The organism is Pseudoroseicyclus sp. H15 (genome assembly GCF_054353345.1).
In genome coordinates, this window is record NZ_JBTHJE010000004.1 from 167,709 (window position 1) to 223,798 (window position 56,090).

At 66.5% G+C, this 56,090-nt stretch carries 52 protein-coding genes and 3 pseudogenes (2 of these 55 cut by a window edge); 31 read left to right on the forward strand and 24 right to left on the reverse strand.

Annotation, left to right across the window (positions count from 1 at the left end; all coding sequences use genetic code 11):
* The 5 genes from ACXN5S_RS10180 to ACXN5S_RS10200 all read left to right on the forward strand — a co-directional run.
* Positions 1-950 carry the 3' portion of a Gfo/Idh/MocA family protein gene (locus tag ACXN5S_RS10180; RefSeq protein ID WP_458605321.1) on the forward strand. 214 nt of this gene lie to the left of the window's left edge, so the window shows 950 of its 1,164 coding nt (coding positions 215-1,164); its start codon lies off the left edge, out of view; it ends in the stop codon at positions 948-950.
* Positions 947-1,831: a carbohydrate ABC transporter permease gene (locus tag ACXN5S_RS10185; RefSeq protein WP_458605322.1), complete on the forward strand. Its 885-nt coding sequence runs from the start codon at positions 947-949 to the stop codon at positions 1,829-1,831. The genes ACXN5S_RS10180 and ACXN5S_RS10185 overlap by 4 nt, the downstream gene beginning before the upstream one ends.
* 7 nt (positions 1,832-1,838) lie before the next feature.
* A complete protein-coding gene (locus ACXN5S_RS10190) occupies positions 1,839-2,756 on the forward strand; it encodes a carbohydrate ABC transporter permease (RefSeq protein ID WP_458605323.1) in 918 nt (305 codons plus the stop codon).
* A gap of 27 nt (positions 2,757-2,783) precedes the next feature.
* Positions 2,784-4,001 (forward strand): extracellular solute-binding protein, encoded by a 1,218-nt coding sequence (locus ACXN5S_RS10195; RefSeq protein WP_458605324.1) that lies wholly within the window; start codon positions 2,784-2,786, stop codon positions 3,999-4,001.
* 90 nt (positions 4,002-4,091) lie between these two features.
* Entirely contained in the window at positions 4,092-5,243 is a 1,152-nt protein-coding gene (locus tag ACXN5S_RS10200) for an ABC transporter ATP-binding protein (protein ID WP_458605325.1), read from the forward strand.
* A 196-nt stretch (positions 5,244-5,439) separates the two neighbouring features.
* Here ACXN5S_RS10200 and ACXN5S_RS10205 read toward each other — a convergent pair whose 3' ends face one another.
* From ACXN5S_RS10205 to osmF, 4 genes are all read right to left on the reverse strand, one after another.
* Complete coding sequence (locus tag ACXN5S_RS10205) at positions 5,440-6,174, reverse strand: ABC transporter permease (protein ID WP_458605326.1); 735 nt, start codon at positions 6,172-6,174, stop codon at positions 5,440-5,442.
* Entirely contained in the window at positions 6,171-7,106 is a 936-nt protein-coding gene (locus ACXN5S_RS10210) for an ABC transporter ATP-binding protein (RefSeq protein WP_458605327.1), read from the reverse strand. The genes ACXN5S_RS10205 and ACXN5S_RS10210 overlap by 4 nt, the downstream gene beginning before the upstream one ends.
* Positions 7,103-8,188 (reverse strand): ABC transporter permease, encoded by a 1,086-nt coding sequence (locus tag ACXN5S_RS10215; protein ID WP_458605328.1) that lies wholly within the window; start codon positions 8,186-8,188, stop codon positions 7,103-7,105. The genes ACXN5S_RS10210 and ACXN5S_RS10215 overlap by 4 nt, the downstream gene beginning before the upstream one ends.
* 98 nt (positions 8,189-8,286) lie before the next feature.
* Positions 8,287-9,195, reverse strand: a complete 909-nt coding sequence (gene osmF, locus ACXN5S_RS10220) for a glycine betaine ABC transporter substrate-binding protein OsmF (protein WP_458605329.1) — start codon at positions 9,193-9,195, stop codon at positions 8,287-8,289.
* Between the two features lie 435 nt (positions 9,196-9,630).
* Between osmF and ACXN5S_RS10225 the strand changes: the two are divergent.
* Positions 9,631-10,146 (forward strand): annotated as a pseudogene (locus tag ACXN5S_RS10225) (integrase core domain-containing protein); the annotation flags it as partial.
* Here ACXN5S_RS10225 and ACXN5S_RS10230 read toward each other — a convergent pair.
* From ACXN5S_RS10230 to ACXN5S_RS10250, 5 genes are all read right to left on the reverse strand, one after another.
* Positions 10,136-10,333 (reverse strand): hypothetical protein, encoded by a 198-nt coding sequence (locus ACXN5S_RS10230; RefSeq protein ID WP_458605330.1) that lies wholly within the window; start codon positions 10,331-10,333, stop codon positions 10,136-10,138. The pseudogene ACXN5S_RS10225 and the gene ACXN5S_RS10230 overlap by 11 nt on opposite strands.
* 289 nt (positions 10,334-10,622) lie before the next feature.
* Positions 10,623-12,179, reverse strand: a complete 1,557-nt coding sequence (locus tag ACXN5S_RS10235) for an ABC transporter substrate-binding protein (protein ID WP_458605331.1) — start codon at positions 12,177-12,179, stop codon at positions 10,623-10,625.
* A gap of 110 nt (positions 12,180-12,289) precedes the next feature.
* Entirely contained in the window at positions 12,290-12,976 is a 687-nt protein-coding gene (locus ACXN5S_RS10240) for a GntR family transcriptional regulator (protein WP_458605332.1), read from the reverse strand.
* A 230-nt stretch (positions 12,977-13,206) separates the two neighbouring features.
* Positions 13,207-14,211, reverse strand: a complete 1,005-nt coding sequence (locus ACXN5S_RS10245) for an ABC transporter ATP-binding protein (protein WP_458605333.1) — start codon at positions 14,209-14,211, stop codon at positions 13,207-13,209.
* Positions 14,208-15,254, reverse strand: coding sequence for an ABC transporter ATP-binding protein (locus tag ACXN5S_RS10250; RefSeq protein ID WP_458605402.1), 1,047 nt, complete (start codon positions 15,252-15,254; stop codon positions 14,208-14,210). The genes ACXN5S_RS10245 and ACXN5S_RS10250 overlap by 4 nt, the downstream gene beginning before the upstream one ends.
* Before the next feature lie 253 nt (positions 15,255-15,507).
* On the opposite strand from ACXN5S_RS10250, the gene ACXN5S_RS10255 reads away from it, so the two are divergent.
* Together ACXN5S_RS10255 and ACXN5S_RS10260 are read left to right on the forward strand one after the other, a co-directional pair.
* On the forward strand, positions 15,508-16,482 hold the full coding sequence (locus ACXN5S_RS10255; RefSeq protein WP_458605334.1) for an ABC transporter permease: 975 nt from the start codon (positions 15,508-15,510) through the stop codon (positions 16,480-16,482).
* A 17-nt stretch (positions 16,483-16,499) separates the two neighbouring features.
* The gene (locus ACXN5S_RS10260; RefSeq protein WP_458605335.1) at positions 16,500-17,432 is read left to right on the forward strand and encodes an ABC transporter permease; all 933 of its coding nucleotides are present in this window, start codon (positions 16,500-16,502) and stop codon (positions 17,430-17,432) included.
* Between the two features lie 83 nt (positions 17,433-17,515).
* Here ACXN5S_RS10260 and ACXN5S_RS10265 read toward each other — a convergent pair whose 3' ends face one another.
* From ACXN5S_RS10265 to ACXN5S_RS10300, 8 genes are read right to left on the reverse strand one after another with little or no spacing between them, the layout of a single operon-like run.
* The gene (locus tag ACXN5S_RS10265; protein ID WP_458605336.1) at positions 17,516-18,889 is read right to left on the reverse strand and encodes a dihydroorotase; all 1,374 of its coding nucleotides are present in this window, start codon (positions 18,887-18,889) and stop codon (positions 17,516-17,518) included.
* Positions 18,886-20,319, reverse strand: coding sequence for a hypothetical protein (locus tag ACXN5S_RS10270; protein WP_458605337.1), 1,434 nt, complete (start codon positions 20,317-20,319; stop codon positions 18,886-18,888). Before ACXN5S_RS10270 ends, ACXN5S_RS10265 begins: the two co-directional genes overlap by 4 nt.
* On the reverse strand, positions 20,316-21,494 hold the full coding sequence (locus ACXN5S_RS10275) for a pyridoxal phosphate-dependent aminotransferase (protein ID WP_458605338.1): 1,179 nt from the start codon (positions 21,492-21,494) through the stop codon (positions 20,316-20,318). The genes ACXN5S_RS10270 and ACXN5S_RS10275 overlap by 4 nt, the downstream gene beginning before the upstream one ends.
* Positions 21,494-22,717: an amidohydrolase family protein gene (locus tag ACXN5S_RS10280; protein WP_458605339.1), complete on the reverse strand. Its 1,224-nt coding sequence runs from the start codon at positions 22,715-22,717 to the stop codon at positions 21,494-21,496. Before ACXN5S_RS10280 ends, ACXN5S_RS10275 begins: the two co-directional genes overlap by 1 nt.
* Positions 22,718-22,735: 18 nt before the next feature.
* Entirely contained in the window at positions 22,736-23,893 is a 1,158-nt protein-coding gene (locus ACXN5S_RS10285; protein ID WP_458605340.1) for a M24 family metallopeptidase, read from the reverse strand.
* Complete coding sequence (locus ACXN5S_RS10290) at positions 23,890-24,996, reverse strand: Ldh family oxidoreductase (protein ID WP_458605341.1); 1,107 nt, start codon at positions 24,994-24,996, stop codon at positions 23,890-23,892. The genes ACXN5S_RS10285 and ACXN5S_RS10290 overlap by 4 nt, the downstream gene beginning before the upstream one ends.
* The gene (locus ACXN5S_RS10295) at positions 24,993-25,883 is read right to left on the reverse strand and encodes a DUF4438 domain-containing protein (protein ID WP_458605342.1); all 891 of its coding nucleotides are present in this window, start codon (positions 25,881-25,883) and stop codon (positions 24,993-24,995) included. Before ACXN5S_RS10295 ends, ACXN5S_RS10290 begins: the two co-directional genes overlap by 4 nt.
* Positions 25,880-26,749 carry a DUF4438 domain-containing protein gene (locus ACXN5S_RS10300; RefSeq protein ID WP_458605343.1) on the reverse strand — a complete coding sequence of 290 codons (870 nt, stop codon included), beginning with the start codon at positions 26,747-26,749 and terminating at the stop codon, positions 25,880-25,882. The genes ACXN5S_RS10295 and ACXN5S_RS10300 overlap by 4 nt, the downstream gene beginning before the upstream one ends.
* A gap of 180 nt (positions 26,750-26,929) precedes the next feature.
* Here ACXN5S_RS10300 and ACXN5S_RS10305 point away from each other — a divergent pair, with 180 nt between their 5' ends.
* The 13 genes from ACXN5S_RS10305 (at position 26,930) to ACXN5S_RS10365 (ending at position 39,059) form a co-directional block, all read left to right on the forward strand.
* Positions 26,930-28,459 (forward strand): carboxypeptidase M32, encoded by a 1,530-nt coding sequence (locus ACXN5S_RS10305; RefSeq protein ID WP_458605344.1) that lies wholly within the window; start codon positions 26,930-26,932, stop codon positions 28,457-28,459.
* A gap of 19 nt (positions 28,460-28,478) precedes the next feature.
* Positions 28,479-29,681 (forward strand): pyridoxal phosphate-dependent aminotransferase, encoded by a 1,203-nt coding sequence (locus ACXN5S_RS10310; RefSeq protein WP_458605345.1) that lies wholly within the window; start codon positions 28,479-28,481, stop codon positions 29,679-29,681.
* Positions 29,682-29,704: 23 nt separating this feature from the next.
* Complete coding sequence (locus ACXN5S_RS10315) at positions 29,705-30,190, forward strand: VOC family protein (RefSeq protein WP_458605346.1); 486 nt, start codon at positions 29,705-29,707, stop codon at positions 30,188-30,190.
* On the forward strand, positions 30,187-31,185 hold the full coding sequence (locus ACXN5S_RS10320) for a succinylglutamate desuccinylase/aspartoacylase family protein (RefSeq protein ID WP_458605347.1): 999 nt from the start codon (positions 30,187-30,189) through the stop codon (positions 31,183-31,185). The genes ACXN5S_RS10315 and ACXN5S_RS10320 overlap by 4 nt, the downstream gene beginning before the upstream one ends.
* 27 nt (positions 31,186-31,212) lie before the next feature.
* Entirely contained in the window at positions 31,213-32,133 is a 921-nt protein-coding gene (locus ACXN5S_RS10325; protein WP_458605348.1) for a polysaccharide deacetylase family protein, read from the forward strand.
* Entirely contained in the window at positions 32,130-32,618 is a 489-nt protein-coding gene (locus ACXN5S_RS10330; protein ID WP_458605349.1) for an ureidoglycolate lyase, read from the forward strand. The genes ACXN5S_RS10325 and ACXN5S_RS10330 overlap by 4 nt, the downstream gene beginning before the upstream one ends.
* On the forward strand, positions 32,615-33,514 hold the full coding sequence (locus ACXN5S_RS10335; RefSeq protein ID WP_458605350.1) for a dihydrodipicolinate synthase family protein: 900 nt from the start codon (positions 32,615-32,617) through the stop codon (positions 33,512-33,514). Before ACXN5S_RS10330 ends, ACXN5S_RS10335 begins: the two co-directional genes overlap by 4 nt.
* The gene (locus ACXN5S_RS10340; RefSeq protein WP_458605351.1) at positions 33,514-34,407 is read left to right on the forward strand and encodes an NAD-dependent epimerase/dehydratase family protein; all 894 of its coding nucleotides are present in this window, start codon (positions 33,514-33,516) and stop codon (positions 34,405-34,407) included. Before ACXN5S_RS10335 ends, ACXN5S_RS10340 begins: the two co-directional genes overlap by 1 nt.
* A complete protein-coding gene (locus tag ACXN5S_RS10345) occupies positions 34,407-35,444 on the forward strand; it encodes a Gfo/Idh/MocA family protein (protein WP_458605352.1) in 1,038 nt (345 codons plus the stop codon). The genes ACXN5S_RS10340 and ACXN5S_RS10345 overlap by 1 nt, the downstream gene beginning before the upstream one ends.
* Complete coding sequence (locus tag ACXN5S_RS10350) at positions 35,441-36,523, forward strand: Gfo/Idh/MocA family protein (protein WP_458605353.1); 1,083 nt, start codon at positions 35,441-35,443, stop codon at positions 36,521-36,523. Before ACXN5S_RS10345 ends, ACXN5S_RS10350 begins: the two co-directional genes overlap by 4 nt.
* On the forward strand, positions 36,523-37,218 hold the full coding sequence (locus ACXN5S_RS10355; RefSeq protein ID WP_458605354.1) for an SDR family NAD(P)-dependent oxidoreductase: 696 nt from the start codon (positions 36,523-36,525) through the stop codon (positions 37,216-37,218). The genes ACXN5S_RS10350 and ACXN5S_RS10355 overlap by 1 nt, the downstream gene beginning before the upstream one ends.
* Positions 37,215-38,600 (forward strand): M20/M25/M40 family metallo-hydrolase, encoded by a 1,386-nt coding sequence (locus tag ACXN5S_RS10360; RefSeq protein WP_458605355.1) that lies wholly within the window; start codon positions 37,215-37,217, stop codon positions 38,598-38,600. The genes ACXN5S_RS10355 and ACXN5S_RS10360 overlap by 4 nt, the downstream gene beginning before the upstream one ends.
* A 111-nt stretch (positions 38,601-38,711) precedes the next feature.
* Positions 38,712-39,059 (forward strand): cyanase, encoded by a 348-nt coding sequence (locus ACXN5S_RS10365; RefSeq protein WP_458605356.1) that lies wholly within the window; start codon positions 38,712-38,714, stop codon positions 39,057-39,059.
* Here the strand turns inward: ACXN5S_RS10365 and ACXN5S_RS10370 are convergent.
* The gene (locus ACXN5S_RS10370) at positions 39,046-39,513 is read right to left on the reverse strand and encodes a type 2 periplasmic-binding domain-containing protein (protein ID WP_458605357.1); all 468 of its coding nucleotides are present in this window, start codon (positions 39,511-39,513) and stop codon (positions 39,046-39,048) included. The two genes, ACXN5S_RS10365 and ACXN5S_RS10370, sit on opposite strands and share 14 nt — an antisense overlap.
* Before the next feature lie 5 nt (positions 39,514-39,518).
* On the opposite strand from ACXN5S_RS10370, the gene ACXN5S_RS10375 reads away from it, so the two are divergent.
* Together ACXN5S_RS10375 and arsH are read left to right on the forward strand one after the other, a co-directional pair.
* A complete protein-coding gene (locus ACXN5S_RS10375; RefSeq protein WP_458605358.1) occupies positions 39,519-39,752 on the forward strand; it encodes an ArsC/Spx/MgsR family protein in 234 nt (77 codons plus the stop codon).
* On the forward strand, positions 39,749-40,459 hold the full coding sequence (arsH, locus tag ACXN5S_RS10380) for an arsenical resistance protein ArsH (RefSeq protein ID WP_458605359.1): 711 nt from the start codon (positions 39,749-39,751) through the stop codon (positions 40,457-40,459). Before ACXN5S_RS10375 ends, arsH begins: the two co-directional genes overlap by 4 nt.
* A 250-nt stretch (positions 40,460-40,709) precedes the next feature.
* Here arsH and ACXN5S_RS10385 read toward each other — a convergent pair whose 3' ends face one another.
* Positions 40,710-41,183 carry an Lrp/AsnC family transcriptional regulator gene (locus ACXN5S_RS10385; protein WP_458605360.1) on the reverse strand — a complete coding sequence of 158 codons (474 nt, stop codon included), beginning with the start codon at positions 41,181-41,183 and terminating at the stop codon, positions 40,710-40,712.
* Between the two features lie 120 nt (positions 41,184-41,303).
* On the opposite strand from ACXN5S_RS10385, the pseudogene ltaE reads away from it, so the two are divergent.
* The 7 genes and pseudogenes from ltaE (at position 41,304) to ACXN5S_RS10420 (ending at position 49,255) form a co-directional block, all read left to right on the forward strand.
* A pseudogene (gene ltaE / locus ACXN5S_RS10390) lies at positions 41,304-42,344 on the forward strand (low-specificity L-threonine aldolase).
* Positions 42,345-42,373: 29 nt separating this feature from the next.
* Positions 42,374-43,381: pseudogene (locus ACXN5S_RS10395) on the forward strand (aldo/keto reductase).
* Between the two features lie 1,159 nt (positions 43,382-44,540).
* Positions 44,541-45,005 carry a hypothetical protein gene (locus ACXN5S_RS10400; RefSeq protein ID WP_458605361.1) on the forward strand — a complete coding sequence of 155 codons (465 nt, stop codon included), beginning with the start codon at positions 44,541-44,543 and terminating at the stop codon, positions 45,003-45,005.
* Positions 45,006-45,512: 507 nt separating this feature from the next.
* Positions 45,513-46,403, forward strand: coding sequence for a transglutaminase-like domain-containing protein (locus ACXN5S_RS10405; protein ID WP_458605362.1), 891 nt, complete (start codon positions 45,513-45,515; stop codon positions 46,401-46,403).
* A 168-nt stretch (positions 46,404-46,571) separates the two neighbouring features.
* Positions 46,572-47,645, forward strand: a complete 1,074-nt coding sequence (locus ACXN5S_RS10410) for an extracellular catalytic domain type 1 short-chain-length polyhydroxyalkanoate depolymerase (protein WP_458605363.1) — start codon at positions 46,572-46,574, stop codon at positions 47,643-47,645.
* Between the two features lie 426 nt (positions 47,646-48,071).
* A complete protein-coding gene (locus ACXN5S_RS10415; protein WP_458605364.1) occupies positions 48,072-49,064 on the forward strand; it encodes a fatty acid desaturase in 993 nt (330 codons plus the stop codon).
* A gap of 29 nt (positions 49,065-49,093) precedes the next feature.
* Complete coding sequence (locus ACXN5S_RS10420) at positions 49,094-49,255, forward strand: hypothetical protein (protein ID WP_458605365.1); 162 nt, start codon at positions 49,094-49,096, stop codon at positions 49,253-49,255.
* Between the two features lie 831 nt (positions 49,256-50,086).
* Here the strand turns inward: ACXN5S_RS10420 and ACXN5S_RS10425 are convergent.
* Genes ACXN5S_RS10425 through ACXN5S_RS10445 form a run of 5 tightly spaced genes read right to left on the reverse strand, consistent with a single transcriptional unit; the run spans position 50,087 to position 55,599 of the window.
* Positions 50,087-51,076 carry an ABC transporter ATP-binding protein gene (locus ACXN5S_RS10425; protein ID WP_458605366.1) on the reverse strand — a complete coding sequence of 330 codons (990 nt, stop codon included), beginning with the start codon at positions 51,074-51,076 and terminating at the stop codon, positions 50,087-50,089.
* Positions 51,073-52,119, reverse strand: a complete 1,047-nt coding sequence (locus ACXN5S_RS10430; RefSeq protein WP_458605367.1) for an ABC transporter ATP-binding protein — start codon at positions 52,117-52,119, stop codon at positions 51,073-51,075. Before ACXN5S_RS10430 ends, ACXN5S_RS10425 begins: the two co-directional genes overlap by 4 nt.
* The gene (locus ACXN5S_RS10435; protein ID WP_458605368.1) at positions 52,113-53,084 is read right to left on the reverse strand and encodes a Gfo/Idh/MocA family protein; all 972 of its coding nucleotides are present in this window, start codon (positions 53,082-53,084) and stop codon (positions 52,113-52,115) included. Before ACXN5S_RS10435 ends, ACXN5S_RS10430 begins: the two co-directional genes overlap by 7 nt.
* A complete protein-coding gene (locus ACXN5S_RS10440; protein WP_458605369.1) occupies positions 53,084-54,529 on the reverse strand; it encodes a M81 family metallopeptidase in 1,446 nt (481 codons plus the stop codon). Before ACXN5S_RS10440 ends, ACXN5S_RS10435 begins: the two co-directional genes overlap by 1 nt.
* Positions 54,526-55,599: an ROK family protein gene (locus tag ACXN5S_RS10445; RefSeq protein WP_458605370.1), complete on the reverse strand. Its 1,074-nt coding sequence runs from the start codon at positions 55,597-55,599 to the stop codon at positions 54,526-54,528. The genes ACXN5S_RS10440 and ACXN5S_RS10445 overlap by 4 nt, the downstream gene beginning before the upstream one ends.
* Positions 55,600-55,818: 219 nt before the next feature.
* Between ACXN5S_RS10445 and ACXN5S_RS10450 the strand changes: the two genes are divergently transcribed.
* Positions 55,819-56,090, forward strand: the beginning of a protein-coding gene (locus ACXN5S_RS10450) for an ABC transporter substrate-binding protein (protein ID WP_458605371.1). Its footprint extends 1,273 nt past the window's final position; only the first 272 of its 1,545 coding nucleotides appear in the window; it begins with the start codon at positions 55,819-55,821; the stop codon falls past the right edge of the window.

A 56,090-nucleotide genomic window follows, 5' to 3' on the forward strand; every position in this document is an offset into this window, starting at 1 on the left:
CGCCCAATCACCTGCACCTCGATCACATCCGGCTGGGCCTGGAAGCGGGCAACAAGGTCTTCAGCGAGAAGCCGATCGTCTCGACCATCGAGCAGACCTACGCCCTGGCCGAACTGATGGCGAAACACGGGACAGAGCGTCTGCTCGTCGGCCTGGTGCTGCGGTACGCTCCGCTCTACCGCGACCTGATCAAGGCGCGCGATGACGGGATGCTGGGCAAGATCGTCTCGGTCGAGGCGGCGGAGCACATCTACCCCTATCACGGCGCCTTCTTCATGCGCGACTGGCGCCGCTACGAGAAATGGTCCGGCAGTTTCATGCTGGAGAAATGCTGCCACGATCTGGACCTCTACAACGGTCTCATCGGCGCGCGGCCCGAACGGGTGGCCAGCTTCGGCGGGCGCAAGACCTTCGTGCCGGAGAACGACCCGCGGTCCGAGGGCGTGAATGACATGAGCCTCTTCCACCGCAAACCTTCGGGCTGGAACGGGTCGGACAAGGTCTTCGACAGCGACGGGGACATCATCGACTACCAGGTGGCGATCATCGAATACGCCAACGGCGTGGGCATGAACTTCCACACCAACCTGAACGCCCCCGACCAGTTTCGCCGCTTCGCCGTGTTCGGCACCAAGGGGCAGGCGGAAGGGGACTTCATCCGGGCCGGCTTCAAGGTGACCGACGTGCTTACCGAAGCGACCACCATCGAGAAGACCTACGAGGCCACGGCCCTGTCGCAGCACTACGGCGCGGACGAGACGATGGCCGCCGAGGTCGTGGCGCATGTCATGAAGGCAGGGCCGCTCCCGGTGTCACCGCTCGACGCGCTCGAGGCCGGCATCCTCGCGCTGTCGATGGACGACGCGCGGCGCAGCCGGAAGGTCATCGACATGCGCCCGATCTGGGATCGTTACGACGAGGCGCTGACCGTCAAGGGAGCCGTCGCATGACCCAGTCGCGCGCCGCATGGTATTTCGCCTGGGCGCTGCTGGCGCCGGCGATCCTCTACGTGCTGGTCATCGTGGCCTGGCCGCTGGTGGAGACCGTCCGGCTGTCGTTCACCGATGCCTCCCTGCGCAAAACGGTGAATTACGTCGGCTGGGACAACTACACCCGGATCTTCGATCGCGACTTCGCCGAGATCATCCTGCGCACCTTCTCCTGGACGTTCTTCTCGGTCCTCTTGAAGATGGTGATCGGCATGTTCGGCGCGGTCTTGCTGAACTGCGCGGTGCCGGGGCGGAACCTCTTTCGCATCCTGACGATGCCGCCGTGGATCGTGCCGATGGCCATCGGCATCTTCATGTGGGGCTGGATGTACAACGGCCAGTTCGGGATGATCTCGGGCCTGCTGCAACGGTTCGGCTTCGTCGACGGCCCCGTCGCCTTCCTCGCCTACGGCAACACCGCCTACTGGGCCACGATCGTCACCGACGTCTGGATCGGCGTGCCGATGGTGACGATCTATTTCCTGGCCGCCATCCAGGCGATCCCCCGCGACCTCTACGAGGCCGCCTGGACCGACGGCGCCAGCCGCTGGTACCGCTTCCGCCGCATCACGCTGCCGCTGATGTCGCCCGCGATCATCACCATGTCGATGCTGTCGCTGATCGCCACGTTCAACAGTTTCGACATCATCTGGATCCTCACGCAGGGCGGGCCGTCTGGGTCGACCACCACGATGATCATCGACACCTACCAGACCGCGATCGGGTCGAAGAAATACGGGCAGGGCGCCGCACGGGCCGTCGTGATCTGCATCTTCCTGTCGCTGTTCTGCCTCGCCTACTTCCGCATGACCCGCAAACTGTCCCAACAGGAAAAGGTCTGAGCCCACCATGATGAACCCCGCCCGCCGCGCCACCCGCGCCCTGGCATTGGTCAATCCCTTCTCGAAGCGGGAACGGACGAGCGCCATGATGGACCGCTACAGCTGGTACGAGATCGTGCTGATCTATCTGGGGATCTTCGTCTTCCTGGCCTTCATGCTCGCCCCCTTCCTCGAAGGCTTCCTCGTCAGCCTCAAGCCGCTCTCGCAGCTTTTCTCGACGCCCTACAGCTTCTGGCCCGAGAACGGCTCCTTCGAAGCCTACGTGACGATGTGGGAGCGGATCCCCTATTTCGCGATCTACATCTTCAACTCGCTGCTGATCGCAACTGCGGCGACGCTCATCGTGCTGGCCCTCGTGGTGCCGGCGGCCTATGCCTTCGCGCGGTTCAGCTTCAAGGGCATGCCCTTGCTGCTGGGGGCGTTTCTCGCGGTGTCGATGTTCTCGGGCGCGGTGCTTCTGATCCCGCTCTTCCGGCTGATGCGCACGCTGGGGATCCTGAACACCTACTGGGCCATGATCATCCCCGGGGCGGCCTTCCTGATCCCCTCGGCGATCTGGCTTCTGCGCACCTACATGATGCGGATTCCGCCCGAGCTGAACGAGGCGGCCTACATGGACGGCGCCTCGCAGTTCTACACCTTCCGCCGTGTGATCCTGCCGCTGGCGCGCCCGGGCATCATCGTGGTGGCGATCATGACCTTCATCGGCGCCTACGCGCAGCAGTTCATCTTCGCGCTGACGTTCAACTCGAAAACGGAATTCATGCCGCTGCCGGTGGGGCTCTTCGCCTTCTTCGGCCGGCAGGAGGTCATCTGGAACGAATTGATGGCGGCCAGCTTCGTGGGCATCGCCCCCGCGCTGGTCATCATCTTCTTCCTGCAACGCTATCTCGTCGGCGGGCTGACCGCCGGGGCGATAAAATAACAAACCATCCAACAAGGAGACTTCGACATGACGACACCTATCCAGAAGAGCCTGATCGGCGCGATGCTCGCATCGGCAACGGCGCTGCCCGCCTTTGCCGAGGACATCAGCTGGATCTACTGCGGTGACAGCATCGACCCGGTGCACGAGCAGTACATCGCCGAGTGGGAAGCCGCGAACGAAGGCTGGACCGTGACCCCCGAAGTCGTCGGCTGGGCCCAGTGCCAGGACAAGGCCACCACGCTGGCCGTCGCGGGCAGCCCCGTCGCCATGGCCTACGTCGGCTCGCGCACCCTCAAGGAATTTGCGCTGAACGAGCTGATCGTGCCGGTGCCGATGACCGAGGAAGAGCAGGCCGAGTACTATCCCAACATCGTCGACACGGTGACCTTCCAAGGCACCCAGTGGGGCGTGCCGATCGCCTTCTCGACCAAGGCGCTCTACTGGAACAAGGACATCTTCGAGGAAGCCGGCCTCGACCCCGAAACGCCGCCCGCCACCTGGGAAGAGACGATCGATTTCGCCCGCCAGATCACCGAGAACACCGACTACGCAGGGTACGGTCTGCCGGCGAAGACCATGGACAACACCATGCACCAGTTCCTGCACTGGGTGTATACCAACAACGGTCAGATCATTGACGCTGACGGCAACATCGTCATGGACAGCCCCGAAGTGCTGGCCGCCCTCCAGGCCTACCAGGACATCACGCCCTACTCGGTCGAAGGTGCCACCGCCTACGAGCAGAACGAGATGCGCGCCATCTTCCTCGACGGGACCGTGGGCATGATCCAGACCTCCGTCGGCGCGGCCTTCCTGCTGGAAGACACCGACATCGACTGGGGCGTCGCCGACCTGCCGCTGGGCCCCGATGCCGAAGGCCCGGGCACGCTGCTGATCACCGACAGCCTCGTGATCTTCGACGGCACCGGGGTCGAGGACAAGGCGATCGAGTTCGCCAAGTTCATCACCTCGCCCGAAGTGCAGGAAGCCTACGAAGCCGGCGGTGCAGCCAGCCTGACGCCGCTGCGTCCCGGCCAGGCCGTGGACGACATGCTGGCGGCCGGGCCGTACTGGCAGCCGTTCATCGACGGCATCGAGTTCGGTGGTCCCGAGCCGCTGTTCACCGACTACAAGGGCTTCCAGAACGTCATGATCGAGATGGTGCAGTCCGTCGTGACCGGCGCTGCCGAGCCGGAGGAGGCGCTCTCCGAAGCCGCCGGCGAACTCGAAGAGTACAAGTAAGACCCTAAGTGTGCCCGGCCCTCCCCCGGGGTCGGGCACGCCTTTCTTTGCCCATCGAGGCCACACCCAGAATTTCGCAGGAGACCCGCCTTGGGCCAGCTATCTCTCAAGCAGATCACGAAGACTTTCGGGACCTTCGAGGTCGTGAAGGACGTGTCGCTTGACGTCCACGAAGGTGAATTCATGGTCTTCGTCGGGCCGTCGGGCTGTGGCAAATCCACCTTGCTGCGCATGATCGCGGGCCTGGAGCACACCACCAGCGGCGACATCGTCATTGACGGCAAACGCGTCAACGATCTGGCTCCCGTCGACCGTGGCATCGCCATGGTGTTCCAGTCCTACGCGCTCTACCCGCACATGTCCGTCTTCGAGAACATCGCCTTTCCCCTGCGGGTCGAAGGCGCGCCTGCGGCCGAGATCAAGTCCAAGGTCGAAGCCGCGGCCCAGATCCTGCATCTCGAGAACCGGCTGGACCAGCGCCCCGGCAACCTGTCCGGGGGGCAGCGGCAACGGGTCGCCATCGGCCGGGCCATCGTGCGCGAGCCTGAGATCTTCCTCTTCGACGAACCCCTGTCGAACCTCGACGCCGCTCTGCGCGCCGACATGCGCATCGAGCTGACGCGCCTGCACAAGCAGCTTGGCGCCACGATGATCTACGTCACGCACGACCAGATCGAGGCGATGACGATGGCCAACCGCATCGTCGTGCTGAACGCGGGCGATATCGCGCAGGTCGGCGCGCCGCTCGAGCTTTACCACAAGCCGCAGAACACCTTCGTCGCGGGCTTTATCGGCAATCCGCGCATGAATTTCCTGCCCGTCACATGCACGGAGGTGACGGACAGCGGCGTGACGGTCGATTTCAACGGCCAACGCCTTCACGTCGAGGTCGAGGCCCCCGCCAACCTTCGCTCGCACCTCCCCGGCGCACCGCTGACGCTGGGCGTCCGTCCCGAGCACATCACTCTCGGCGGCGGCAACGCGTCAATGACCGTGACGCCCGCGGTCATGGAATACCTGGGCCAGAATACCATCGGCTACGCCCCGCTGCCGGACCGGGAGGAGACCTTCTGTTTCGTCCTTCCGGGCACGCAGACCGTTCCGGCGGACACCCCGATCGACGTGACCTTCTCGACCACCGATTGCCACCTGTTCGATGCAGACGGCCGCGCGCTGCCGCGGCGCGCGAACACGGAAGACCTCGGGGCCCCTGCGCTTCAGATCGAGCGCACGACGGCCTGAGAAAAGGGCAGGGCGGGTCGGAGAGGTTCGGGAAGAGACGTTCGCGGTCGTCTACCGGGATTTCCCGCCGAACAGCGGTCTTGGGACCGAAGGTCACGGGAAGCCGGCATCGCACGCACGCGGAGGCCAGAGCTGATGACAAGGCGATCTATGGTGTCGAGCCGCCTTGTCCCTCAAGCGTTGGCAATTGCCGTCATCACCCGCCGGTTCGCCGGGCGAGGAACGTCTCGAGTTGGACGAGGGCGTCGTAGATCAACACCGCGAACAGACCCACGATCAGGCCGCCCTGCAGCACGAAGGCGGTGTTGTTGGTCAGAAGCCCCGCGATGATCACCTCGCCCAGCGTGCGGGCGGCAACAGTGGAGCCGATGGTTGCGGTGCCGAGCGCGATGACGACCGACAGGCGGATGCCGGTAAGCATCACCGGCAGCGCCAGCGGAAGCTCCACCCGCCAGAGGCGCTGCCACCGGTTCAGCCCGATGCCTCGCGCCGCTTCCATCGTCGCAGGCGGCAGGGTCGTCAGCGCTGTGACGGTGTTCTCGAAGATCGGGAGCAATCCGTAGAGGAAGAGGGCGATGAGGGTGGGCCCCGCGCCGAAGCCGAGGACGGGAACGGCCAGCGCCAGCACGGCCACCGGAGGGAACGTCTGGCCCATGTTGGTGATCGTCCGCGACAGGGGGCGGAACGCCGCTCCCGCCGGTCGGGTCACGAAAATCGCCAGTGCCACCGCGATAAGCGTCGCCGCCGCCGTTGCCGCGGCGACGAGGCCGAGATGGCTGAGCGAGAGCGACAGGAGCGAGCTGCGCTCATAGATCACCGGAGCACCCGGCGGCGCCAGCGGCGCGAAGACGGGCGCAAACCAGCCGGGCCGCAGCACCAGCGCGAGCAGGAGGAGGACGAGCACAGGCCGGAGGATCGTCCCGACCTTCATGCGTGCAGTTCCGCCCGGGCGCGGATCGCGGCGAAGGTCACCCGCCCGATCGTGGCGCCGTCCTTCTCCACCGGCACGGCGCTGCGGCCGGTCCAGAGGCAGGCCGCGAGGGCGTCGCGAAGGCTGGCCCCCGCCGGCATCGCCGCGCCCTCGGCCTCGCCGTCCTCGACGAGGTCGGAGAGCGGGATCAGCGACAGAAGACGCAGGGGCCGCTCGACGTCGCCCACCATCTCGGCCACGAAGGGGGTGGCCGGTTGGGCGATGATCTCGGCCGGGGTGGCATACTGGACGAGCCGGCCGCCATCCATGACCGCCACCATGTCGCCGAGGCGGATCGCCTCCTCCATGTCATGCGTGACCAGCATGATCGTTGAGCCGAGCTGCCGCTGGATGCGGCGCAGATCGTCCTGCGCCCGCGCCCGGATGATGGGATCGAGCGCGCCGAAGGGCTCGTCCATCAGGAGCAGGTCCGGGCGCGAGGCCAGCGCCCGCGCGACGCCCACGCGCTGCTGCTGCCCACCGGAGAGCTCCGCCGGATAGCGGCTGCGGAAGGCCGCCGGGTCCATGGAGAAAAGACTGAGCAGCTCGTCCACCCGGGCGCGGATCTTGTCCTTCTCCCAGCCGAGGAGTTGCGGCACAGCGCCGATGTTTCGGGCGACGCTGTGATGCGGGAAAAGCCCGTGCCCCTGGATGGCGTAGCCGATCCGCCGCCGCAGCAGGTGCGGCTTGGTGGCGAGGGTCGAGTCTCCGTTGATGCGCACCTCGCCGGAGGTCGGCTCCTCCAGCCGGTTGATCATCCGCAGCAGCGTCGTCTTGCCCGAGCCGGAGGTGCCGACGATCACCGTGATCGTCCCCGTCTCCACCGTCATGGTGACATGGTCGACGGCGGTCGCCTCGCCGTAAGTCTTGGTCAGGTCGTCGATCTCGATCATGCGGTATCCTTCGGGATCGGACGTGAGAGCTCCACGAGGATGTCCATCACGATGGCGGAGACGAGGGCGAGCGCGACGGTCGGCAGCGCGCCCAGCAGGATGAGGTCCGTCGCCGTCTGGTTCAGGCCCTGGAAGACGAAGGTGCCGAAGCCGCCGCCGCCAATGAGGCCCGCGATCACCGCGAGGCCGATGTTCTGCACCAGCACGATGCGCAGGCCCGTCAGGATCACCGGCAGGCCGAGCGGAAGCTCGACGCGCCAGAGCCGCTGGCCCGGCGTCATGCCCATGCCGCGCGCCGCTTCCAGCGCGGCCGGCGGGGCCGAGGCGAGGCCGGCAACCGTGTTGGCGACGACGGGCAGCAGCGAATAGAGCACCAGCGCGAGGAAGGCGGGCGCGAAGCCGATGCCGGCGATGCCGAGCGCCCGGGCGCCGGGCACGCTGTCGCCCACCCAGCCGAGGATCGGGATCATCAGCCCGAACATGGCCAGCGACGGGATCGTCTGCAGCAGGCTGAGCGTCGGCAGCACGCTGCCCCGCAGCCCGGCCCGGCGGTGGCAGAGGATACCGAGGGGGAAGCCGATCCCCGCCGCCACGGCGAGCGAGCCGAAGGCCAGCGCCAGGTGGCGCAGCGCGGCATCGGCGAAACCGTCCCGGCGGCCGGCGTATTCCTGCATGATCGACAGCGGGCTGAGCGCGCCCGACCACAGGATCGTCGCCACCGCCGCCAGCACCGCCGCCAGCAGCCCCGCCCGCGCCAGGGGCCCGGGCGTCCGCTGCGCCAGCGCATCGGCGAGCAGCAGCATCAGGATCAGAAGGAGGCACCAGAACCCCAGCGCCGGCGAGACCCGCGCATACTCGCCCGCACCCTCGATGAGGGCCGGCGCGCCGCGCATCAGCAGCCAGAAGAGCCCGCCGAGACCAAGGATCGCGCCGCCGACCCGCAGCCATTGTCGACCCGCTTGCACGCCGAGCAGAAGTCCAGCCACGACGGCAGCGATACCGGGCACGGTCGCCGCAGGGGTCGCCAGCTGCCAGACCGGCACGCCTTCACCTGCGACGATGCGGTTGGCCGCGAGCGTCATGAAGGGGACGAGCAGCGCCGCGAGCCCCAAAACGGCAAAGAGAACGCCCGGCGGAGAGCCCCCCCGCCGGGCGAGCGGCACCGATCGGGTGCCGGACGTCAATCCAGCACGCCGGCTTGCGTCAGGTAGTCCCGCGCCACGGCCTCGGCCGGCTCGCCGCCGACCTGGATGCGCCCGTTCAGGCCCTGAAGGGTGACCATGTCGAGCTCGGCGAAGATCGGGTCGAGCACCTCGGGGATCGACGGATACTCCTCAAGCACCTCGGCCCGGACGATGGGCGTCGGCTCGTAGACGGGCTGCACGCCCTGGTCGTCTTCCATGACGACGAGGCCGGTGACACCGATGCCGCCATCGGTGCCGTAGACCATCGCCGCGTTCACGCCCGAGGTGCCCCGCGCGGCAGCCTGGATCGTCGCGGCCGTATCGCCGCCCGACAGGATCACCAGCTGATCCTCGCCCATCTCGAAGCCGTAGGTCTCCTGCATCGCGGGCAGGACGGCGGGGGAGGAGACGAACTCGGTCGAGGCCGCGAGCGTCACGTCGCCGCCGCCGGCGACCCATGCGCCGAAGTCGGACATGGTGGAGAGGCCATTCTCCTCCGCCACCGGGCCGGTGACGGCGATGGCCCAGGTGTTGTTGGCCGGCGCGCTCTGCAGCCAGGTGACGTCATTCGCCTCGGCGTCGAGCTCCGCGGCGCGGTCATGCGCCGCTTCGGCGTTCATCCAGACATCGCTGTCGGCCTCGTTGAAGAAGAAGGCGGCGTTGCCGGTATACTCGGGATAGATGTCGATCTGCCCCGCCAGCAGCGCCTCGCGGACGACCTGCGTGCCACCGAGCTGCAGGCGCCGCTCCACCGGCAGGCCGGCATCTTCGAGAGCGAGGGCGATGATGTTCCCCAGGAGGCCGCCCTCCGTGTCGATCTTCGACGAGACGGTGATCTCGCTGTCCTGGGCGGTGGCGGCAGAGGCTGCGAACAGCCCGGCGGCGACGATGAGAGGTGTCTTCACGGATGATCTCCTTCCGGGGACATACATTGCACGACGCCGTTCGGCGTCAGCTCGTAAATGTAGGTAGGTGGAGTCGGCTGGCTGCCAAGCCGGCAGGGGGCCTATCGGGTTCGAACTGCTCCTCAGGGTTTCATGGCAGGGAGACGGCGCCAAGAGCTGAAGGCCAAAGGGTGCGGCACGCGAAGCGAAAGGTAACGACTGGAAGGGGTGTTCGCGACCCCGGCTACGATCCTCTTGCACATTTAGCGAAGGTCCGCTTTTCGCACGAAAGTGCCGGCCGCTGTTGCCTACCAGGTTCTCGATCTGCTGCATCGCCGCATGACCGCGTCGAGCCCAGATTGACCGCGTTGGCCGCAGAATGCTTCGCAGTTGCAGCTTGAGCGCGCTTGTCGCGAGCGGCCCGGAGCGGTCATTCCCCAGAGCACCCATGACGATCCCCAAGGCCCGAACCAGCGGTGGTCGCTCGACTTCGTGTCAGACGCGCTGCCGGACGGCTGCCGGTTCCGCATCCTCTGCGTGATCGACGACTTCAGCCGGGAATGCCTGGCGACGGTCGTGGATACGTCAATCTCCGGCATCCGGGTCGCCCGCGAACTTGACCGGATCGCCGAGATGCGCGGCTTGCCCTGCATGGTGGTCGACGACAACGGCACGGAGCTGACATCGAACGACTTGCTGAAGTGGCAGGAGGCTCGCCAGGTCGAATGGCATTACATCGCTCCCGGCAAACCGATGCAGAACGGCTTCGCGGAGAGCTTCAACGGCCGCCTGCGGGTCGAATGCCTCAACGAACACCTGTTCCCGACCCTGCGCCATGCTCGCCATCTGGTTGCTGCATGGCGCGACGACTACAATTGTCACCGCCCGCACACGAGCTTCAACGGGCTCCGCCTTCGGGAGTATCACCAACGGTCAGAAGAGGGCCAAATCCTGAAAAGAGCTAACCTATAAACGCGGACTCCAAGGGGAGCAGGTCAAAGAGCTGCTCCATGCCGTGCGTTACGACGTTCCGGTCAAAGAAGTCGCGCCCGTCACCATTATCAGCGATCAAGTCAGCGAGGTTTTCGATTCCCTCGGCCATCCGATAATCCTTGATCACCGGGTTGAACGTGCAAGCTTGCCTGACTGTCTTGATCACTTGGGCTGCTCCCCACCCTTCGTTTCTTCCGGAGCGTTTGGGACCGCTTGTCCATGACGATCGCAATAGTCCAAGATCATGACTTCGACCATGTTGGCCCGCGACCGATGCTCTTGTTCGGCCGCATTTCGCAGGGCGTAGCGCTTCACGGGAAAGCCCCGAAATCAGTATGGATTGATGGCTTCAGCCGTGAGCGCTTGGCGGCCGGGGGCAGGCCAGCGCTGACCTTCTGCGGAACGCAAGCCGGGGGCCGGATCACCGGCCCCCGCAGAATTTCGTCAACTTAGGATCACTCGGCGGCGAGCGTCGCGTTCCACAGATAGACCTTCTCGTCGGCGCGCGGCGACCAGTCGACGCGGTTCGACACACCGTAGAAGTCGGGCTGGAAGTAGAGGTGCAGCCAGGGGCCGTCGTCGTAGAAGACCTGCAGCATTTCATCGATGATCACCCGACGCTCTTCGTCGGTCTCGGCCGCGTTGATGTCGTCCCAGCGGTCGAACCAGCGCGGGTCGTCCCAATGGGTGTAGTTCGTGCCCGCATCCACGGCGGAGAGGTCGGCCATGTCGTAGAGCGGCGACCAGAGCGCACCACCGGAGCCGATGAAGTAGAGCGGGCCGGCATTCCGCTCGCGGATGAGCGGGATGTAGACGCTGGACCATTCCATCGTGTCGAGTTCGACATCGAGGCCGACGTCACCGAGGTACTGGGCGATGGCCTGCACGACCGAGGCGTCGTTCAGGTAGCGGCCCGGGCCGGCCTGAAAGCGGATCGGGAAGCGCGTGCCGTCTTCGCCGCGAGGCCAGCCGGCCTCGTCGAGCATCTGTTCGGCCATCTCGGGGTCGAACGGGTAGGGCTCGAGGCTCTGGTTGGCGTTGGGCGGGTTGACGATGCCCGTCATGCGCTCGCATTCGAACTGCAGCAGCTGGGCGCAGATCGTCGGCACGTCGACCGCATATTGCAGCGCGCGGCGCACCATCGGATCCTGGATCGCGTCGCCGCCGGGCTCTTGAGCCATCTCGTCCGACAGGTTGAAGCCCACATACATCCGGCGCGTGCCCTGGATCGGCTCAACCACGGCGTTGCCGCGCGAGTTGATCGCTTCCATCTGGTCGGGGGCGACGTTGGTGATGATGTCGACATTGCCGGCGATCAGCTCGGCAGAGCGGGTCGAGGCCTCGGGGATGATGCGCCAGATGATGTGCTCGAAGCCGGCCTCGGGATCGACACGGTCCATCACGATTTCAGAGCCGCGCGTCCACTCGGCCATCTCGTAGGGGCCGGAGCCGATCGGGTTGGCGCTGGCTTCATCCAGGCTCATCGCCTCGTAGCTGTCTTTGCAGTGGATGAAGACTTCGTCGATCAGGCCGAAGGCGATGGGGTTCTCGGCGCCGAGATTGATGTCGACGGTCAGATCATCGACGACTTCGGCATTCTCGAAGGCGATCGACGAGAAGACGAAGCCCGGCGTGTTGCCGGTGAAGCCGTTGGCCGGGTCCTTCGCACGGTTGAAGGAATAGGCGACGTCCTCGGCCGTCAGCGGCTCGCCGTCGTGGCAGGTCAGACCTTCCTGCAGCGTGTAGGTGTAGGTCTTGCCGTCTTCGGAGACCTCGTAATCGGTCGCGAGGCCGGGCTGCTCGACACCGTCACCGTCGATGCTGAAGAGCGTGCCGAAGATGTGGCGCGCGACGTTGGAATTGTCGCGCGACGAGATAGCGGCCGGGTCCATCGTGGTGATGTCAGCAGAGAGACCGACGACGATGGCGTCGTCAGCCGGCTGAGCCAGAGCTGTCGTGCCAAGAAGCGCGGCGGCAGCGCTGATCCCTATGAGGCGTTTTGTGGCAGGCATGTTCGTTCCCTTGTCCTATTGGGTTGGGTGAGCCGCCCTGTTCTTGCTTTTATAGGGGGCGGCGGTACGAGCCGGACCTGTCACGAAAGTGGGCGCGACCGGTGCGGGCGTCAGGTCTCCGCGATCGTCTGCGGATCGATCTCGTTGAGGTTTCGGGTGTGGTCCGCGATCAGCTTCATCGCCAGCTCCTTGTCTTGCGCTTCAAGCGCGTCGACGATGGGAGAGTGGTTGGCGGCGATCTCGGCAAGGGTGGGGCGGTGGCGCATCCGTAGAGCCATGATCTGGTGGATGCGCAGGTAAAGGTTGCGCCACGAGGCGAGGAGCAGGTCGTGATCGGCGATCTGGATCAGCGTCCGGTGGAAGGCCTCGTCTGCGGCGGTGAGCGCTTCAAGATCATCCGCCTCGGCGGCGCGCTGCATCTCATCGCAGAGGGGGCGCAGGGCGCTGGCATCGGCGCCGCGCTCGATGATGCGGCGCACGGCCATCACCTCGTAGGCGGAGCGCAGCGAGTAGATCTCTTCGACTTCGCGGGCGGTCAGCGGCTTCACCCGCTTACCCTTGTAGGCGATCGTTTCGACAAGCCCGTCATTCTCGAGGATCTGGATGGCCTCGCGAATCGGCGCGCGACTGACGGTCATCTGTTCGGCCAGCGCGGTCTCGACCAGGGGCTCGCCAGGCTTCAGCCGGCCCGACAGGATCGCCGCGCGAATGCGGTCTGCCACCTGAACGCGCAGGGGCACATGCTCGATCGGTCCCATTCCGTCGGCGTTCAGGGCTGTCAATGTAGAAGCGGTCATACTCGGGTTCCTCACCAATTCACGTTGCCGCTGCGTCAGCGGCTGCGGTTGGCTCGACTTACACCGGCGTATGGAGCGACGGGCAAGAACATTCGACTGTCGGATTGGCGATTGCAGACAATCTTCCGGAGCTCTCCGGTGTAGTCGGCTGTAATCTGCATGTTGTCGACAATCCATAGGGCGACAATGGGCGGCATGGCGGCGAGCTGTCAAGTCGAACGTGATCTTGGTCAGGTCGTCTTGATGCAGGCGCTGAAATGTCCGGCACTTATCTCGGTCAGGGGCGGCACAACCTTGGCGCATTCCTCGCTCGCCAGCGGGCACCGGCTTCGAAACACACAACCCGAGGGCGGATCGATGGGCGAGGGGATGTCGCCCTTCAGCAGGATTCGGTCGCGCCGGCGACCGGGCTTCGGCTTTGGCACAGCCGACAGCAGCGCCTGCGTATAGGGGTGGTTCGGCCGGCTATAAAGATCCTCCGACCGCGCCACCTCGACGATGCGACCCAGATACATAACGATCACCCGGTCGCAGAAATGCTCCACCACGCCCAGATCGTGCGCGATGAACAGCATGGTCAGACCGAGCTCGTCGCATAGATCGTCAAGCAGATTGATCACCTGCGCCTGAATCGAGACGTCGAGCGCACTGACCGGCTCGTCGGCGACGATGAATTCCGGCTCGACCGCGAGCGCCCGGGCGATGCCGATGCGCTGCCGCTGGCCACCGGAAAACTCGTGCGGAAATCTGTCGAGGCTGTCAGGCCCGAGGCCGACCTTTTCCAGCAGCGCGATGGCGCGGTCGGGGCGGTCGCTCGGTGTGCCGATCCCATGAAGGCGCAGGGGATGGGTCAGTATATCGCGGACCTTTTCGCGCGGGTTGAGACTGGCGAAGGGGTCCTGGAAGATGATCTGCATGCGGCGTCGCATCTTCCGCATTTCGTCTGTCGATAGGGTCGTCAGATCGGTGCCAGCGAACCGGATCTGCCCGCCTGTCGGCTCTTCCAGCCGCAAGAGGGTGCGGCCCGCCGTAGTCTTGCCGGAGCCCGATTCGCCGACAAGGCCGACGACTTCGCCGCGGCCGATATCGAAGGTGATATCGTTGACGGCCTTCACCTCGGCCACCACCCGGTTAAGTAGGCCGCCGCGAATGCCGAAGGTCTTTCGCAGGTTGCGAACCTCCAGCAGCGGCTCTTGGATAGTACGGTCGCGCAGGGGCGTGTCGTGTGCGGTCATTCTGTCCCCATCAGGTCGAGCGTGATGTCTTGCCAGCGCGCGCAGCGCACGAGGTGGCCGGGGCCAGCTTCGTCGAGCTCTGGCTCCCTGGCGCGGCAAATATCGGTGGCGTGGTCGCAGCGGGGGTTGAAGCGGCAGCCGGGTGGCAGCTCGGTCAGCGGCGGCACGGCACCGCGGATCGCCTTGAGCCGCTGGCCGCGATGCGCGCCATCGAGCCGCGGGATCGAGTTCATCAGCCCGCCGGTATAAGGCATCCGCGGCGCCTCGAAGATCTGGTGCACATCGCCGCTCTCGACGACCTGGCCGGCATACATCACGACCACGCGGTCAGCGACTTCGGCCACGACGCCAAGATCGTGCGTGATGAAGATGATCGCCATCCCCATCCGGTCCTGCAGATCCTGCATAAGCTCCAGCATCTGGGCCTGAATGGTCACGTCGAGCGCCGTGGTCGGCTCGTCGGCGATCAGGATGCGCGGCTCGCACGACAGGGCCATGGCAATCATCGCGCGCTGGCGCATGCCGCCAGACATCTGGTGCGGATGGTTGCGGGCGCGGCGCTTGGGCTCGGGGATGCCGACAAGGTCGAGCATCTCCACGGCCCGGTCCATGGCGGCACGTTTGGACAGGCCGCGATGACGGATCACCATCTCGGAAATCTGCTGGCCGACCGTATGCACCGGGTTGAGAGAGGTCATCGGCTCCTGAAAGATCATGCCGATCTGCTGGCCGCGAATATCGCGCCACTCATGCTCGGGCAATTCGCGCAGCTCTCGTCCATCCAGCCGCATCGAACCGCCGGTGACGCTGCCCACCCCCTTCGGCAGCAAGCCCATCAGCGAAAGCGAGGTGACGGATTTGCCCGATCCGCTTTCGCCGACAATGGCGAGGGTCTCGCCGGGGCTCAGGTCGAAACTCACGCCGTCGACGGCTTTGAGCGATCCGCCGTCGCCCATGCGGAAGGAGGTTTGCAGATCACGCACCCGCAACAGCGGATGGGTTGTCGGTGGCGTGCCCTCGTCCTGCGGCAGCTCTTGCATCATCGTCACGGGCGCCCCTCGTGGTGGTTGCTGGGCGAGGTGGCCGCGGCCCCCTCATCGGCTCTTGACGGCCAACCGACCGAGATGGTCTATTGTCGACAGTATGCGACTGACCCTCCCGATCATCGGCGTCATTGTCAAGCGTCGGGACGAGGAGGGGAAGCGAACGGCTCCGCAGACGAAGGGAACATCGCCCGTGACCGACCGCCCCGCCCATCTATGCGTTGCCGGCGCCCGAAAATCGGGCTGACGCAACATGTGGAATTTCCTGATCCGCCGCCTCTGGCAAAGTCTCATCGTCATCATCGGGGTGACGCTGATCAGTTTCATCTCGCTGCAGATGGGGGGCGACCCGACCTATCTGTTCGTCTCCGAGAACGCGAGCGCTGAAGAGATCCAGCGCGCCCGAGAGGCGCTGGGCTTCGATGCGCCGCTTTATATGCAGTATCTCAATTACATATGGGACGCTGCTCATCTCGATTTCGGCAATTCGCTCAGCTACCGCCAGCCCGCGATGGGCGTGGTGCTGGAGGCGATGCCGGCCACGATCGAGCTGACCTTCTTCTCGCTGCTCGTTGCCATCGCGCTGTCCATCCCGCTCGGCATCTATTCGGCCCTGAAGCGCGGCACCCCGGCTGACGGTGCGATCATGACCTTCGCCATGCTCGGCCAATCCATCCCGAATTTCTGGATGGGCATCATGATGATCATGTTCTTCGGCCTGTACTTGGGCTGGCTGCCGATCTCGGGGCATGTGCCCTTCCTCGTGCCGCTGTTCCAAGGCGATCTGCGTGAGGCCTTTGGCAACCTGCCGGGCAGTCTTTACCACATGATCATGCCCGCCATCGCGGTTGGCTCTTACACCCTGGCCCGTAATGCCCGGCTGATTCGCTCCTCCATGCTGGAAGTTCTCAGCCAGGATTTTGTGCGAACTGCTCGATCCAAAGGCATTATGGAGCGGCAGGTCATTATTCATCATGCCCTGCGCAACGCCTGGCTGCCGGTGGTGACGATGATCGGGCTGGAGTTTGGCTTCCTTCTCGGCGGCGTCGTCGTGGTGGAGACGGTGTTCTCCTATCCCGGCATTGGGCGGCTGGTGTTCAACGCGATCAACCAGCGCGACATCCCGGTGGTACAGGCCTCTGTGATCCTGCTGGCGCTGGTTTTCATCGCGCTGAACCTGATCGTTGACCTGATCTACTCGCGGCTCGACCCGCGTGTGAAACTCTAAAGAAAGGGGCGCCGCACATGGCGAATATCGACAGCGAGGCGCGGCTCGATCTGCAAGCGCCCGCTCCGGCGCGAAGCTACCGGCGCCGCGAGATGGCGCGCGCGATGCGCAGTCTCGTGGCCAGCCGCTGGGCGCTGGTGGGACTGATCGTGCTGGTGATCGCGGTCTTCGTCGCGATCTTCGGCCCCTGGCTGGCGCCGTTCGACCCCAATCGCCAGAACATCATGGCCCGCCTGCTCGAGCCGGGCGCAGAAGGCGCGAACGGGGCCGTCTACTGGCTGGGCTCCGACCAGCTGGGCCGCGATGTGCTGAGCCGGCTGCTCTACGGGGCGCGGGTGTCGCTGACGGTGGGCATTGCCTCGATCCTCGTCGGCGGCACGCTGGGCACCTTCCTCGGGCTCGTCTCGGGCTATTTCCGCGGCTGGGTCGACGATGTGATCATGCGGCTGGGCGATATCCAGCTCGCCTTTCCGTTCATCCTGCTGGCGATCATGTTCCTCGTCGTTCTGGGGCCGGGGCTGATGAACATCATCCTGGTTCTCGGCATCGGGCAGTGGATCACCTATGCGCGCATCGTGCGGGCGCAGACGCTGTCGCTGCGCGAGAAGGAATATGTCGAGGCCGCGCGAGCGATGGGCGACGGCACGGCGTCGATCCTCTTCCGCACCATTCTGCCCAATATGGTGGCGCCGCTGACCGTGATCGCCTCGTTCAACGTGGCCAGCGTGATCCTGTCGGAGGCCGCGCTGTCGTTCCTCGGCCTCGGCGTGCCGCCGGATGTGCCGACCTGGGGCTCCATGCTGTCGGAGAGCCGCGACCACCTGCTCAGCAACAAATGGTGGATGGCGGTGTTCCCGGGGCTGGCGATCGTGTTCGTCGTGCTGGCCTTCAACATCATCGGCGACTGGCTGCGCGACTTCCTCGACCCCCGGCTCAAAGAGCGCGGCTGAGGCGCAGGTACGGCGAGAGTAGGCGACAACGAAGAACGGGGGCCGCTCTGGCCCCCGTTTTTTGTCTGGATCGAAAGCAGAGGCTAGGGGCGCACGAAGCGGCCGCCGCCCTCGACGCCGGTGACATCCGTCCCGTTCCAGACCGTCTTGCCCGCCAGCAGGGTGCGCGCAACGCGGCCGCGAAAGCTGCGGCCATCCCACAGATGCGCCACATCGCGGGCATGGCTTACGAGGCCGCCGAGCCGCACATCGGTGGTGCCGGCCAGATCGACCAGTGCCATGTCGGCATCGGCGCCGGGAAGCAGGGTGCCCTTGCGCGGGGCCAGCCCGTAGAGCCGCGCGCCATTGGCGCAGCAGAGGTCATGCGCCTGCTTCAGCGACAGCCGCCCGGCACTGACCGCATCCAGCATGGCCGGCAGCATCGTCTCGATCCCCGGGCTGCCCGGCGGCGCGGCGAAGAAATCGCCCGCCGCCGCGTTTTTCTCGGCGAAGGAGAAGGGCGCGTGGTCGGTGGTGACATGGGTGATGATGCCGTCGGCGATCGCCTGCCACAGCGCGGCCTGATCGGCCTGAGAGCGGATCGGCGGGTTCACCTTGGCGAAGACGCCGGCGCGGTCGACGTCGTCTTCAGTGGCAAAGAGGTATTGCGGGCAGGTCTCGGCGGTGAAGTCCGACGTGCCGGCGAAGGCGCGCAGCACGGCCACCGTCTCGGCGCTGGTGACATGGGCGATATGGAGCTTCGCCCCGGCGCGGATGTTCATCGCCAGCAGCTTGGCGACCGCGACGCTTTCGCAAACCGACGGGCGCGCGGCGTTGTGGGTGTAGCCCGAGGTGGGGTCGAGCTCGGCCCGCGCCCGCGCCTCGAAATGATCGAGCAGCGAGGCGCTTTCGGCATGCACCACGACGGGCCGCCCGGTGCCGGCCAGAAGCTCCAGCGCCCGCAGCTGGTCGGCCTCGCCCGGGAAGGCGAGCCCGCCGAACTCGTCGGCCCGGCCCGGCGGGGCAGGGGTGGTGAAGATCTTGAAGGCGATGGCGCCCGCGTCGAGAAAGCGGTCGCGCGTCGCTTCCGTCAGGTCGCCCGGCGCGGCATAGAGGCCGAAATCGATGACGGCATGTTCGGCGAAATGGGCGCGGCGATCCTCGAAGATCTCGGGCGTGGCGCAGCAAGGCTTGCTGATCGGCATCTCGAACAGCGTCGTGACCCCGCCCGCCGCCGCCGCCCGTGTCTCGGACAGAACCGTGCCGCGCTCGGGGTAGGCCGGGGCGCGGACATGGAAGTGGATGTCGACGAGGCCGGGCAGAACGGTCAACCCGCTGGCATCCATCACCTCTGCCGCCTGCGGCGCTGTGCCGGGGGCGTGCAACCCCTGCACGCGCCCGCCCGCCACCGACACATCCACCCGCGACAGCCCGTCCGGCAGCAGCACATCGCCGCCCGCGATGACAAGATCGGTCATTTCAGGCCCAGCTCTTCCAGCGCCTTGGCGACGCCATCGAGGTTGGTCAGCTTCATCGAGGCATAATTCGGCGACAGCACCACGCCATGCCCGCCGGCGCGGTAGGTCGCCATGACCGAACGATAGGCGATGTCGGGCGTGCAGACCGCTTGGTCTTCGCGCACGCGCGGCGCGTCGATGCCGAGGCCCATGAACACCTTCGCCTTGCCGTGCACGCCGCGCAGCGCGTCGGCGCATTGCCCGCCGACATAGATGTCGGGGTCCATCCCCTCCTGCACGGCGCTCGCCAGCGGCGGCGCGCCGAGGCCCAGCATCTTCGACATCACCGCGGCGGCCTCGCCCGCGTCGAAGTCGCGCAGGATCGATTGGTGCAGGAAGCCGAATTCCTTGTGCCAGATCTCGCCCGACTGATGCTGATAGGTGATCGGCTTGACCCAGTCGGCATACATCGTCTGCTCGTCCCACGGCCATTGGGCGCGGCGGAAGATGTTGAAATGGTTGCGGTTCCAGACGTTGAGCCCGAAGGAGAGGCCCGGCTTGCACCATTTCACCAGCCCGAAGATCTCGCGGTCGAGATCCTTGTTGCGCTCCAGCCAGAAGCGCTCCCAGATCAATATTTCGGGGTGGCGCATCAAGGTGCGCAGGAACTCGATGAAGGCGCCATCGTCGAATGCCTCGCCGGAGCGGGCGGCTTGGCAATACTCGTAGAGCGCCATCATCCCCCGGCGGCAGCCTTCGGTATCGATGCCCCGGCGGCGCGCTTCATCCAGCGTCGCTTCCGAGAAGTCGCCGGGCGCCTGACCCTGGATGCACTGATCCAAGGGCGAGTTGCGCTCGTTGCACCACATCAGCCCGTCGATATCGTAGCGCCGTACCTGATCCTCGATCATCGAGAGCATCCAGGTGCGGTACTCGGGGTTGGAGGTCGAGGGCTCGTCCTTTATGCGGCCGAAGCAGTCGATCTCCATCACCTGCGGCAGGTTCGGCACTTCGATGGTGTTGGCGCTGCCGTGGCCGGCATATTTGAAGAAGGGCTCCATCAGCTCGGGGAAGACCTTCATGCCGCGCTTGTGCGCCTCGGGGATGACGAGGTCGAGGATATCGACGCCCTCCATCTCGGGGTCGGTGGCCCGGAAGTCCTTGATCATCGTGTTGGCGTAGAACTTCGGGTCGGGGTTGAAATAGGCGCCGCCCTTCATGGTGAAGGGCTCCGGCACGCCATGGTCGGGCCAGCCGTCGAGTTTGTGGCTGATCGACCGCCCGGTCTTCAGCCCCAGCCACGACACGGTGCCCAGCATCAGCACATTGACACCGACGCGCTCTTTCAGCGTGTCGAGCACGGTGTCGACGCCCTCGTCGATGAAGGAAATGGGCGAGACCTGGATGCCGACGAATTTCTCGGCGGGGTCGGGCTTGGCGAACTCCATCATGCCGCCTCCTTCGCCTTGGCGACGAAAGCCGAGATGCGCTCCATCGCCTCGCGGATCATCGGCAGCGGTTGCAGGTAAGAGATGCGGATGAAGTCGCTATCCTCCTCGCCGAACATGTCGCCGGGGAAGACCATGACGCCGGTCTCGCGCAGCAGCGCCTCGCAGAAGGGTTTGGCCTTCATGCCGGTGGAGGAGATGTCGGTATAGACGTAGAAGGCGCCGCCCGGCGCGCCGTAGCGCAGACCGGCAGCGTCGAGCGCGCCGGTCAGCCAGTCGCGCCGTTCGGCGTAATCGGCGAACATCTGGTCCATCGCGTCCTGCGGGCCGGTCAGCGCGGCGAGGGCGGCGTGCTGGCTGATGGTGCAGGTGTTGATCGACAGCGTGTGCCGCGGCTCTGTCACCTTCTCGACGAAGTCGAGCGGCGCAGCCATGTAGCCGACGCGCCAGCCGGTCATGGCGTAGGTCTTGGAAAACCCGTTGAGCGTGATTGTCCGCACCTTCATGCCCGGCAGGGTGGCGATGGAGAGGTGCTCATGGCCGTCGTAGATGAGCTTGGCATAGATCTCGTCGGCGACGATGAGGATGTCGTGCTTCACGGCCAAGTCCGCGATCTGGCGGATCACCTCGGGCGGTGTCACCGCGCCGGTGGGATTGTTCGGGCTGACGAGCACGAACATGCGGGTCTTGTCTGTGATGCGCGCCTCGATCTCGGCCGGATCGAGGGCGAAATCGTCCTTCAGATAGGTCGGCACCGGGATCGGCGTGCCGCCGCACAGATGCACGGCGGTGTCATAGGTGGTGAAGCGGGGCGAGGTGATCAGCACCTCGTCGCCCGGTGCGCAGAGGCCCAGCATCAGCAGCATGATGCTTTCCTGCACGCCCGCCGTCACCACGATCTCATCGGCGCTGTAGTCGAGCCCGTAGTCAGCGCGCAGGTTGCCCGCGATGGCCGCGCGCAACTGGGGCAGGCCGGTCGGGCCGGTGTAGTGGTGGGCATTGGCGTCGAGCGCGGCCTTGGCGGCGTCGACGATATGCTGCGGCGTGTGAAAATCGGGGTCGCCCCGGCCGAGCGCGATGACATCGTCCATCTCGGCGGCGATGCTCAGCATCTTGGTGCGGAAGGCGCCGTCTTCTTCGACGATGCGGGGGGCGAGGCGGTCATGAAGCAGGGACATCAGTGCATCCTCTTTCCGTCGATATAGGTCTGGCTGACGCGCTCCAGCGCGCCGAGGTCTTCGTCGGGCTTGCCATCGACGACGATGACATCGGCCAGCTTGCCGGCCTCCAGCGTGCCAAGCGTGTCGCCGAAGCCGTTGAGCACCGCCGCCCGCGCCGTGATGGCGCGCAGGGCGTCGAGGTTGTCGGGGCAGACGCCGACCTCGACCATGAAATTGAGCTCCGGCACGATGCGGTCATGCTCGACGGCGGGGCTGCCGGCATCGGTGCCGAAGACGATGGGCACGCCGGCCTTCGCCGCGCGCAGCAGCCCGTCGAAGCGGGATTTGTCGGCCACCGCCTTCTGCCGCTCTTCGATCTTCCATTCGGGGATGCCGAAGGCGCGGGCGATCTCGGGATCGGCCTGGATGACCAGCGCCGAGAAGGTGGTGACGATGGGCAGCTTCCTGTCGAGCAAAAGCCGAATCGTCTCGTCCGACATGGCGCCGCCGTGCTCGATGCAATCGACGCCGAACTCGGCCACGCGGGCGATGCAGGCATCGAAGGTGGCATGGGCGGTGATCGGCAGGCGGTTGCGATGCGCCTCGTCGATCACGGCGGCAAGCTCGTCATCGGTGAATTCGAGCGTGTCGTGGCAGGCCATGATCTTGATGAGGTCAGCCCCGCGCTTCACCTGCTCGCGGACGGCGCGGCGCATCTCGTCGGCACCGCTGGCCTCGCGGCAGACCCAGTAGGTATGGCCGCCGGTCTGGATGATGCTCTCGCCGGAGACGAGCAGCCGGGGGCCGGGGAAGATGCCCTGCGCCACGGCCTGCTTGGTGAAGAGGTTGGCGTCATGCACGCCCAGATCGCGCACCAGCGTGATGCCGGCCTGCAGGCTTTTCAGCATGTTGCCCGCCGCCTTGTAGGCGCGGATCTCGGGGGCATCGTACATCGACTGCTGGCTCAGCTCATGGATGCCGTCCCACGACAGATGCGCGTGCGAGTTCATCATGCCGGGCATGATCGTGCCGCCCGTCTCGACCGTATCAGCCACATCGGGGGCGTCTGCCCGGGCGCCGACCCAGGCGATCTTGCCGCCTTTGATATGAACAGCGCCATCTTCGATCACCTCGTCACCGACAGCGGTGATGACGCGGCCCATCAGCAGGCGGTCGACGGCGGGGGCGTCGAACATGCGCTTGGTGATCTTCTGGTAGTGCCAGGCGGCTGGTTCGGGCATGTCGTCTCTCCTCGGGGATCAAAGCGCGATGACGCGCGCGGCGATGGGAATGTCGGATTGAAAGCGGGAGGGCACCTCGGTGGCCTCGTCCGCCGCGATCAGGGTGTTGATGGTGCGGTAGCCGTCGAGGCCGGGGCGGTAGACGCCGGGCTCGGAGGAAAAGACCATGCCGGTGGCGGTGCCCGTCTCGTCGCCCGGCGCGAGCCACGGGGCCTCGTGCCCCTCCAGCCCCATCCCATGACCGATGCGGTGGCGGATCGCGGCACCAAGGCCGGCATCGTGCAGGGCGCCCAGAGCGGCGCGGTTGATGGCGGCGCAGGGCAGGCGGGCATGAAGGGCCTCTTGGGCGGCGAGGTCGCAGGCCTGCATCGCCGCCATCACGCGGGTCTGGTCGGGCGAGGGCGCGCCCATCGTCCAGGTGGCGCCGCTTTCGGCGTGGTAGCCGCCCAGCGAGGCGCCGATGCCGGCGATCAGGGTGTCGCCGGGCTGCGGCACGCGCGGCAGAACCGCGCCATGGGGCAGGGCGGCGCGGGGCCCGGAATGGACCGAGGCGGTGATGCCCATGGGCGTGCCGGCGAAGGCGTCGCGGTGCTTGGCCGTCAGCGCGCCCTTGGCATGGGCCATGGCGTCGGCCATCAGATCCTGCTCGGTGCCGCCCTGGCGCACGATATCGGCGCCGGCCTCGTGCAGGCGGTGCAGGAACAGATCGGCGAAGGAGGCCGCCTCGCGGATCAGGGCCAGCTCTTCGGGGTGCTTTACCGTCCGCTCGAGCATGGCGTGATCGCGCAGGTCGAGCGCGGCGGTGGCTTCGCGCGCCGCATCGAGCAGCCGGGCCTCCAGCGCGTCGATGCCGAGCCGAAGCCGCCCGATCTCGCCCAGCATCCACAAGAACGGCGGCACCTCGCCGGGGAATTCCTCGTAAAGGCGCAGATCGGCGATGCCGGTGCCCTCGGCATTCTCGCGCTCCAGCCCCGGCATGAACAGGATCGGCGCGCCCGCGACCGGCAGCCAGACCGCCATCGGGCGCTCGTTGGCCGACAGGAACAGCCCCGTGGCATAGGCGATGTTGGAGGCGCGCGTCAGCAGCAGCCCGTCGAGCCCGGCCCGCTCTGCCCGCGCGCGCAGGCGCTCGCGGGCGGCGGCGTGAAAGGCCGGGGCCAGCGGGGCGAGGCTCACAGGATGTCGCCGCGATAGGCGCCCAGCGTGGTCAACTCGGCCTTGATGCCCAGCTCTGACTTGAGGCGCGCGAAATCTTCCAGCACCGCATCGGCCACCGGCACGCCGTTTTCCGATTTTGCCGCCTCGCGCCGGGCTTCCTGCTCGCCGGGCACCATGATCTCGTCAAAGCCGGGGCGCAGCGCGCGGCTCTTTGCCATGTCGACGAACTCGCCCATGCGGGCGGCGTAGTCCTCCGGCTCCATGAACCAGGAGATGTCGATGGCCGTGAACATGTGGCTGACGTCGAGCTTGCTCGGGTCGGCATAGGGCGTCAGGCCAAAGCCGCCGCCCGAGAGCACGCCCGTCAGCGCCTCGGTCATGAAGGCCAGCCCGTAGCCCTTGTGGCCGCCGATGGCGAGCAGGGGGCCTTTCAGCGCCGCCGCCGGGTCGTCGGTTTCCTCGCCGTCGGGGGTCAGGGCCCAATCGAGGGGCATCTTCTTCCCCTCTTTGACGTACCAGTTCATCATGCCCTTGCCCGCGGTGGTCAGGGCGATGTCGAGCACGGTGGGAAAGCCCTTGTCGGACGGGGCGGCGATCGACCACGGGTTGGTGCCGGTCACGCCCTCGCGCCCGCCCCAGGGGGCCATCTCCGGGCCGGCATTGGTGAAGGCGATGCCGATGCAGCCCTCTTCCAGCGCCTGACAGGCGTGCACGGCGGAGGAGCCGTAATGGGTGGAATTGCGCACCACGACCGTGCAGATGCCGTTTTCCTTGGCCTTCTTCACCGCCAGCCGCATCGCCTTGGCCGCGGCCACGGTGCCGATGCCGTTATGCGCGTCGACCAGCGCGAGGCTGGGCGCCTCTTTCAGCACGGTCCAGCCGGCGCGGGGGTCGACCTCGCCATTGCCGATCCGCTCCTGATAGCGGCGCAGGCGCATGACGCCCTGGCCCTGGCCGGGATGGAAGCGCAGCTCGGAGAAGATCAGCGCCCCGGCGAAGATCGCGGCATCTTCCGGCGTCAGTCCCAGCTTTTCGAAGCCCTCGGTGACGAAGGCGCGCAGGCTCTCCTTCTCGACATTCGTCATCGCGGTGGCGCGGGCGGGGGTATTCTCGGTGGTCATGGGCGCAGCTCCAGAAGGTCGGCGATGTTGGTGCCGGGCGCCTCGAAGCAGCCCAGCGCGCCGCCGGGGGCGGTCATCACGATGGTCATGCCGGGGCCGTAGCCGGCGCGGGGGCCGTCGGTCTGGCCGACGATCCCGATCGACATCGCGCCGCGCAGATAGCCGTGGTTGTAGCGGCTGTCGGTGTCGGCAATGGCGACGACGTCGCCGAGGCGCAGATTGTCCAGCCCATGCGCGGCCAGCTCCGCCCGGTCGGTCGATTGCATGTGCAGCGAGCCGCCTTCGGAGGTCAGCCCGGCGCCGGCGCCGACCATGTGGGGCGGCACGGTGGCGACGACACCGATCTTCAGCGCGCCGTCCTCCACGCGTTTCGGCAGGGCGTCGAAGAGGGCAGGCGAGAGGGACTTGATCGCGACGGCAGGGTGATCGGGCAGGGCGAGACCCACGCCCTCGGCCATCACGGTGACGCTGTCATCCACCGCCATCTTTTCGCGCGTGGGCAGGTCGAAATGCACGATCACCTGGTCGGAGAAGCGCCCCGATTTGCCGGTGACGGTGCCGGTGGCGCCCTTGGCGGCGCCGCTGGTCACCATGGCGCGGTTGCCGACGCAGGCAAAGACATTGAGACCGCGGTTCTTGTTGGCATCGGGATGGGCGATGCTCACCGAGGGATGCACGCAATCGCCCGACCAGCCGAAGGCGCTGTCGCCGATGCTGACGTTGTAGACGATGCCGCCGAAGGTCGGCCACAGGAAGGCCTTGCCGTCTGCGTCCAGCCGGTAGGGTTCTGCCGGCAGGCCGGAGAAGGCGGGGTTGGCGACGCGGCCCTGTGCAGAGACGGCGACGACGTCGGCGGCGTTGGTGGCGACATTGGGGGCGGCGCTCATTGGGCGGCTCCAAGTTTCATGAGATCAGAGATGTTGGCGGCGGGGTCGATGCTGAAATCGATGCTGCCCTCGCGCGCGGTGATAAGGGTCAGGATGCCGGGGCCATGGCCTGTCATGACGGAATCGCCGTGGATACACAGCGCGATCGAGACGGCGCCCTCCCGGTACGACCGGCCGAAGTGATGGTCGGCATGGCGGATGGCGATGAGATCGCCGAGGCGCATCTTGTCGATGCCCAGATCGGCCATCAGCGCGCGGTCGCCGCTCATCAGATCCTGATCGACATATTCGGCATTGAGCTCGGCGCCCGAGCCCATGATGCGGATCGGCAGCTCCATCGCCACGCGCACCTGCAGGCGGCCGTCCTGCACGTCGAGGCCCATGGCATGGAACAGGCGGGGAGACATCTTCTTCATCTCGATGCCCGGAAGATCATCAAAGGCCAGCCCGCGCCCCTGGGTCATGATCTGGATACGGTCGCCGGGGGCGATAAGGCGGTGCGTCTTGTCGTCGAACTGGCACAGGATGCGGGCATGCTCGCCGATCACCACACCGCGTGCGCCGGTCGCCATACCAGAGGTCACGACGCAATCGTTGCCGATGCAGGTGAGGTAATGCAGCGCGTGGTGGCGGCCGCTGTCGGCATCGTCGTCGATCGAAACGCCGGGTTCGACATGGTCGCCCGCCCAGCCGAAGGCGCGATCGCCGCAGCGCACGTTGTAGGTCACGCCGAACATGCCGGGCAGCACCGTCGCGCGCCCGTCGGGATGCGGGATATACTGGCCCGGCCGCACCGAAGGGGTCGTTACCGATCCGGCAACGGCCATGGTGACGAGGCTTGTCTCATTGGTCGCTGGCTCCGCCATGCTGGGGCGATCCTCCTGCCGGTTTCGCCCGGCTTTGCGGTTGACAACCTTCCGGGACATTGACACCAGTAGATTGTCGACATTCTGCGAGGAATGGGAACCATGCCCGATCCGGCCTGTCAAGCGCCGCTGGCGGCAGCCCCCCGCAGAGACGACAGGAAATGACGAAGGAGCCGCCCGATGAGCCTCGACCGGATGCTGACCCTCTCAGGTCAGGTGAACGACCTGCTGAACGCCAGCTCCGTGCTGTCCTGGGATGCACGCACGATGATGCCGCATGGCGGCAGCACGACGCGCGCCAAGCAGCTCGCCACGCTCACCGTCGCCGCCCGCGACCTGCTTTGCTCTGACGAGATGAAGCGCGCGCTGGACGGGGCCGAGGCCGAGGTGCAGGGCCGCGACGATGCCGACCCCGAGGCCCGCATGGTGGCGCAGGTGCGCGAGGCCATCGAGTATCACGAGCGCATCCCGGCCGAACTGCTGCGCCGCAAGACCGAGCTCAGCGGCATCGGCCACGACAGCTGGGCCGAGGCCCGCGAGAAGGCCGATTTCTCGATCTTCGCGCCGGCGCTGAAGGATATCGTCGCCGTCAGCCGCGAGATGGCCGAGGCCATTGGCTACGACGATCACCCCTATGACGCGCTCATGTACCGCTTCGAGCCCGGCACCATGACGAAAGAGCTGCTTCCGCTCTTCGCCCGCCTGCGCGAGGGCATGCAGCCGCTGGTCGACAAGATCGCGCAGGCCGAGCAGCCGCGCTCTGATTTCATCACCCGCGAATACCCGCCCGAACGCCAGATGGCCTTCGCGCTGAAAATGGCCGAACGCCTGGGCTACGACCTGAACCGGGGCCGCCTCGACACCACCGTGCATCCGTTCGAGATCAGCTTCACCCGCAACGACGTGCGCATCACCACGCGGGTGAACCCAAAGTACATGCCGATGTCGCTCTTCGGGGCACTGCATGAGACCGGCCATGCCATGTACGAGCAGGGGGCCGACCCGGCCTATGTGCGCACGCCGCTGGCAACGGATCTGGTCGGCCTCTATGCCGTCTCGGGCGTCAGCTTTGGCGCGCATGAAAGCCAGTCGCGGCTGTGGGAGAACCACGTCGGGCGCTCGCGCGCCTTCTGGCGCAACCATTTCGCCGAGCTGCAGGCGGCCTATCCCGGCACGCTCGACGATGTGGATGCCGAGGAATTCTACCGCGCCATCAACCGTTCGCATCCCTCGCTGATCCGCGTTGAATCGGATGAGCTGACCTATGATTTCCACATCATGCTGCGCGTCGACATCGAGCGGCGGCTGGTCGACGGCACGCTGGAGGTCGATGATCTGCCGGCGGCCTGGAACGCCGAGATGAAAAGCAGCCTCGGCGTCGACGTGCCCGACGACGCGCAGGGCGTGCTGCAGGATGTGCACTGGTCCTCCGGCCAGATCGGCACCTTCTGCAACTACACCATCGGCAATGTCATGGCCGCCCAGCTTTTCGAGACGGCGCTGCAGGAGCAGCCCGCCATCAAGGACGCGCTCGACGCCGCCGATTACGCGCCGCTCAAGGGCTGGCTCGACGACAAGGTCTGCCGGCATGGCCGCCGTTTCGGGCGCGACGAGCTGCTGGAGCGGGCCACGGGCCGGACGCTCGATCCAGAGCCCTATCTGCGCCACCTGACGGCGAAATTTTCCGAAATCTACGGCCTTTCGGCCTGAGCCCCGGGGGGAGGACGACATGAGCAATACCCACCGTCTCGCATCGCGCGTGAAGCTGTCGGAGGAGCATCTGATCACCCGGATGCTCAACATCGCCGACGGACTCGACGATGTGATCAAGCTCGGCCGGGGCGATCCCGACCTCGACACGCCGGAGCATATCGTCAAGGCCGGGCAGGAGGCGCTGGGCAGCGGCGCCACGCATTACACGCATCCCGCCGGCATCCAGCCCCTGCGCGAGGCGATCGCGGCGCAAATCAAGCAATATGGCGGCGCCGATTATGCCGCCGACGAGATCCTCGTCACCCCGGGCGGGCAGCACGGCATGTTCGTGATCGCGCTGACGCTTCTGAACCCCGGCGACGAGATCATCGTGCCATGCCCGGGCTACAACCCCTACGGTCAGGCGGCCGAATTGTCGGATGCCAAGGTGGTGCAGGTGCCGATGGGGATGGAGACGAACTTCACCCTGACGGCCGAGATGATCCGCCCGCATATCACCGAGCGCTCGAAGATCCTCGTGCTGATCAACCCCAACAACCCCACGGGCACCGTCACGCCGCCCGACGAGGTGGCGAAGATTGCCGAGCTGGCGGCAGAGCATGACCTCATCGTCATCTCCGACGAGATCTATTCGCGGCTCACCTTCGGCAACAACCGGGTGCAATCCGTCGCCGCCCTGCCGGGCATGCGCGAGCGGACCATCACGCTGTCGGGCTTCTCGAAAGCCTATGCGATGACCGGCTGGCGGATCGGCTATCTGGCCGGGCCGAAAGATCTCATCACCCCGATGACCGAGATCAACCACGCCTTCGCAATCTCCGTCGCCGGCGTCAGCCAGCACGCCGCCCTCGCCGCCGCCACCGGCCCGCAGGATTGCGTCGACGAGATGCGGGCCGAGTACGACGCCCGCCGCAAGGCCATGCTCAAGGGCCTCGGAGCCATGGGCATGAGCTATGCCGAGCCGCAGGGCGGCTTCTACGTCTATGCCGATGTGGCCTCGCTGGGCCTCGGCATCGGCGCGGGCGCCTTCTGTGAACGGCTTTTGGCCGAGGGCCGGGTGATGATGTACCCCGGCACGATCTACGGCGATCACACGGACGATTTCGTCCGCATGTCGATGACCCAGCCGGTCCCCCGCATCGAAGAGGCAATGGCGCGCATGACCGCCGTCGTCGACGCCATTCGCGCCGAAGCCAAAGCCGAAGCCCCGGCAGAGTAATTTCCCCTTAGCAGGAGACCCCCATGCGAAGTGACAACCCCAACGTTCAGGGCATCAAGCACATGGCCTTCGCCGTGAAAGATGCCGAGGCCGCTCTGGAGGCCTATTCCAAGTACCTCCATGTGCCGACCGACACCGAGATCACGCTCTTCCCCAAATCGGGCAACAAGGTCGCGCTCTTCTATCTTGGCGGCATCGAGTACCAGCTCTGCCAGTCGACCGAAGAGGGCGGGCGCTTCGACGCCTGGATCAAGGAGCGCGGCGCCGAGGGGCTGCACCACATCTGCTACGCGGTCGATGATATCGACGCCGCGCTGGCGCACGCGCAGGCGCAGGGCGCGAGCTTGCGCGAGTGCAAGGCCTGCAAGAAGACCGGCAGCCATGCCCATCCCGAAGGCTGGGTGGCCTTCCTCGACAACGATGCCGGCGGCATCGAGATCGAGTTCATGCAGGTCTACACGCCCGAGCAGCTCAAAGCCTGGGAAGAAGGCGGGGCGGAAGCGGTATGAGCACGGCAGCCAATGAGAGCCTGAGCGTCGGCACGGCCACGGCGGCCCCCGGCGAGGTCGCCCGCGGCCATATCGAGGTCGGCACGCTGGCCGGCGGCATCGAGGTGAAGATCCCCGTGATCGTCATCAACGGCGCCGGGCCGGGCAAGACCTTCTGGGTCAACGGCGCCATCCACGGCGACGAGCCCGAAGGCCCGCGCGCCTGCCATCTGGCGCAGGAGCGGATCGATGCCTCCGCCCTGCAGGGCGCCGTGGTGCTGGTGCCGGTGGTCAACCCGATGGCCTTCTCGGCGATGGAGCGCGGCAACCCGCTCGATACCTTCACCTACGACATGAACCGCTGCTACCCGGGCAAGCCCGATGGCTACTACACCGACCGCGTGGCCCATGCGCATTGGACGGCGATGAAGGACGTCGCCGATCTGGAAATCTCGATCCATTCGGGCGGCGCGCACAGCTTCCTCGACAAGGCGATCTTCTGCGACGAGCGCGCCGAAAGCGTCGAACTCGCCAAGGCCATGGGCAAGGGCTGGGGCTGCATCATGTCGAACTTCTCCAAGACCGGCAGCCCGATGGCGATGCTCAACCAGAACGGCGGCACCGCGATCACCGTCGAACTTGGCGGGCGCTCGGCGACCTCGCCCGAGAAATTCCGCTGGGTGGCTGACGAGCTTGCCAAGTCCATCGTCAACATCTGCCGTCACTACGGAATGCTGGAGGGCGAGGCCGTCTATCCCGACCCCTGCTGGAAGGGCGCGCAAGAGGCGCTGCTGGCCCCGGCCTCTGGCATCTTCCTGCCGGCAGAGGGCGTGCAGTTCCTGACCATGATGAAGAAGGGCGACCCCATCGCCCGCATCGTCGACGTCTGGGGCGACGAGGTCGGCGCGCTCGAAGCGCCCGCCGACGGCATGTTCTTCGGCCTGCGCGCGCTCGCCAATGTGCAAGAGGGCGATTGGTGCTGCTTCTTCAACAAGGTGGAGGGGCCCCGTGACTAGGCGGGACCAGCCCAAAGGAGCCGCATGATGGAACGCGACTTTCGCGGATACGGCGCCAAGCCGCCCGCCTATCGCTGGCCGGGCGGGGCCGGGCTGGCGGTGAACTTCGTCCTCAACGTTGAGGAGGGGTCGGAGTATGCGCATGAGCATGGCGACAGCCGCTCCGAGGGCGCTCTTTTGGAGGTTCGCGCGCCGCGCGTGCCGACCGGAGAGCGCGATCTCGCCGCCGAGTCGATGTACGAATACGGCCAGCGCGTCGGCTTCTGGCGCATCCACGATCTGTTCCGCGAGCGCGGCCTGCCGCTGACGATCTTCGCCGCCGCCCAGTCGCTGGAACGGGCCCCCGATATCGCTGCCGCCATTGCCGCTACCGATTGGGATATTTGCGCCCACGGTTACCGGTGGGTCGAGCACTACCTGCTCGACCGCAAGACCGAGGGGGAGCACATCGCCCGGGCATGGGACAGCATCAAGGCCAGCACGGGCCGCGCCCCTGCCGGCTGGTACTGCCGCTACGCGCCCTCGCTGCACACCCGCGAGCTGGTGGCGGCCCACGGCGGCTATCGCTACGACAGCGACGCCTATAACGACGAGCTGCCCTATTGGACCGACGTCGCCGGCAAGTCGCATCTGGTGCTGCCCTATTCGCTGGTGACCAACGACGCCAAGTTTCTGTCGGGCGACGTCTATCGCCCGGCCGATTTCGCCGACATGCTCATCGACACCTTCGACGTGCTGCGCGCCGAAAGTGCAGGCCGCGCAAGGATGATGAACGTCGGCCTGCATAGCCGCATCATCGGCCATCCGGGCCGGCTTTCGGGGCTGACGCGTTTTCTCGATCATATCGCGGGCGCCGATGACGTCTGGATTGCCGGCCGCGAGACCATCGCCAACGCCTGGGTCGAGATGTCTGGCGCGGCGAGCGGCACGGGGGCGGCTGCCACATGAGTCTGCCGGCTCTCCGCCTGTTGCCGCCAGACCCGGTGAGTTTTGCTCCCTTCGGCGAGTTCATCGACCCCCCGGCCGAGGGAGATCGCCGCCATTTCTACTCCGCCCATTTTGACCCGCCGCCCGGCCAGTCGGCGCCGGTGCTGCACACCAATCGGGTCATGCATTCGCAACTGCCGCTGACCTGCGATCTGATCGAGCGTCATCCGCATGCCGCGCAAGTGTTTCTGCCGCTCGATGTCGCGCGCTACGCGGTGCTCGTCATGCCGTCGGCAGAAAACGGCGCGCCGCTGCCGGAGCGGGCGCAGGCCTTTCTCGTGCCGGGCACGCGCGGCGTCGTCTACCGCCCCGGCACCTGGCACATGGGCGCGACCTCGTTCGACCAGGTCGGGCATTTCGCCGTGCTCATGTGGCGGGGTGGCCCGCGCGCCGATGACGAGTTTCGAACAATCCCGCCGCTCACCTTGATCGAAGGCCAGCCATGACCAAGCTCCCCGAGCTCTACGTTCCCGCCATCACGCCCTTCGCCGAGGATCTGTCTGTCGATACCGGCCGGCTGGTCGATCACGCGCTGGCGCTGCTTGAGGCCGGCGCCCATGGCCTGGCCCCCTTCGGCACCACCAGCGAGGCCAATTCACTGAGCGTGGCCGAGCGGATCGCGGGGCTCGAAGCATTGATTGCCGGCGGCATAGACCCCTCCCGCATCATCCCCGGCACCGGCTGCGCCGCGCTGCCCGACACGATCACGCTGACCCGCCATGCAAGAGAAGCGGGTTGCCGGGGGGCGCTGATGTTGCCGCCGTTCTACTACAAGGGCGTGCCGGAGGCGGGGGTGGCCGACGTCTTTTCGCGCGCCATCGAGGGCGCGGGGGCCGAGGGCCTCAGCGTCTATCTCTACCACATCCCGCAGATGTCGGGCGTGCCCATCACGGCGGGCCTGATCGAGGTGCTGACCGGGCGCTTCGGCAGCGTCATCGCCGGCCTGAAGGACAGCTCTGGCGATTGGGAAAATACCCGCGCCCTGATTGAGGCCTTCCCGGCGCTCGACATCTATTCCGCCTCTGAATCGCTGATCCCGCAGAATGTCGCGACGGGCGGGGCCGGCTGCATCAGCGCCTCAGCCAATGTGAACCCCGCCGGCATCCGCGCGCTTATCGACGCGCTGGGCAAGGACGGCGAGGCAGCGGCGCTGGCGCAGGTCTCAACGGTGCGCTCGATTTTCGAAGGGCTGCCGCTCATTCCCTCGATCAAAGCTGCGGTTGCCGTTCAGCGGGGCGACGCAGGATTTGCGCGCGTGCGCCCGCCTTTCGTGGCCGCCGATCCGGGTGGAGAGGGCGTGCTCAAGGCTGTCGCCGCCGCCCAGATGGGCCCGCCGGCCTGATGCGCCATGTCGCGATCACCGGAGCGGGCGGCTTTGTCTGCGCGGCGCTGTCGCGGGCCTTCGCGGCGCGTGGCTGGCAGGTCAGTGCGCTTGACCGCGCCTTCGATGGGGCCGAGCCGGGGATCGAGCAGGTGACTTGCGATCTGCTGGAGCAAGAGGGCGCCATCGCCTCGCTGCGCCCGGACGCCGTCGTGCACGGCGCCGCCCTGACCGGCGCGCCCGAGACGATGGGGATTACAGCAGCGGCGCATCTGGCGGCAAACATGAGCTTGACGATCCGGGCGCTGGAAGAGGCGCGGGCAGGGGGGGCGCGCGCATTCCTCTTCCTCAGCTCGACCGGCGTGTTCGCTCGGGCCGACGGGGTGGGCCAGAGCCGCCTGACCGAGGATGTCGCGCCGACCGGGCAGGGGCCCTATGCCGCCGCCAAGCGCGCCGGCGAAGAGATCACGTTTGCTGCGGCAGAGACGGGGTTCGCCACGCTCTCGGTGCGGCTCGGCAATATCTTCGGCCCCCGCGAGAGAACGCGCGCCTCACGCCCGCATCGCAGCCTGCCGCACCGCATGGCGGCTGAGGCCGCGGCGGGCGTGCCGATCAGCGGTATCGAGGGCGCGCTGCGCGACTGGGCCTGGCTGCCGGACCTGTCGGACGGGCTGGTGCGCACGGTCGAGCATTTGCCGCAGATGTCCGCCGGCACGATCCACGCCGGCACCCCGCCCGCTATGGCCGATGCCGATATGGCGGCGCTGGTGGCGCCGGGCGCGGAGCGTGACTTCGCGCCCGGCCCGCTTCGCCCGCCCATGGGCTCGCTGCGCGCCAGTCCGCTTAGTGATATCGCCTGGACGCCGGTGGCCGAGGGGCTTAGGCGCCTCAGCCTGGCCGGGGTGGTGGCGTGATGCTGCGGGTCGTCGTCATTGGCCTTGGGGCCCGGGCGCGCACCTGGCTGCGGGTGCTGGGCGCGCATCCGGGCGTCGTCGTGACCGGTCTCGCCGATCCTTCGCCCGAGGCGCGGGATGCGGCGCGCGCAGCTTTCCCCCAGGCGGCTCTGGCGGAGGATGCCGCCGGGCTTGCCCGCATCGCAGAGGCCGATGCGGCGCTTCTCGTCACCCCGCCCGGTGGGCGGGCGGCGCAGATCGACGCCTGTCTTGGCGCCGGTTGGGACATCCTTGCCGAGAAGCCGCTGGCCGACAGCGTGGCAGAGGCGGCGCGTTTCGTGGCTCTCGCCGAGGCGGCGGGGCGCATGCTGCTGGTGGGGCTGAACTTTCGCTACCTGCCCGTGACCGTCGCCTACCGCGCCGCGCTGGATGAGCGCCGGGTCGGGGCCCCCGAGTTCGGCCGGTTTCTCTATGAGCGCTGGCGCAACGGGCGGCTGCCGCATCTCAACCGCTATCCGCTTACCATGGATCACCCGATGCTGTGGGAGCAATCGGTGCATCACTTCGACCTGATGCGCCATGTCTACCGCGCCGAGCCCGCGCGCATCGATGCGCGCACCTGGAACCCGTCGTGGTCGATGTACCGCGGCGATGCCAATGTCTCTGCCCTGATCGAGTTCGAGGGTGGGCTGCATCTGACCTACCAGGGTACCTGGGCCGGCGGCGTCGACCGGCTCGATTTCGACTGGCGCACCGATTGCACCGAAGGCGTGCTGGTTCAGCGCGAGATGATGGGCGGCCTTTGCGCCGCGCGCCGCGACGAGGGCAGCTACACGCCCGTCGCCACCGCTCATCACGAGCCGTGGATCACTGACGCCGCCGCGCTGCTGGATATGGCGGTGCGCGCCTTCACCGGCACCGGCCCGGCGGAGTGCACGGGCCGCGACCATCTCAACTCGCTCCTCATGCTCGAGGCCTGCATCCGGTCTTCGCACCGCGGCGGGCCAGTCGAGATGGCGGAGCTACACGACGACCTGAATCTGGAGGAGACGGCATGATCCGTACGGCCATCATCGGGGCGAGCTTCGCCCGCAACGCCTACCTGCCGGGGCTGGCCCATATCGACGGGGCCGAGGCGGTGGCGCTTGCCTCGCACCGGCTGGAAAGCGCAAAAGCCGCGGCAGAGCCGCATGGGATTCCCCTCGTCACCGACGACTGGCGCGCGATGCTTCAAGAGGCGCAGCCCGATCTGGTGCTGATCGCCACGCCCACCGACACCCATGCCGAGATGGTGCAGGCCGCCCTGGATGTGGGCGCCCACGTGCTTTGCGAAAAGCCCACGGCGATGTCTGCCGATGAAGCGCGCGCGATGCTGAGCGCGGCGAAGGCGGCCGGCAAGCTGCACATGCTCGACCATGAGCTGCGCTTTAACCCCAACCGCGCCCTCGTGCAGGAGATGATCGCCAACGGCGACCTCGGCGAGATCCGGCACGTCAATGTCACCAATATCGGCGCGTCGTGGAACGACCCCGCCGGCCGGCCCAAGGGCGATTGGTGGTCGGATGCCGCGCGTGGTGGTGGCCGGCTCGGCGCCAACGGCTCGCATCAGGTCGATATGCTGCGCTGGTGGCTGGGAGAGCCGGCCAGCGTCGTCGGCCAGGCGCTGACGCTGGTGCCGGACCGGACAGACCCGAAAACCGGCGAGAGCTGGACAGCGACGGCCGACGATCTGTCGCATCTGACGCTGCAAATGCCCTCCGGCGCCGTGGCGCAGGTGTTCATGTCGGGCGTGGCGGCGGCGAACATGGGCAACGAGACGCAGATCTTCGGCTCGAAAGGCACGATCACGCTGTCGAATTCCGACGAGCGGCTCTGGTTCGCCCGCGGCACCGCGGGCTTCGAAGAGATCACCGTGCCCGACCCGACGGCCGACCTGCCGGGCCTCAATAAGGGCATCTGGAACGTCTCGGTGACCTCGGCTCTGCGCGAGCTCTGCGCCGCCATTGCCGAAGGGCGCGAGCTGCAGCGCGGCGCCACCTTCGTCGACGGCCTGCGCAACCAGATGGTGCTCGACGCGGTTCACCTCTCCACCGCCGAGCGGCGCTGGATCGACCTCGATCTGGCGGCGGCCTCGTGATGGGGCTGGAGGGGCAGCGCGTCGTCGTCACCGGTGCGGCGCAGGGGCTGGGGGCTGCGGTCGCGCGGGCCTTTGCCGCTGCCGGCGCCTCTGTGCTCGCTTGCGACCGCGATGCCGACGGGCTGGAGCAGCTGGGGCTTGAGAGCTTCACCTGCGACCTTGCCAGCCCGGACGGGCAGGCCGAGGCCGCCGAGCGGGTCGCCGCCTTCGCCCCCACCACGCTGGTGCATAATGCCGCCATCCTGCGGCCTAGGCCCTTCGTGGAGACCGGGCGGGAGCTCTGGGAAGCGACCATGGGCGTCGGCATCGGCGCCGGCTACCGGCTGGCGCATGCCGCCTGGCCGGGCATGGCGGCAGCGGGCGGCGGGGCGCTGATCTTCGTCTCCTCCCGCTCCGGCATCGAAGGCTTCGCTGATGAGAGCGCCTATTGCGCCACCAAGCACGCGCTGGAGGGGCTGTCGAAATGCCTGGCGATGGAAGGGGAAGCATCGGGCATCCTCTCCTGCACCATCACCCCCGGCATGTATATGAAAACGCCCATGTCCGAGGCGAACTACCCGCCAGAGCTCAAAGCGAAATGGGTCGAGCCCGACCGGCTCGCCCCCGCCTTCCTCCATATCGCCAAAACCCGCGACCCGGCCCTGTCGGGCCAGCGCCTCGATGCGTGGTCGCTATCGCAGGAGATCGCGTCATGACCGAGACACCCGTCATCACCCCCGAGATGCAGGCCATCTACGATTACATCGACGCGCATGCCGACGAGTTCATCGCCGATCTGCAAAGCTTCGTGCAGCAACCCTCTGTTTCGGCTCAGGATATCGGCCTGCGCGAGTGCGCCACCCTGATCCGCGACATGATGCACCGCGATGGTCTGCCGGCGGAGTTCCAGGAGCTGAAAGAGGGCCCGCCCGTCGTATTCGGGCGCGTGCCGTCCTCGACGTCGAAGAAGCGCCTGCTTTGCTACTCGCATTACGACGTGCAGCCGGTGGAGCCGGTCGAAGCCTGGACGCACGGCGGCCCCTATTCGGCAGAGATCGTCGACGGTGTGCTCTACGGGCGCGGCGCGACCGACAACAAATCCGGCGTGCTGGCCTTCAACAAGGCGGCCAAGGCCTTTCTCGCCGTGCGCGGCGATGTGCCCGTTGAGTTGAAGCTGCTGATCGAGGGCGAGGAAGAGATCGGTTCGCCCAATCTCGGCCCCTGGGCGGAGCAGAACAAGGAGCTGCTGGAAGCCGACGGCATGCATTGCCTCGATGGCAGTGTCGAGATCGGCGTCGATGTGCCCGACGTCTCGCTCGGGCTGAAATCGGTGCTGTTCTGCGAGCTGGTGGCCAAAGGCCCCCGCACCGATGTGCATTCGCTGAACGCGCCGCTCGTGCCGAACCCGGTGTGGGATCTGATCCATTGCATGGCGACGATCAAAGACCGTGAGGGCAACATCCTCATCCCCGACTGGGCGGAGGGCATCTATGTGCCCGACGAAGACCATGAGGGCTTTCTCGCCGACAAGGCCTCGCGCATCGATTTCGACGCCTGGCGCGACGAGCTCGGGGTCAAGGAGTTCGCCAAGGGCCGCGACGGGATCGACGCGGTGAGGGCGCGGACCTACGAGCCGACGGCGAATATCCAGGGCATCACCGGCGGCTATACCGGCAAGGGCACCAAGACCATCGTACCGGCAGAGGCGCGGGTGCGGATGGACTTTCGCCTGATCCCCAATATCCAGCCCGACGTGGCCGCGCGCAAGCTGCGAGAGCACGTCAAGGCGCAGGGCTTCGACAATATCGAGGTGCGCACCTTCGAGCGGGCGGAGGAACCCTACAAGATCTCCGCCAAGGAAGACATTTCCGAAGCCATCATCGCTGCCGCGCATGAGGTTTATGGCGAGCCGCCCATCGTCAACGGTGTCTCCGCCGAGGGCGCGATCCTGCGCCACGTCTGGATCCCCTGCGTGCTGACGGGCTTTGCGAATACGGGGTGCAATCTGCACGCCCCCGATGAGAACATTCACATCGATAAGTATATCCAGGGCATCAAATACGCCGCTGCAATCATGGAGCATTTCGGGCGCAGCTAAGCGCCGGCAAGCAAATAGGGGCGGGATCGCTGCCCTGTCTCGGCCTCGGCTCTTCAGGAGCCGGGGCCGCTCGGCTTTGTGCCTCTGGAACTGAATGTTTGGCGTCAGCCTATGCTGATCTATCTGGCGGCTCCGCGAGGTCCGGAGACCATCGCTTCTGCGGCGGTGCAAAGGCTGGGGAGGTGCTTTCGGACCCGTCGAGGCTCCGAAGACCATGGGAGTTTCATTGGCGCCGTCTTCATGACCGTCTGTCCGTCGATCCTTCCACGCGCAATCCGTTCTACGAGCAAACGCGATTCTACCATCTACCGCCTGAACGAAGTCGTCGGCGTCTACGGCCCGACGATCAAGGCGCTGATTCATGAAAAGTTCGGCGACGGCATCATGTCGGCGATCGACTTCGACATGTCCGTGTCCCGGGTCGAGAACCCCAAGGGCGACCGGGTCAATCGACCGTGATGCCCGCGGACGGCATCAGCTCGCTTTCGCGATCTCCGATCAGGAATGGCCAGCGGTAGGTCTTGCCCGTGCTCTGATAGCGCAGGCCGACAGTATCATGACCTTCAGTTCGTCGGGATGGGCCGGTATACCGCGTTCTGCTAGGTACCCGGGCGAGGCAAAGCAGGATCTGGTAGGGCGGCAGCCGGCGCGACAGCAGCCGCGAATCCTCCAGGTCGCCCATCCGCAAGGGTAGATCGATCCCGTGCTCGGCCAGAGCAACAATGCGGTCGCTAAGCTGAAGAAGGTTTGATCGATGACGACCATCTACCACAACGCCGCCTGCGGCTCGTCGCGGAACGTGCTCGCCATGATCCGGCAGTCGGGGGGCGAGCCGGAGGTGATCCTCGATCTCCAGACGCCCCCGATCCGCGACCGGCTCATCGTGACAATCGCCGAGATGGCCGCTCGGCAAGCGACTTGCGGCGCTGCAAGGGCACGCCCTACGAAGAACTGCGACTCGACGATCCCTCGCTCACGGAAGCCGTACTCGTCGATACGAAGATGGCGCACCCGATCCTGGTCAATCGCCCCATCGTCATCGCCGATAAGGGCACGAAGCTCTGCCGTCCGTCGGAAATCGAGCTCGAGATCCTCGAGAACCCCGACATCGGGCCCTTCACCAAGGAAGACGGAGAGGTGGTGATCCCGTGACAGACCTGCCGAACATCGATTTCGAACACCTGCATCGCATTGACCCCGCAGACTACGTGGGCGCGAAGGATGATGGTCACGCCCCGCGCATCCTGATCCTGCACGGCTCCCTTCGCGCGCGGTCCTTTTCACGGCTCGTCGCAGAGGAGGCGGGGCGCCTCCTGACGCATTGGGGCGCGGAGGTCCGCCATTTCGATCCCGCCGGCCTGCCGTTGCCCGACGGCGCAGAGGCGGGTCACCCGAAGGTCGCAGAGCTTCGCGAGCTCGCGACATGGTCCGAAGGCATGGTCTGGTCCTCGCCCGAGCGGCACGGCGCGATGTCGGCGGTGATGAAAGCGCAGATCGACTGGATACCGCTGTCCCTCGGTGGCGTGCGCCCGACGCAAGGAAAGACGCTTGCCGTCTGCCAGGTCTGCGGCGGGTCGCAGAGCTTCAACGCGGTCAACCAGATGCGCATCCTCGGTCGCTGGATGCGCATGGTCACGATCCCGAACCAGTCCTCGGTACCGAAGGCCTGGGACGAATTCGACGAGGCGGGACGCATGCGCCCCTCGCCGCTCTACCTGCGGATCGTCGACGTGATGGAGGAGCTGATGAAGTTCACCTACATGGTGCGCGGACGCTCTGCCGCCCTAACGGACCGCTATTCCGAGCGCGTCGAGAGCGCAGCCGAGCTTTCGAACCGGGTCAATAAGTCCAGACTTTGATCTGGTACCTCGGAACAGCCTTTCGAAGAAGAATGAATGGCATGAGTGGGCTCGGAGTGGACATGCGGCGGCGAAGCAAGATGAACACTTGGCTGGCCGCAGGGACTGTCGCTCACGCCCTTAAGCCGACCTTCAGAGACGGCCCAGCTTGCTGCCACGCAGCTCGCCCAAGCTGTCGTTCGCCGCGCTTGCACGCTTGGGCGGAGGCGGGAGTTCGGTCAAGCGGACGAAACCCACCATAGCGACATCCTCAGGACAGGTCGCTCTGGAGGCAGGGTTCCAGCGCCAGCACCGCCTTGTGCTGTTCCAGCACGAACATGGTGGTGAACTGGATGACGTTCGCGTTGTCGGAGAAGACACGTTCGCTCAGCGCCTGGAACTCCTCCATATCGGCAAGGTTCAGCATGATCACCGCGTCGGTCTCGCCTGACACCGAGTAGACGTGCGAGACGGCGGTTTCGCGGTCGAGGTCGGCCAGCCACTCCCTGCGCGCTGACTTGCCATGATCGGCGAGCTTCACCGTGATGATCGCCTTCAGGGCGCGCCCCATCTTCTTGGGGTCCGTCAGGATGACGGTTCGGGTGATGACGCCCTCAGCCTTCAACCGACGGACACGCCGCAGGCAGCTGGACGGTGCGAGCCCCACGCGATCGGCGAGATCGTTGTTGGGAATCGCGGCGTCCTGCTGAAGCAGTGCGACAATCTTCCGGTCGATCCGATCCATCGGATTTGCTCCTGGATTGCGTAGCCTTGCAATTAGATTGCAAATCTCACCAATCTTCAATCACCCATTTCATCCGCAATGAGTCAGGGTCGCTCCAACCGAAGCACCGAGGACGACCCCATGCCAAGACACCAAGACATCCGGATCGACTTCCGTAGTGATACCGTCACGCGGCCCACCCCCGGCATGCGCCAGGCAATGGCTACGGCCGAGGTCGGCGACGATTACTATCGTGACGATCGCACGGTGCGCGCTCTGGAAGAACACGCGGCGGCGCTTTTCGGGAAGACCGGCGCGCTCTTCACGCCGTCGGGCACGCAATCGAACCTGATCGCGGTGATGAGCCATTGCGGCCGGGGGGACGCCTAGATCGTCGGCGACCGGTCGCACAGCTATGGACAGGAACTTGGCGGCGCCGCCGTCGTGGCCTCCGTCCAGCCGCAGGTTCTGCGCAACCAGGTCGGCGGAACGCTGCTCCTGTCCGACATCGAAGACGCGCTCTCTAGGCCCTCGATCCTCTCAGCCCCGGTGCGGATGATCGCCCTCGAGAACACGTTCAACGGGCAGGTCTTGTCTCTCGACTACATCGCGGAGGTCTCGGCCCTCGCTCAGCGCCATGGGCTGGCCCTGCATCTCGACGGAGCGCGGGTGTTCAACGCGGCCGTCGCCCTCGGCGTCGAGGTGGCCGAGATCGCGCGGCATGTTCACAGCGTGAGTTTCTGCCTGTCGAAAGGGCTCGGGGCGCCGGTCGGCTCGCTGCTCGTCGGGCCGGCGGATCTGATCGAGACGGGGCGCCGCCATCGCCAGATGCTCGGCGGCGGCATGCGCCAGGCCGGTGTTCTGGCTGCCGCGGGGCTTTACGCGCTGGAGCATCACGTCTCGCGCCTGTCCGATGATCACGACAAGGCGGCCCGGCTTGTCGCAGCGCTGGCAGAGATCGAGGGCCTCCGGCCCCATCCCGCACAGACGAACATGGTCTTCTGCGATGTCGATCCGGCCATCGAGACCAGCTTCCGCGCGTTCCTGGCCGACCACGGCATTGCCGTCTCGGGGACAGGATCCCGGCAGAGGTGGGTCACGCATCTCGATATCGATGACGCCAAATTCCAGACCACGCTCGATCATCTCTCCGCCTTCGCGCGGCAGCCGGTTGCGGCCTGAAGACCACCCCCAAACACATGGAGATCACGATGGACAACATCACGCTTTGGAACGGCAAGAGCGCCCCGAGGATCGGTATCGGCACATGGGTCATGGGGGGAATGCAATATTCCGGCGGCAAGCCGATTGGCTGGGGCGACGTGGATGACGATACATCCGTCCGCACGCTTCAGACGGCGTTCGACATGGGCGTGCGCATCATCGACACCTCCGTCAGCTACGGGGCGGGTCACGCCGAGGAGGTGATCGCCCGCTCGATCCGGGAAAGCGGCATCGACCGCGACGACTTCGTCATCTGCACGAAGGCCGGCACGAATTGCGACCCGGCAAGCGGCGACATCATCGGCCCCACCGACGACAAGGACGACATCACCGCGGCGATCGACGCCTCCCTCCGCCGCTTCGGCACCGATCACCTCGATCTGGTGAAGTTCCACGTCAACCGGCACCCGGCAGAGCGCAGCCACGGCGTGTTCGAGGCGCTCTCGGAGGCCCGGGAGGCCGGCAAGATCGGTGCCTTCGGGTAGAGCAACGACGATCTCGGCGGCGCGATGGCTTTCGCGGATCTGCCGGGGTTTGAAGCCGTCCAGCATGACCTCAATCTCTTTTCGCCCGCCGACGATCTACTGCGCGCCATCGAGGCCCGGGACCTCTGGTCGTTCAATCGTCAGCCGCTGGCGATGGGGCTGCTGTCCGGCAAGTACCGAGGGCAGAGCCCGAAGGTGGGCGCGAACGACATGCGCAGCAGCGGCCTGACCTGGATGCGCTATTACGACGAGACCGGCGCTCCGACGAAAGCGCTCGTCGAAGCGGTCGAGGCCGTCCGGGCCCTGCTGACCACGGACGGCCGCACCGTCGCCCAAGGCGCGCTGGCCTGGTGCCTGGAGCAATCGAGCCGGGCGATCCCCCTCCCGGGCTGCCGGACACCCGAGCAGGCGAGGGACAACTTCGGGGTGATCGACAGGGGCCCGCTCGCGAGGGAAACGGTCGCCGAGATCGACGCGATCATCGGCGATCTGCTGCGGCACGTCCGGTAGCTATGTGGAGGTTCGAGAAAGCGCCTGCCGACATTCTCGGTACTGCTTCAGATCAGTGGATCTGGGCTCAAATCCGACGTGCCCCAATGCGGCGGCAAGAGTGCCATGGGTAGGCCTGGAAAGCATTATATGGCTGAAATAAAACGGTTTTTTGGAAGATCTGCCTGCGCAAGGGCAGCGCTATGGCGGAGAGACAGAGAGACACCCCGTTGATCACGCTCCGGTAATTGTCGCATTAAACCAACAGTAGGTCTGTTTTCCGCAGAGACAGCTGGATGCAGCGATTACCTGTGGATTGAGCCGGCAGCCGGCGACGCCAGGTCCAGACGGCGCCGCGTCGGAACAGGTGAGTCTGGATCGTCATCGTTCGCCTCCATCGAGAGGCGGTCCGGACCGGTTTCGAACTCCCGGTGTGCGACACCCTTGTGCGACACACCTGTGTGACACGACTGGAGCTGCGGATGCAGTTCCTGCGTCAGATCAAAGACTTGAGAGGGAAATTGGCTCCGGCGGTAGGGACCGGAGCCAAATTCCTCCGCGATACAAGCCATTGAACTTAAAAGAAGTTCGAACGGATCGCGGACCGCTGTGTTACAGTCCTAGCGCACACCGTCGCACAAGACAGTTTCGGGAACAATGGGTGAACTGCAGCACGTCTCCCCAGCCGCCAGTCTCCGATGCGCCGGCGTTCGCAAACGGTGGCTCGGGAGGCTTCTCGGCGTCGATCCTTTGCGGGCTGGGCTCGAGGTCGAAGACATCGACTCGATCACCTTCGGGCTGTTCGAAAGCGGCCAGATCGACCGGATGCCGAGACGATGTGGATGATCGAGACCACTCATCGCGCCGGGCCGGAAACGGCTCGACTTGCCGCTGGATGGCTTGCCGCCATGCGCTATAGCGGCTCGCGGGAATAGGCAGGCTGGAGCGGTGCGACCGATGTCGGTCTGGGAGCCGGACGTTGACGAAACTCTACGGCGCGATCACACCGAGCAATAGGCATCGGCAAGAGAAGGCTCTGCGAGCGTAGGCGCTGATTGACGGCCGACGTCGGTCACCGCGCCGATCGCCCAACCACGGTCCGAGGTTCCGCCATGGAGGCCGAATCTGGGAAGAACAGGACAGGCTTGGGGACGTGGAGGTTGGCGGGTAGGAGTGGAACGTGGATAGTCTCGACTCGACCAAAACACGCCTCAGTGGCCCGTCGCTCCGCGGGTTCATCGCGATCGCCGACCGGTGGGCGATGTCAGAAGCGCAGCGAACTTCATGCCTCGGCGCGCCTGGCGTAGAGAGCTACCGGTCCTGGGTCGCAGCTGCGGTGGCCAGTGAGGATATCACCCTTCCCCAGGACGTCCTCCTGAACATTTCCGCGCTACTTGGGATCTGGGCCGCTCTTCAGACGGTCTTCTCGTCAGAGGCCGAAGGGGAGAACTGGCTGCGGGAAGGGCTGGTCAGTGGTGGCCGTGAGGGGCAGGGGCCTCTGAACCTCATCGTCGGAGGTGAATTTGAAGACCTGATGCTGGTCCGGCGGCATCTGGACGCATGGTGTGCAGGCAACTTTGGCGGAGCGTCCGGAACATCTGGATCCTACGAGCCGGTCAGCGAGCAGATGATCGACCTTCGCTGAAGGTCGGGCCGGGTCCCAGCGGCCGGTCTCCACGGCAGTGTGTCTTCCTATAAGAGACGGAGTTTCTGTAGGGAGTCGTTGCAAAGTGCAGATATAAGAAGCGCCCCCGCGCAACCGATCGTGGCGCTACGGGCGGGGAGCAGCCGTTCGCCGCGGTCGCCACCGAGGTCAAGGAAGGGCGGGAAGCAGTCGTTCGCTGCTCTCTACACCAAGGTCGCGGTAGGGCGGGTAGCAGCCGTTCGCTCCGTCAGCGGTCGAGGATTCCACGGCGGAGACCAAACCTTAGCGCTTTGGCAAAACAACAATCTGGAGAGTGGTGGATGGCTAGTCGTAGCGGCCCTTCGGGGCCGATCATGTCGCAAAGATGTGGACGGTCGCAGTGGTCGCTACTACCTATCCGAAAGCAGCAAGCCAAAATCGACAATTCGCAAAGTCATGCCCCATGGGCCAAGTGACCGGGAGACGTGTCGGGTTCTCCAGCATTTGCCATGAAAGGCACCAAGACACATGTTCATCCGCTTCGGCTTCGAAATCGCGCTGGAGAGCCCGGCCCCGCTACCGCTCATTCTGGCGCTATCGCCGCATTCCTCCTTCGGCGGCCGGGTGATAGGTCACGATCATATCCGCTCCGAGCCATCGGTGCCGATCGAGGAATTCCTCGATCCGTTCGAAAACCGCCGCGCCCGGCTGTTGGCGCCACCAGGCCCATTGCGCATCTGGTCGGACAACCTCGTCGAGGATGACGGTGCGCCGGACGAATACAACTGGAACGCTTACCAGCACGAGGTCGGCGAGCTGCCGCCCGAGACACTGCCCTTCCTCACCGCCAGCCGCTATTGCGATTCCGATGTGCTCACGGCCCGCGCGTGGGAGCTGTTCGGCGCGGTGGCGCCGGGCTGGGCGCGGGTGCAGGAAATCTGCAACTTCGTGCATAACCACCTGACCTTCGGCTACAAGTTCGGACGGCCCACCAAGACCGCCTCGGAGGCGATGCGCGAGGGCACGGGCGTTTGCCGCGATTTCGCGCATTTGGCCATCGCGCTCTGCCGGGCCATGAACATCCCCGCCCGCTATGCCAGCGGCTACCTTGGCGATATCGGTGTCCCGCCCTCGGGGCCAGGAGACTTCTGCGCGTGGTTCGAGGCCTATCTGGATGGGCGCTGGTACACGTTCGACGCGCGCTATAATACGCCGCGCATCGGGCGGGTTCTCATGGTGCGCGGCAGGGATGCCGCCGACGGGGCGATGCTCACCTCCTTCGGCGCCTACCAGATGACGCTGTTCCGAGTCTGGTGCGACGAGGTGGATGCATCGGCTGACGACAGCGCACGGCAAGCCCTTTTGTCCCGCCTACCCAGCGCCCCCGCACTGACGCTCGCGATGGCGGGGACCTCGTAGCACCGGCCCTCTTGCTGCAGTGCAGCATCGTGCCTATCTGACCTATTCCAGCTTCGGCGTTCTAGACAGAAACTGCCGGGGAGGGCGACCTGATCGCTCTCAGTTCCTGACCGTTCGCCTCGCCCGCAGCGGCGAGCCTTGGGGTCTTTTGCCGGAAAGGCAGACCAAATGAACGATGTCTTCAAAGTCTCCATGCAGCGCTCGCTCGACTTGACCCTTGCAGGCAACCCGGCCAAGGCAACGCGCGTCATCCAAGCCGCCTTGAACGGCGCCGGCGCATCCGCCCCGGCGGGCGCGGCAGCAAGGCCGTTGGCTACTGCGAGGGGCACCAAGCGGCCACGAGGAAGGGCGCGGGCGGCGGAGCCGGTCGAAGACGCGGTGATCGTTGAGGACGCGCCGCCCGCCAAGGCGGTCCCCCGAGCAGACCCAAGAGGGCAGGATGGCCTTGAGAAGCATGGCCATCACTCGGCCCATGGCGCGCGGGACTACTGGCTGCACGTTCCCGCCGATCACTCCGCCATCCGCGGGGTCATCATGATGCTGCATGGATGCACGCAGACCGCACTCGATTTCGCCCGCGGCACGCAGATGGTGGCCGCGGCAGAGGCGGCCGGCTTCGCCACGATCTGGCCGGAGCAGACGCGCTCTCATAATTCCTCGTCCTGTTGGAACTGGTTCCGGGTGAGCGACCAGGCCGCTGCCGGTGGCGAGCCAGCCCTCCTTGCAGACCTCGCCCGGTCTGTCGCCGAGGGCCTCTCTGTGCCCGACGGCAATGTCTTCGTGAGCGGTCTTTCAGCGGGCGGAGCGATGGCCGCCATCTTGGCTGATACCCATCCCCGGCTCTTCGGTGCTGTCGGCATCCATTCCGGCCTTGCCCCCTGTTCCGCACGGGACGTGATGTCGGCCCTTTCCGCCATGCGCGGCACCCCAGCGCCCGGTGCCCGGGCGGTTACCGTGCCCTGCATCGTGTTCCAGGGGCTGGCGGATACGACCGTCGCCCCCGGCAACACCCATCAGATCACCGGCCCGCTGACGGGCAGCACCACCCGCACCACCGCCTCTGGCGGGCGCTCAACCCGGGTGACCTCGGGCACGAACAGCGCGGGTCGTCCGGTGGAGCTTTGGGAGGTGGCCGGAGCAGGCCATGCTTGGGCCGGTGGCTCGCAAACAGGCTCCTTCACCGACCCCTCGGGCCCGGATGCCTCGGCCGAGATGGTCCGCTTCTTTTCAGCGCAGTGCTGACGCACTTCGGCCTGGCCCACATTCGGTCGCAAACCTCTGGGGCAAGGGGCCGGATCGAAATATATATATCCCCAGTCCTTTCAGCGACTTGCTGATGCCGCGCCAATTTATTCTGCGGTTCGTGATGCTTTCTGCATAGACAGACCTACATGAATTGTTGAGCGGAGATGATTCCGTTCTCGTTTTATCGCCGACTGAGCAGAAGCCTGCCCCGGCGAACCACCGCTAGCCCGTCTTGTGCGCCGGCGCAGTTTTCTAGCCATCCGTTCCACGATGACGCCTCTCCGGCGTCGCTTCCTGGTCGCCTTGCGCACGCTCTGAACCGTGCGTCCTCCCCTGGCAGCCAAGCCCGACAGGACATTTTCCCGATTGCGAGCTCTTCAAGATCAGACCGCCCCACCGCAGACAGGACGAGATTGGGTCCGTGTGCTCTCGGCCTATCGTGACCCCTCGCCGAGGCGCAGCGCGCTCGAGCTCGCGCTAACGGTCGGTCCCTTCGTCGCTCTGCTCGCCCTTTCCAGCTGGGCGCTCTCGATAAGCCATCTGCTTGCGGCAGGGATTGCTGCCGTCAACGGCGCTTTCCTCGTCCGCCTGTTCCTCATCCAGCACGATTGCAGCCATGGAGCGCTCTTCCGCTCGCGGTCCGTGAACGAGTGGGTCGGGCGTATCCTCGGTGTCGTGACGCTGACGCCCTTTGATGTCTGGCGCCGGTCGCACTCGCTGCACCACGCCTCCGTCGGCAATCTCGATGAGCGCGGCCTAGGCGACATTCCCACGCTGACCGTGGGCGAATACCGTCAACTCTCGTCGCTGCGAAGGGCGATTTATCGCCTCTATCGTCACCCGCTATTCCTGTTCGGCATCGTCCCCGCGTTCGTCTTCGTGGTGCGCAATCGTGTGCCGGCCGGACAGATGCGGGCGGGCCGGCGCTACTGGGTCAGCGCCATGCTGACGAATATCGCCATTGCCGTGATGCTTGGCATCGGTATCTGGCTCGGCGGGGCTGCGGCGCTTTATGCGATCGGCCCCACGATTCTCGTCGGTGCCACCATCGGCATGTGGCTCTTTTACGTGCAACACCAGTTCGAGAAGACGGTCTGGGACCATGAGCCCGAGTGGGATCTTCACGATGCCGCCCTGCATGGCAGCTCACATCTTGTGCTGCCGGCTCCGCTGGCCTGGTTCACCGCCAACATCGGGGCACATCACGTGCACCACCTGCACGCGCGCGTGCCGTTCTACCGGCTCGCGGAAGTCCTGCGCGACCATCCGGGGCTCGACATGGCACAGCGACTGACCCTCTGGCAGAGTTTCCGCTGCGCCCGCCTTCACCTGTGGGACGAAGAGCGCCGGCAACTGATGACCTTCCACCAAGCGCGCGCGGTCCCGCAGATCGCACCGCCCCGCATGGCCGCCTGATTTTCCCCTCCCTCAAAAAGGATCCCGACATGGGTTATTCGTCCCCGAAGAAACCGTTCGACCTCAAAGCTTTCCTCGAGGCCCCGGCCAAGCCTGGCAGCTCCCGCGGCCCCCGCCGCTTCCGCTCGACGGCGTACACGATCCGCAAGGCGAACAAGGAAGCGTCGCCTGACACGACGCAGTCGAGCTGAGAGACCATGTCGGGCCGCCTTTGGGCGGCCCCGCTTTCATTCTGCGGTGGACCGATCCGTGGCTGGGAGCAGGCCAGGCAAGCTCGGAGTAATAGCATAACGCGAAGCGGCATCTTCGCTCCGCTCAGCTGTCATCTAAGCTGCAGAGATGCGGCGTGGTATTCGAATGTCAGGTTTCGTGTGGCCGCGCCGCGCCGATGAATCGGCCAGCGAATAGCAGCAATGGGCCGTGAGCGACGTCCGCTGATGCCAGCCTGGTGGCTAACCCGCTGCGGCGCCGCAAGTCCGCTTCCAGCCCAGATCGACCACGTTGATGTTGGGTGCGTTCGCCATTGCAGCATGGGCGCGCCCGTCGCGACCGGCCCAGAGCTGCCGATCAGGCCCTAGCCGTTGCCGCAGCGCAGCTTAACCAAACCGGCCATTCGTCCACCGCGCAGCATTTTTTCGGGGGTGACGGTCAGCTATGCGGATGAAGCTGGCATAGACTCTACTCTATCGGGTGCCGAGACGCCTAGGTAAGCACAACCTTGTCAAAGACCTTTACACCAAGTCCGTTCTTTAGAGGGATTAGACTTTCAGGAAGCTTTTTTCCAATCACCGGAACTGCGAAGGCGTCAATTTTTCTCCACTAAGCGCTGCTTGCGCTTCCAGAACGACGCGATATTTCAGACACTGGAACAGGCCGCGGGCGATATCGCCTTCACTGGATATGTGGGCACGGACGTCTCGACCAGTGGCTGCTCGGCAAGGGCGCGGCGGATGAGGTTCTCGGCGATCTCTAGGAGAGCGTGCACGGCCTTATGCGCGGAGCAGGGGGCCTCGGCCCCTCCGTCAGGGCGCCTTGGCCGCGATGGCCTCGTGATGGATGCAGGCGACCCGGTGCCCCTCGCCCACATGCTCCGGGGGCGGCACGGTCTCGGCGCAGGCCTCGGTGGCGTGGGGGCAGCGGGTGCGGAAGACGCATCCCGAGGGAGGATTGATCGCCGACGGGATCTCGCCCTCGATCACCTCGTGGCGCCGCCTGCGCGGGAAGACGATGCGGGGCGCGACATCGACGAGCGCCCGCGTGTAGGGGTGGCGGGGCCGGGCGAAGAGGTCTTCGGTCTCCGCCACCTCCATCAGCCGGCCGAGATACATCACCCCCACCCGGTCGCAGACATGCTCGACCACGGAGAGGTCATGCGCGACCATCAGGATCGTCAGGCCGAGCCGATCCTTGAGGTCCTGCAGCAGGTTCAGGATCTGCGCCTGGATCGAGACGTCGAGGGCCGAGATCGGCTCGTCCGCGACCAGAAGCGTCGGGTCCACCGCGAGGGCCCGGGCGATGCCGATGCGCTGGCGTTGCCCGCCGGAGAATTCGTGCGGGTAGCGTTTCGCGGCGTCGGCCGGCAGGCCCACCCAGTCGAGAAGTTCGGCGATCCGCTCCTGCCGGGCGCGGCCCTTCGCCAGCCCGTGGATGGCCAGCGCCTCGCCGATGATGCCGGCGACCGTCTTGCGCGGGTTCAGCGAAGCGAAGGGGTCCTGGAAGATGAGCTGGATGCGGCGGCGATAGGGGTGAAAGCCCTTGGCGTCGAGGGACAGGAGGTTCTTGCCGTCGAACCAGACCTGCCCGCCGGAGGGCGCGTTGAGCCGCAGGATCGAGCGCCCGACCGTCGTCTTGCCCGAGCCGGATTCGCCGACGAGCCCGAAGATCTCGCCCTTGCGGAGAGTGAAGGAAACATCCTCGACGGCATGGACCTCGCCCACCTGCCGGCCGAGCACGCCGCCATGGATGGGGAAGCGGGTGGTGAGGTTCTTCACCTCGAGCAGCGTGTCACTCATGCGATCTCCCTCCAGCGCAGGCAGCGGACCCGGCGCCCGCCGGGGGCGTCTTCCAGCGGCGGCTCCTGCTGGCGGCAGGCGTCGCGGGCATGCTCGCAGCGGGGGGCGAAGGCGCAGCCGGGCGGCAGGTTGAGGGGGCTTGGCACGTTGCCGGGGATGGCCGTGAGCCGCGCGCCCCGTTTGGTTGTCGCCCCGCTGGCCTGCCCGGCGCCCGGGATCGAGGCGAGGAGGCCGCGCGTGTAGGGGTGGTGGGGCGCGGTGAAGACCTGCTCCACCGGGCCTTCCTCGACCACGCGCCCGCCGTACATGATGACCACCCGGTCGGCGATCTCGGCGACGACGCCGAGGTTGTGGGTGATGAACATCACCGCCGTGTCGGTGTCGCGGCTGAGGTCGCTGATGAGCCGCAGGATCTGCGCCTGGATCGTCACGTCGAGCGCCGTTGTCGGCTCGTCGGCGATCAGCAGGGCCGGGCGGCAGGAGAGCGCCATGGCAATCATGACCCGCTGGCGCATGCCGCCGGACAGCTGGTGCGGATAGGCCGCGGCGCGCTTCTCGGGCGCCGAGATGCCCACGAGCCGCAGCATGTCGACGGCGGCGTCGCGGGCCGCTGCCCGGCCCTTGCCCTGGTGCAGCGTGATGGCCTCGGCGATCTGGTCGCCCACCGAGTAGACCGGGTTGAGGCTCGTCATCGGCTCCTGGAAGATCATCGCGATGTCGTTGCCGCGCAGGCGGCGCATCGTCTGGGCGGGGGCACGGATCAGGTCGTGGCTGGTGCCGGCCGCATCGCGGAAGGTGATCTCGCCGCCCTCGATCCGCCCCAGCGGCTTCGGCAGGAGACCCATGACGGAGAGGCTGGTCACCGACTTGCCCGAGCCGCTTTCGCCGACGATGGCGAGCGTCTCGCCGCGCCGCACGTCGAAGGTGACGCCGTCGACGGATTTCACCACGCCGCGCTCGGTGTGGAAGTAGGTGCGCAGGTCGCGCACCGACAGGACGGGCGGGGCCGGTTGGCCGGCTTGGGTGTCAGGGGCGTCTAGCATGGGGCGCGGGCCTCCTTGAGGGCGGCGGGCAGCAGGCGTTCGATCTGCTCCGAGAGGGCCAGCGAGGCGGCGCTGTCGAAGAGAAAGGGGGCGCCGCTGGCGATGGCGCCGCAGAAATGGTCGATCATGGCGGCGTAGGGGTCCATCGGGGCGTAGGTCTCGGTGGTGCCGCCGAGCGTCAGCCTCACCGGCTTGTCCTTGTGGGAGATGGGCCAGTCGATCTCGGCGATGCCGCGCTCTCCGATCAGCACCAGCCCCTGCCGCTTGGCCCCGGCGAAGGAGGCCTGCACGCTGAGGCGCATCTCGCCGGCGCGGGCGAGGGCGGCGAAGCCGAGGTCGACCGCGCCGTCCATCAGGTGATCGGCGGCCAGCACGTCGGGCATCCCGCCGCAGAGACGGGCCATGAGCGACAGCCAGTAGCCGCCGAGGTCATAGGCCGCGCCGCCGCCGAGGTCGGGGCGGGCGCGGAAGTCTCCGGCGAGGTCCAGCGGGTTGCAGAAGGTCAGATGGCCCGCGTCGAGCGTGCCGAGGGCGCCGCTGGCGATGGCCTCCCTGAGGGCCACGTTCGCCGGGTGGTAGAGGTGGCAGAAGGCCTCCATCAGCCGCGCGCCGCCCGCGTCCTCGGCGGCGCGAAGGCGGGTGACCTCCGCCGGGGTCATGGCGAGCGGCTTCTCGCAGAGCACATGGCGGCCAGAGCGCAAGGCCTGCTCGGCCCAATGGGCATGGGCGTCGTTCGTGAGCGAGATGTAGACGGCCGTGATCGCCGGGTCGTCCAGCAGGGCGTCGTAGCTCTCATGGGCGGCGGCGATGCCATGCGTTTGCGCGAAGGTGCGGGCACGGGCCGGGTCGCGGGTGGCAACGGCCTGCACACGCTCGCCGGCGGCGCGCAGGCCGGGGATGATCGCCGCCGCCGCGATGCGCGAGCCGCCGATCAGCCCCCAGGACAGTGGCGCGCGCCCGGCCATCAGGTCGTCCCGGCCCGGGCAGACCATTGCGGCTCTGGCGCGTAGTCGAAGTCGCGCTGGAAGGGGAAGGTCGGCACCGGGGTCCGGCTGCGGGGCAGGCGCTCGACGTATTGGTCGACGATGCCGGGGGAGAGCGCCATCAGCGAGATGGCCGCGTGGGCCTTCATGTCCGGCGAGAGATAGCCCGATTTGACCACGACGATGTCGAACTCGGCGAGGTCGATCCCGAGGCGCGCGAAATCGGAGAAGTGGTGGTAGGGCCGGCGGCGCGCCGAGGTGACGAAGGTGATCCCGCCGGCCCGGAAGACGGCCTCGTTCTGCGCGGGGGCGTCGCCGTCGGTGATCAGGCGCAGCACCTCGGCCGTCACCTCGATCCGCTCGGAGCCGCCGGTGTCGATGGTGCCACCGATGGGCAGGGTGATCTCGGCGCCGACGCCGGCGGCGAAGGCGGCCTCCGTCGCCGGGCGGTCGGCGATGCCGGCGAGGACGGCCCGTTGCGCGCCCGCCGCGATCAGCGCCGCCAGCACGCCGGCCCGGTCACCGGCGCCGCCGGCGGTGGGGTTGTCGCCGCTATCGGCCAGCACGACCGGGCGGGGGACGTCGCCCATGGCCTTGGCGATAAGCGCGCGGGTCTCGCCAGTCTCGGTGCCGAAGTCGAAGTCTTCGCGGGCGTCCCAATAGGATTGGGCGATGTCCCGCGCGGCCTGCTCCATCGCCGGCCGGTCCGTTCCGGTGACGACGGCGGCGGCGGTGACGCGGGGCTCGTCGACCCAGACATAGCCGACCATCAGGCCGGCATCCCAGATCCCCTCCGGCGCTTCATGCTGCTCCAGCGCCGCATAGAGCCCATCCGCCGGGGCTGCCTCCGTCGAGGTGCGCTCGCCGGGCAGGGACACCGGGATCTTCGCCCAGACGACACCCGGCCGCTCCCCGGTGGTCAGGCAGCGCATGAGCTGGCGCATCCCGCGGCGGTGCGTGTCTTCCACGTCGATATGGGGGGCGGTGCGGTAGGCGGTGAACATGTCGATGCTGTCGATGATCCGCTGGCTGAGATTGCCATGCAGATCGAACGAGGCCGAGATCGGCATGTCCGGCCCGACCAGATCGCGGATGGCGGTGACGAGATCGCCCTCGCTGTCCTCCATGCCGGCCACGTGGCTGGCGCCGTGAAGCGGCAGATAGAGGCCATCGAAGGGCATGAGGGCGCCCAGCCGCTGCAGGATCTCGGCCTTGAAGGCCTGGTAGGTTTCCATCGCGATGGGCGCGCCCGGCACGGCGCGCGCATAGAAGGCGGGCAGGAGCTCGGCATCGAATTCCGACAGGACGGAGAATTGCGGCGACTGCGTGATCTCGCGCCCGCGCAGGGTGATGAAATCCTCGGCGTGGGAGCGCGCGGGATTGTAGCTCGAGCATTCGATATGCAGGCCGGCGACGGCAATTTTCATTCTTCGTCCTTGGTCAGGGGAGGCGGAGGCGTGAGGAGGAACCGTTCGGCGGCGACAGCGGCGGCGCCCCGGGCCCAGAACGCGGCGGAGACGGTCTCGAACTCGATCCGTGTGCGCGCGGCGAAGCGCGGCAGCAGGTTGGTTTCGAGCGTCTGGGAGACGACGCGGTGCATCAGCCCGTCGATGCTGCCGATCTGCAGGACGATCAGCACGAGCTCGGGGTTCAGCATCTGCACCGCGTGGGAGACGGACAGGCCGAGCGCGCCGCCGGCCCGGTGCAGGATCGCGATGGCGTCGGTGTTGCCCTGATCGGCGAGGGTTTCGACCTCTTCGAGGCTCCCGGCCTGCAGGCCCGCGGCCCGGGCGTCGGCCACGATGGCGCGGCCGGAGGCGATGGTGGTCAGGCAGCCGCGCTTGCCGCAGCGGCAGGGCGGGCCGCCCGGCTCGATCGTGGCGTGCGACAGCTCTCCGGCGCCGCCGCCATGGCCGCGGCGCAGCTTGCCGTCGATGAACATCGCGCCGCCGATGCCGGTGCCGAGGGAGACGAGGAGGAAATCGTCGCACTGCCGGGCGCGCCCGAAGAGCCGTTCGCCGAGCGCGACGGCGTTGGCGTCGTTCTCGATGTAGGTGGCGATGCCCGTGACCTCGCGGATCTCGGCGGCGACGTTCCTGTCGCGCCAGCCCATGAAGGAGGACTGCAGGCAGGTCTGCTGGTCGGCATCGACGAAGCCGGGCACCGCCAGCCCAATGGCCACGATGCGATCGGCGGTGATGCCGGCCTCTGCGCAGAGCTTGGGCAGCAGCGCCGCGATGGACTGGCCGAGCGCGGCCGGATCGCCGCTGAGGGGCAGGGTAGCGGAGGCGAGATCCTTGCCCTGCAGGTCCGTCAGCACGACGGCGCAGGGGTCATGATCGAGCGAGACGCCGATGAGGTAGCCGCCGCCGGGGTTGAGGCCGAGGCGAATCGAGGGACGTCCCTGCCCGTAAACCGTCTCCGCCTCGTAGATGAGGCCGGTGTCGAGGAGGTCTCGGCTGAGGTTCGTCGCCTGCGCCCGCGAGATGCCCAACATTTCAGCAAGCTGCGCGCGGGACAGTGGGCCGGAGGCGCTGATCGCCCTGAGGAGGGCGCGGGCACTGCCTGAAAGAGCTGGTTGCATGGGTGTCTTTCGCTGTCAGGGCGCCGTTCCCTTGACAGATAAAATAGTCCGTGAACTTAATCAACCTTGGTTTAGACACCCATTAGCAAAAGTCTCCGCCCATTTGATGCACAGGATCACAGGGAAGTCCTCATGACCCAGACACGCCAGACCAGCCTGCGGGTGGCCACCTGCGCCGCCACGCTGAGCCTCACCACGGCCCTCGCCGGCCCCGCCTTCGCGCAGAGCGTCACCATCCTGCAGGGAGAGCCCCCGGCGAGCATGGAGCCCGGCACGATGGGCGGCACCTACAACATGTCGATCCTCGCGACGGTCTTCGAAAACCTCGTGGCGCTGGACGCGGACCTCAACCAGGTGCCCGGCCTCGCCACCGAGTGGAGCGCCTCCGAAGACGGCCTGACCTG

What these genes read in the sequence shown, in the direction of transcription:
- ACXN5S_RS10185 (WP_458605322.1), top strand. Translation starts at nt 947, where the DNA reads ATGACCCAGTCGCGCGCCGCATGGTATTTCGCCTGGGCGCTGCTGGCG.
- ACXN5S_RS10190 (WP_458605323.1), top strand. Translation starts at nt 1,839, where the DNA reads ATGATGAACCCCGCCCGCCGCGCCACCCGCGCCCTGGCATTGGTCAAT.
- ACXN5S_RS10195 (WP_458605324.1), top strand. Translation starts at nt 2,784, where the DNA reads ATGACGACACCTATCCAGAAGAGCCTGATCGGCGCGATGCTCGCATCG.
- ACXN5S_RS10205 (WP_458605326.1), bottom strand. Translation starts at nt 6,174, where the DNA reads ATGAAGGTCGGGACGATCCTCCGGCCTGTGCTCGTCCTCCTCCTGCTC.
- ACXN5S_RS10210 (WP_458605327.1), bottom strand. Translation starts at nt 7,106, where the DNA reads ATGATCGAGATCGACGACCTGACCAAGACTTACGGCGAGGCGACCGCC.
- ACXN5S_RS10215 (WP_458605328.1), bottom strand. Translation starts at nt 8,188, where the DNA reads ATGACGCTCGCGGCCAACCGCATCGTCGCAGGTGAAGGCGTGCCGGTC.
- ACXN5S_RS10235 (WP_458605331.1), bottom strand. Translation starts at nt 12,179, where the DNA reads ATGCCTGCCACAAAACGCCTCATAGGGATCAGCGCTGCCGCCGCGCTT.
- ACXN5S_RS10240 (WP_458605332.1), bottom strand. Translation starts at nt 12,976, where the DNA reads ATGACCGCTTCTACATTGACAGCCCTGAACGCCGACGGAATGGGACCG.
- ACXN5S_RS10245 (WP_458605333.1), bottom strand. Translation starts at nt 14,211, where the DNA reads ATGACCGCACACGACACGCCCCTGCGCGACCGTACTATCCAAGAGCCG.
- ACXN5S_RS10250 (WP_458605402.1), bottom strand. Translation starts at nt 15,254, where the DNA reads ATGATGCAAGAGCTGCCGCAGGACGAGGGCACGCCACCGACAACCCAT.
- ACXN5S_RS10255 (WP_458605334.1), top strand. Translation starts at nt 15,508, where the DNA reads ATGTGGAATTTCCTGATCCGCCGCCTCTGGCAAAGTCTCATCGTCATC.
- ACXN5S_RS10260 (WP_458605335.1), top strand. Translation starts at nt 16,500, where the DNA reads ATGGCGAATATCGACAGCGAGGCGCGGCTCGATCTGCAAGCGCCCGCT.
- ACXN5S_RS10265 (WP_458605336.1), bottom strand. Translation starts at nt 18,889, where the DNA reads ATGACCGATCTTGTCATCGCGGGCGGCGATGTGCTGCTGCCGGACGGG.
- ACXN5S_RS10270 (WP_458605337.1), bottom strand. Translation starts at nt 20,319, where the DNA reads ATGATGGAGTTCGCCAAGCCCGACCCCGCCGAGAAATTCGTCGGCATC.
- ACXN5S_RS10275 (WP_458605338.1), bottom strand. Translation starts at nt 21,494, where the DNA reads ATGTCCCTGCTTCATGACCGCCTCGCCCCCCGCATCGTCGAAGAAGAC.
- ACXN5S_RS10280 (WP_458605339.1), bottom strand. Translation starts at nt 22,717, where the DNA reads ATGCCCGAACCAGCCGCCTGGCACTACCAGAAGATCACCAAGCGCATG.
- ACXN5S_RS10290 (WP_458605341.1), bottom strand. Translation starts at nt 24,996, where the DNA reads ATGACCACCGAGAATACCCCCGCCCGCGCCACCGCGATGACGAATGTC.
- ACXN5S_RS10295 (WP_458605342.1), bottom strand. Translation starts at nt 25,883, where the DNA reads ATGAGCGCCGCCCCCAATGTCGCCACCAACGCCGCCGACGTCGTCGCC.
- ACXN5S_RS10300 (WP_458605343.1), bottom strand. Translation starts at nt 26,749, where the DNA reads ATGGCGGAGCCAGCGACCAATGAGACAAGCCTCGTCACCATGGCCGTT.
- ACXN5S_RS10305 (WP_458605344.1), top strand. Translation starts at nt 26,930, where the DNA reads ATGAGCCTCGACCGGATGCTGACCCTCTCAGGTCAGGTGAACGACCTG.
- ACXN5S_RS10310 (WP_458605345.1), top strand. Translation starts at nt 28,479, where the DNA reads ATGAGCAATACCCACCGTCTCGCATCGCGCGTGAAGCTGTCGGAGGAG.
- ACXN5S_RS10315 (WP_458605346.1), top strand. Translation starts at nt 29,705, where the DNA reads ATGCGAAGTGACAACCCCAACGTTCAGGGCATCAAGCACATGGCCTTC.
- ACXN5S_RS10320 (WP_458605347.1), top strand. Translation starts at nt 30,187, where the DNA reads ATGAGCACGGCAGCCAATGAGAGCCTGAGCGTCGGCACGGCCACGGCG.
- ACXN5S_RS10325 (WP_458605348.1), top strand. Translation starts at nt 31,213, where the DNA reads ATGGAACGCGACTTTCGCGGATACGGCGCCAAGCCGCCCGCCTATCGC.
- ACXN5S_RS10330 (WP_458605349.1), top strand. Translation starts at nt 32,130, where the DNA reads ATGAGTCTGCCGGCTCTCCGCCTGTTGCCGCCAGACCCGGTGAGTTTT.
- ACXN5S_RS10335 (WP_458605350.1), top strand. Translation starts at nt 32,615, where the DNA reads ATGACCAAGCTCCCCGAGCTCTACGTTCCCGCCATCACGCCCTTCGCC.
- ACXN5S_RS10340 (WP_458605351.1), top strand. Translation starts at nt 33,514, where the DNA reads ATGCGCCATGTCGCGATCACCGGAGCGGGCGGCTTTGTCTGCGCGGCG.
- ACXN5S_RS10345 (WP_458605352.1), top strand. Translation starts at nt 34,407, where the DNA reads ATGCTGCGGGTCGTCGTCATTGGCCTTGGGGCCCGGGCGCGCACCTGG.
- ACXN5S_RS10350 (WP_458605353.1), top strand. Translation starts at nt 35,441, where the DNA reads ATGATCCGTACGGCCATCATCGGGGCGAGCTTCGCCCGCAACGCCTAC.
- ACXN5S_RS10355 (WP_458605354.1), top strand. Translation starts at nt 36,523, where the DNA reads ATGGGGCTGGAGGGGCAGCGCGTCGTCGTCACCGGTGCGGCGCAGGGG.
- ACXN5S_RS10360 (WP_458605355.1), top strand. Translation starts at nt 37,215, where the DNA reads ATGACCGAGACACCCGTCATCACCCCCGAGATGCAGGCCATCTACGAT.
- ACXN5S_RS10365 (WP_458605356.1), top strand. Translation starts at nt 38,712, where the DNA reads ATGCTGATCTATCTGGCGGCTCCGCGAGGTCCGGAGACCATCGCTTCT.
- ACXN5S_RS10385 (WP_458605360.1), bottom strand. Translation starts at nt 41,183, where the DNA reads ATGGATCGGATCGACCGGAAGATTGTCGCACTGCTTCAGCAGGACGCC.
- ACXN5S_RS10405 (WP_458605362.1), top strand. Translation starts at nt 45,513, where the DNA reads ATGTTCATCCGCTTCGGCTTCGAAATCGCGCTGGAGAGCCCGGCCCCG.
- ACXN5S_RS10410 (WP_458605363.1), top strand. Translation starts at nt 46,572, where the DNA reads ATGAACGATGTCTTCAAAGTCTCCATGCAGCGCTCGCTCGACTTGACC.
- ACXN5S_RS10420 (WP_458605365.1), top strand. Translation starts at nt 49,094, where the DNA reads ATGGGTTATTCGTCCCCGAAGAAACCGTTCGACCTCAAAGCTTTCCTC.
- ACXN5S_RS10425 (WP_458605366.1), bottom strand. Translation starts at nt 51,076, where the DNA reads ATGAGTGACACGCTGCTCGAGGTGAAGAACCTCACCACCCGCTTCCCC.
- ACXN5S_RS10430 (WP_458605367.1), bottom strand. Translation starts at nt 52,119, where the DNA reads ATGCTAGACGCCCCTGACACCCAAGCCGGCCAACCGGCCCCGCCCGTC.
- ACXN5S_RS10435 (WP_458605368.1), bottom strand. Translation starts at nt 53,084, where the DNA reads ATGGCCGGGCGCGCGCCACTGTCCTGGGGGCTGATCGGCGGCTCGCGC.
- ACXN5S_RS10440 (WP_458605369.1), bottom strand. Translation starts at nt 54,529, where the DNA reads ATGAAAATTGCCGTCGCCGGCCTGCATATCGAATGCTCGAGCTACAAT.
- ACXN5S_RS10445 (WP_458605370.1), bottom strand. Translation starts at nt 55,599, where the DNA reads ATGTTGGGCATCTCGCGGGCGCAGGCGACGAACCTCAGCCGAGACCTC.